This window comes from Streptomyces tatrensis, from assembly GCF_049310065.1.
In the GTDB taxonomy this organism is placed as follows: domain Bacteria; phylum Actinomycetota; class Actinomycetes; order Streptomycetales; family Streptomycetaceae; genus Streptomyces.
This window is the reverse complement of sequence record NZ_JBMDLB010000008.1, coordinates 57,672-114,335: the sequence shown is the minus strand read 5'-3', so window position 1 is coordinate 114,335 and position 56,664 is coordinate 57,672. Positions and strand designations below refer to the sequence as shown.

Sequence of the window (56,664 nt, the reverse complement as noted above, 5' to 3'; positions counted from 1 at the left end):
CTTGCTGAGACTTGGAAAGCAACGTAGCTTTTCCTTCATCGGAAACAACGAGTCGCAGGAGAGAATCATGCAGAAGTTCGCCACCACCGCCCCGATCTCCACCGTTCTGGACATCCCCGCCGGCACTGTCCGCTTCATCGCCGCGGACCGCACGGACACCGCGGTCGAGGTCCGGCCCGCAGACGCCTCGAAGAGCCGCGACGTCAAGGCGGCCGAGCAGACCCTGGTCGAGTACGCCGACGGAGTCCTGCACATCGCGGCCTCCGCGAAGAACCAGCTCCTGGGCGCCACCGGTTCCATCGAGGTGACCGTCCAGCTGCCCGCCGGCTCCCACGTCGAGGCGAAGGCGGCCAGCGCCGAACTCCGGGGCGTCGGACGCCTCGGTGACGTCGTCTTCGAGGCCGCGCAGGGCTCGGTCAAGCTCGACGAGGCCGCGAGCGCCCACCTGACCCTCGCCGCCGGCGACGTCTCGGTCGGCCGCCTGGCCGGCTCCGCCCGGATCAGCACCCAGAAGGGCGACCTGAGCATCGTCGAGGCCCTGCGCGGCACGGTCGAACTGCACACCGAGTACGGCGACATCTCGGTCGGCGCCGGCCGCGGGGTCAGCGCCACCCTCGACGCCGGCACCGCCCTCGGCCGGATCAACAACTCCCTCAGCAACACCGAAGGCGCCGCGGCCGGCCTCGCCATCCACGCGACCACCGCCTACGGCGACGTCACCGCCCGCAGCCTCTGACGCCTCTGACATCCAGTCACAAAGGAGCACCGCTCATGACCACCTGGGCCATCACGGCGAACGGTCTGCACAAGTCCTACGGCGACAAGACCGTCCTCGACGGCATCGACCTGGCAGTCCCCGAAGGAACGGTCTTCGCCCTGCTCGGCCCGAACGGCGCGGGCAAGACCACAGCCGTCAAGATCCTCTCCACCCTCGTCTCCCCGGATCCCGCCTCCGGCGAGATCCGGGTCGGCGGCCACGACCTGGCCGCCGACCCGCGGGGGGCGCGCGGCGCCATCGGTGTCACGGGTCAGTTCTCCGCGGACGACGGGCTGATCACCGGTGAGGAGAACATGCTCCTGATGGCGGACCTCCACCACCTGTCGAAGCAGGAAGGGCAGCGGGTCACCGCCGAACTGCTGGAGCGCTTCGACCTCACGGAGGCGGCGAAGAAGCCGGCTTCCACCTACTCCGGCGGTATGAAGCGCCGCCTCGACATCGCGATGACGCTGGTCGGAGACCCGCGGATCATCTTCCTCGACGAGCCGACCACCGGTCTCGACCCCCGCTCCCGCCACAACATGTGGCAGATCATCCGCGAGTTGGTCGCGGGGGGTGTGACGGTCTTCCTCACCACTCAGTACCTGGAGGAGGCCGACCAGCTCGCGGACCGCATCGCGGTGCTGAACGGCGGCAGGATCGCCGCCCAGGGCACCGCGGAAGAGCTGAAGCGGATGATCCCGGGCGGACATGTCCGGCTGCGGTTCTCCGACCCGGCCGCCTACCGCTCCGCAGCTGCCGTACTCGGCGAGGTCACCTTGGACGACGAGGCACTCGCGCTGCAGATCCCCAGCGACGGCAGCCAGCGCGCACTGCGCTCGATCCTCGACCGGCTCGACACCGCCGGCGTCGAGGCGGACGAACTGACCGTCCACACCCCCGACCTCGACGACGTGTTCTTCGCCCTGACCGGCACCGACCCCCGCCCCGGCCAGTCCACCGTCCCCGCACAGTCGAAGGAGAACGTCCGATGAGTTCCCTGTCCCTCGCCGTCCGTGACTCGTCCACGATGCTGCGCCGCAACCTGCTCCACGCCCGCCGCTACCCGTCCCTGACGCTGAATCTGCTGCTCACGCCGATCATGCTCCTACTGCTGTTCGTCTACATCTTCGGAGATGTGATGAGCGCGGGTATCGGTGGTGGCAGCCGCTCCGACTACATCGCCTACCTCGTGCCCGGTCTGCTGCTGATGACGATCGGCTCGACCACGATCGGTACGGCCGTATCGGTCTCCAACGACATGACCGAGGGCATCATCGCCCGCTTCCGCACCATGGCCATCCACCGCGGCGCGGTACTCATCGGACACGTCGTCAGCAGCGTCCTCCAGTCGATCGCCAGCGTGATCCTCGTCGGAGCCGTCGCCGTGGCCATCGGATTCCGCTCCACGGACGCGACAGCCCTGGAATGGCTCGCGGCACTCGGACTCCTCGTCCTGTTCGCCCTGGCGTTCACCTGGATCGCGGTCGGTATGGGGCTGATCAGCCCGAACGCGGAGGCCGCCAGCAACAACGCGCTCCCGATGATCCTGCTGCCGCTCCTCTCCAGTGCTTTCGTTCCGGTCGAGGGGATGCCGGGCTGGTTCCAGCCCATCGCCGAGTACCAGCCCTTCACCCCCGCCATCGAAACCCTCCGCGGACTCCTCCTCGGCACCGAGATCGGCAACAACGGATGGCTCGCCGTCGCCTGGTGCCTGGGACTCGCCGTCCTCGGCTACTTCTGGTCGGCCTCGAAGTTCAACAGTGACCCCAAGTAGCGGCCGAGGCACCGCAGGCCCCCTCCCGCACCCCGCTCCGCCCCGAGGCGGCGTACCCCGACAACACGTCGGAGTGCGCCGCCTCGTTCGTATTCAGGGTTCTTGTACGTCGCCGGCCGCGGACCGTGGATCCCAGGGGCCAGCCCCTGGACCCCGCCAGCGCCTGGCCGCGCTGGACCGGCCGCGGCATGGGGGGCTACTCGCCCCCCAGACCCCCTCGCCAGGCGCTCGGGCGCCCTGGACCCGCTCCCCCTCACGCCCTGCCCCAGCTCCCTGACGGTCGCCGGGGCACCCCTCGGGCGCTGGGCGCCCTCACTGGGCATGAGGGGCGTGGAGGAAAGACGACACAGCGCGAATCGGGCTGAGGAGGGGGGATGCGGGTCCGAACGGAGGGCACTGGCCGGAGGGGGTGACGGTGTGTCGGTTGATGTCCGGGGGAGGGAGACCGAATGGCAACCGCCCGTTGTCGGTGGGTCAGACGGAAGGTGTTCGGGGCCCGGGTCATTTGGGGGGAAAGACGGTGCCTGTTGATGCCGTCGGCCAGGTTGCTCTTAGTAAGAGGGCGCCCGCGAAATTAGGCCTCTGACCTGCTGGTTCGTTGGAGGGGATGTGTCCCCCAGGACACATTTGGAGCTTCGAAATGTAGCGCTGGCGAGCACATTTCGCGGGAAAATCAAGCCCCACTTGATTTTTGGCGACAGCGATCGATCTCCCATCGGTGCAGGTCAGAAGGTCGCCGACGAGCCGATGGGCCGGTGCAGGCATGCAAAAGTCAACCAGGCGTGGTCTTTTTGGGCGCTGGGTCGCCAGGAAACTCCACGCACCCTTGAGTTTTGCGCGGCCACCCCGGTCGAATCAGGCACCCTCGGGGGTGACTTCTGCTGCGCCTGTGCCCCAAAAGACAACTACACGTTGAGTTTCTGGCTAGCCTCGGACCGTCTGAGCAACGAGGAGGCTCTGTGACACCTGATCCGCCCGCCCGTCGTCGGCAGCGCGGGCCCCGGACCGTTCCTGCTCCCACGCTCGCGGGAGAGGGAGCGGAGTACGGAGACATCCTGGCCGTTCTGGGGCAACAGCTCGGGGAGCAGGCTGCGCAGGCCGCTGACTCCGGGGGGCGCCGTCGGCTCACGGGAGTCCACTTCGAGTACGCGCCGGACCCGAAAGCCGTCCACGACATGGCCGGAGACACTGGCTACAGCCTGGCGAGCAACTGGTTCACGCAGCTGCTGGCTCAGCTGGCCGTCGCGAACAGCATCACCAAGTCCCAGCTCTGCGTCTTCCTTTTCGTGGCCGGCGGGCAGGTGCCGGGGACCGGCATCGCCCAGTACACCCAGCAGGAGATCACGGACGGGCTGAACAGGATCGCCGTGCAGAAGAGCGGCAAGATGATCACGCGGTCCACGGTCAACCGCGCCGTGCAGGCGCTGTGCGGCTACAACTGGGTCGAGAAGGCCGGCAACGGCCGTATCCAGATCAACGTGCGCCTGTGGTTCCACGGCACCAGCACTGCTCAGCAGCAGGTGCTTGCCGAGATTGCCGAGCGCCACGACCACGACACCGGGAGGTTCCCCCACTCGGTGGGTCCGCAAGGCATCCATCAGGAGGAGCTCGACCTCGGCGTCGTCATCGAACAGACTGCTCGCGGAAGGCGGCGTACCGGGTGAGCATGCCACCGGTCCCCCGTGCGGGTATCTGCTCCAGAGGAAGGCTGTCCCATGGCTCACGTCATGTCCCCGATCATCGCGGAGCGCATCTGGGCCCTGCCTCTCTCAGGGGCTGCCGTCAAGTTCCTCCAGTACCTCGTCTCCCGCAGTGACTTCGGAGGAGTGCTCCCGGTGCGCCAGAAGGACATGGCGGCCGAGTACGGGGTCACACCCCAGGCAGTCAGCGCGCTCATGGCGCCCCTGTGCGAGCTGAACATCGTGCTCAGACCGCGCAGCGAGGAGCGCAAGGGCAACTCGTACCGGCTCCACCCGCTCGCGGCGAAGTACGAGAACCCCGAAACCATGGAGGTCGCCTTCCGCGAGGCCTTGGTCCGCATCCAGGCGGGGGACCTCCTCAACCTGAAGCTGCCGACGTACCACCAGGCCCCGCCCGCTGCGACCGGCCGCCCGAAACTGGAAGTCGCCTGAGGCAGACCAGGCCTTCGTTGCCGCCCGGCTGAGGGCATCAGCAGTCGTCACGAACCTAGTGGGGGCCCATGCATCCCCCACCGCTACTGACCGCGTCTGGTCCGAGTGAGGATGGAGTCCAGGGCTGTTGGCGAAGGGGGATGGCCGTGAGGCACACACTGAACTTGTGGCGTCGAGAGCTCGGAGAGGTACCCGAGTCGGTCTGGCATGAGACCGGGCTCCACGTGCTGATCCTCGCGGACAACGGGCTGACGTCCCTCTCGCCGGAGATCAGCCGGCTTCACCAGCTGAATACCCTGGACCTGGGCCACAACGCGCTGACCTCGGTGCCCGAAGAGCTCGGCAAGCTGACAGGGCTCAGCGACTGCCTCTACCTGCACGACAACCGGCTGACGCGGCTTCCGGACTCTGTGGGAGACCTGACCAGGTTGCGTTACCTCAACGTGGGCGAGAACTCCCTCACCAACCTGCCGGAGACCATCGGTGGGATGGGCGGCCTCATTGAGTTCAGGGCGCAGCACAACCGGCTCACCACCTTGCCCGATGCCATCGGTGAGCTCCGCAGCCTGCGCGAACTGTGGCTCCGAGGAAACTCGATCGAGCGGTTGCCCTCGTCGGCGGCCGAGCTGCACGAACTACGCCACCTGGACCTACGCGAGAACTCGCTGGCCGGGGTGCCGGAGTCGCTGGCCGGCCTCCCCCGGCTACGTCAGATCGACCTGCGGAGCAACCGCCTCGGCCGGCTGCCCGACTGGCTCGCCGAGATGCCATCGCTGGAGAAGCTGGATCTACGGTGGAACGAGGTCGATCGCTCCCTACCGCTGCTCAGCGAGCTGGAACGGCGGGGGTGCGTCGTCTTGGCATGACAGAGAGGACATCCCGTCGCGCCACGGCGCCGCCGATCAGTGATCGTTCTCAGCGCCAACGCTGCACCGTGTCCTCGCGGCCGGATGAGTGGACCGGCAAGGTCTGTCGCCGTACCCCAAGCCTTGCTGATGGGGTCGGCGCCTCGGCCTGATAGACGCGCCGTGGTTCAAGCAATGAGCAGGCGGAGACCGAGATCTGCCGCGTCGAGGTCGGCGAGGTGGCTGTTGCGCTCGGCCCACCGGCCGGAGTCGAGGTCGTCGCCGAGGCTTCGTACCGCCCGTTGCTCGGCCTCGGGCCCGATCCTCGTCCACACCGACATCGCACGGCGCACGCGATCCTCCAGATACGCCTCAGGCCGGCGCCAATACGCCTCGAACAGGCCGTCAGCGCAGTCCCACGGGACGGGGACCGGCTCGGCGCGGGCGCCGATCGCGTCGGCCATCCCTGCGAGCGAGGGGAATTCTTCGAGGACGGCGGCGAACTCGGGCAGGTAGTCGCGGGTGAGCCAGAACCGGTCCTGCCATCCGGGCTCGTCGGTGTCGAAGGTGAGCACGACCACGCGGCGGGCCACGCGCCGCATCTCGCGCAGCCCCGCTATCGGGTCCCCCCAGTGGTGGACGGTGGAGACGGCCATTGCGACGTCGAAGGAGTGGTCCTCGAACGGCAGACTCTCCGCTGAGGCGTCCAGGCACGGCGCCGAGTCGGCAGGTCGCTGCCCCCGCATGACCGCCGATGGCTCCACCGCGGTCACGTCACGATCAGCAGGCTCGTAAGAGCCGGTGCCGGCCCCGACGTTCAGCACTGTCTGCGCATCTCCGAGCGCGTCCCAGATCTGCGCGGCGATCCGCGGCTCGGTACTCCGTGTCGCGGTGTAGGCGCCGCCGATCGCGTCGTACAGCCGCGCACCGAGCATCTCCAGTTGCTCCTCCGGTGTCACCTTCAGGCCCTTCGCCCGTGCCCCAAGTTCCCTGTCGATGGCCGCCACCATGGCGTCAGCGCGATCACGCCGCTCCAGCACCAGGCCGCGCAGTCGGCGCAGGTGCGCGACCGCGTTGGTGGAAGGGTCGCCGACCAGTTCCGCAACCTCCCGCAGTCCGAAGCCCAACCGCCTATAGGCCAGCACCTCCCGCAGCCGCTCCACGTCGCCTGCCGAGTAGGCCCGGTACCTGGCCACGGTCCGCGCCGACGGACGCACGAGCCCGATCTCGTCATAGTGATGCAGCGTGCGGACACTCACACCGGCCAGCTCGGCCACGCGCCCCACGGTCCAGTGATCTTCCACGGCACCGACTATGCAGCCTGACGCCACGTGAGGGTCAAGAGCCTCCGTTGACTCCGAGCAGCGGTCGGACGGGTCGGTGTGGATCAAGGCCACCGAGCTCTTCGGCTGACGCCGACGATTGACGCGGAGCGTGAGCAGTCGGGCGCCCGGCTGAGGGTCGTCAGTAGCTGAGGCGCTGGGGTCACTGGGGCCAGTCGGCCGCCGTTTTCAGGAGGCGGTCGTTCGCGGTCGGGGTGCCGATCGTGATGCGGACGCCCTCTTCGGCGAAGGGGCGGACCATGAGGCCGGCCGCCTCGCAGGCGTCGGCGAAGTAGGCGGTGCGGGAGCCGAGGCGCAGCCAGACGAAGTTGGCGTGGCTGTCGGGGACTTCGTAGCCGTCCGCGCGGAGGGCGGCGCTGACGCGGTCGCGTTCCGCCACCAGGTCGGCCACGCGTTCGCGGAGTTCCTCCGTGGCGCGCAGGGAGGCCAGGGCGGCGGCCTGGGCGGGGCCGCTGACGCCGAGGGGGACCGAGCAGGCGCGCAGGGCGGCCGTGACCCGGGGGTGGGCCACCGCGTAGCCGACGCGGAGCGCGGCCAGTCCGTAGGCCTTGGAGAAGGTGCGCAGGACGGCGACGTTGGGGCGGTCCCGGTAGAGGTCGATGCCGTCCGGGATGTCCTCGGCGGGGCCGACGAACTCGCGGTAGGCCTCGTCGATGACGACGAGGATGTGCGGGGGTACGCGGTTCAGGAAGCGTTCCAGCTCGGCGCGGTGTACGGCGGTGCCGGTGGGGTTGTTCGGGTTGCAGACGAAGATCAGGCGGGTGCGGTCGGTGACCGCGTCCGCGAGGGCGTCCAGGTCGTGGGTCTCGTCGCGCAGGGGGACCTGTACGGAGGTCGCCCCCGCGGCCCAGGCCAGCAGCGGGTAGGCCTCGAACGAGCGCCAGGCGAAGACGACCTCGTCGCCGGGGCCCGCGGCGGCGGCGACCAGGTGCTGGGTGATGCCGACCGAGCCGGTGCCGAGCACCAGGTGGTCGGCGGGCACGCCGAGGCGCCCGGAGAGCTCCGCGATGAGCTCGGCCGCGGTGGGGTCGGGGTAGCGGTTGAGGCGGCCCAGCCAGGTCTCGACCGCGGCGATCACCGAGGGGAGCGGCGGGTACGGGTTCTCGTTCGAGGAGAGCTTGTCGACGAACTCGTCGCGGGCCGCGCGGCCCGGCACGTAGGCGGGGAGCGTCGAGACGTCGGCGCGGAGCCGGGGGAAGGCCGTGTACGGAAAGGTCGTGTACGGATCGTCGGTATCGGGCACGGCGCAATCCTTAAGTGTGGAGGCCTTGGACGGGAGGGTGCCCGGCAGGGCGTACAACACCGTCCGGCCGCGCCGGCGGGGGAGGCGGCACGGCCGGACGGTGACCGGGGAGACGGGGAAGGGGGACGGCGCGGGGCTGCGGGGGTTCAGCCGCGCGCCGGTGCCGGCGGGTTGTAGGGCGAGGGACCGCCGAACGCCCAGCGCAGCCGGGTCGCCCCGTCGATCTGCACCACACGCTCGATGTCGAACTCGCACATCCGCAGGGCTCCGGGCACGTCCGCCCGGTCCCCCTCGGCCCAGTTGATCCGAGCCTTGCCCGTGAGTTGCAGGGTGTGGCCGGACTCCCAGTCCAGGAAGAGCAGTCCGCAGTTCTCGTTGAGCTGCAGATTGCCCAGGGTCATGTAGAAGGAATTGCCGAAGTAGTCGGGCCATACGAGCCTGCGCGGTCCCGCCACCGTGACGAAACCGGGGTCGCCGCCCCGGTGCGAGGAGTCCGCGCCGTAGCCGTCGGCCTGACTGGCGATGAAGAAGGTGTCCGCCCCGGTGATCCACTTCTCCTGCTCGGGCGTGAGCGCGTCGCCGTCCCGGGTCTCCCGGGGCGCCGAGGCGGGCCCGTCCGCGACCGGGACCCGTACCTGGAGGTACTTGGGGCAGTTGCCCAGCACCTGCTCGGTGCGGATGTGCAGCGACTCCCCTTCGCGCCGGGCCACGCCGTTGATCCGGATCCGGGTCGTCGTGTGCGGTTCGAGGGCGAGCAGCCCGATGTCGGCCGTCTCCGCGAAGGCCTCGGAGAGCGGATCGCCGGGCACGGGCAGGGAGGACAGCGTGATCGTGCGCCGGCTCGTGGGCAGGGCGAAGCCGGGGTCGCCGGTGACCAGGGAGGACCACATGGCGCCCGTTGCGTCGGCGCCGCCCAGGAAGAGCATCCGCTGGCGCATCAGGTACTGGTCGAAGCCGGGCTGGATCACGTCGTCGAACATCGGCGAGCCCCAGCCGGGACCGCCTTCACCGGCCTGCTTCTGGACGGCCTGTTCACCCTCGTGATGGGGGGTCTTGATCACAGGAATCGGGAACCTCCGGTCGGGACGGGCGCCGGGGCCAACGGGCCGCCGTCGGCGGGCGCCCGTCTACGGGGCGCCCGCCAACGGGGCGTCGGTCAGCGGCCGTCGGTCAGCGAGCGCCGGTCAGCAGGCGCCGGTCAGCGGGCGCCGATCAGCAGGGCGGTGTCCACGACACGGTTGGAGAAGCCCCACTCGTTGTCGTACCAGCCGACGATCTTGACCTGGCGGCCGTCGCCGATCACCTTGGTCAGGCCCGAGTCGAAGATGCACGACGCGGGGTCGGTGACGATGTCGCTGGAGACGATCGGCTCGTCGGTGTAGGTGAGGATGCCCGAGAGGGCGCCCTCGGCGGCCTTCGCGAAGATCTCGTTGACCTCCTCGACCGTCGTCGCGCGGCCCACCCGCACGGTGAGGTCGGTGGCCGAGCCGGTCGGGATCGGCACGCGCAGCGCGTACCCGTCGAGCTTGCCCTTGAGCTGCGGCAGGACCAGGCCGATGGCCTTGGCGGCGCCGGTGGTGGTCGGCACGGTGTTCGTCGCCGCCGAGCGGGCACGGCGGAGGTCGTTGTGCGGCCCGTCCTGGAGGTTCTGGTCCGAGGTGTAGGCGTGGACCGTGGTCATCAGGCCGTGCTCGATGCCGAGCGCGTCGTCGAGGACCTTGGCCAGCGGGGCCAGGCAGTTGGTCGTGCACGAGGCGTTGGAGACGATGTCGTGCACGGCCGGGTCGTAGAGGTCGTCGTTGATGCCGAAGGCGATCGTCAGGTCCTCGTTCTTCGAGGGCGCGCTGATGATGACCTTGCGGGCACCGGCCTCCAGGTGGGCGCGGGCCTTGTGCGCGTCGGTGAAGACACCGGTGGACTCGATGACCACGTCCACCTCCAGCTCGCCCCACGGCAGCTTGGCCGGGTCGCGCTCGGCGGTCACGCGTATGGTGCGCCCGTCGATGACGAGGTTGCCCTCGACCGCGCGGACGTCGTGGCCGAGCTTGCCGAGCGTGCTGTCGTACTTGAGCAGATGGGCCAGCGTCGCGGCGTCGGTGAGGTCGTTGACGGCGACCACCTCCAGGCCGGTGCCCCGCTGAAGGGCGGCGCGGAAGAAGCTGCGGCCGATACGGCCGAATCCGTTGATGCCGACCTTGATCGTCACGTGATACCCCTCGTTCGGAAACTACATCCATGACCGCACGTGAAGCCGCGTTGTCCGGCCAGTCCTCGCCCTCAACTGTACCGGTCGACCTGTCGGTCGGCTTGCGTAAATGCGCCTGTTCATGGCCTGTTTACGCAGGAAAGCCAAGGTGAGGCCCGGTTGATTGGAACATCTGATGCCACTCGAGTACCTGCATGCAGGTATGTTTTTATGGGCTTGCTTGTCGCCATGACATGACGCTTCCAGGAGCGAGGAGAACGATGGACATGCTGCCCCTCCGCGTGCCGAGCGCATTCGTGCCGGATCGCAGTCCAGCGCTCGCCGCGCCCGCCCCCTGCACCGCGCGGGTCATCCGCACACACGGCGAGTCCGTGTACGGGACCACCGTCCGCCGCGACTACGGCGACGTCACCATCTCCCTCGTCACCGGGGAGGCCCACGAGGCCATACGCCCCGGCCGCTACATCCGACCCGACCCCTCCGAGTCCCTGCGGGTGTTCCGCGCGCTGGCCGGCGAGATCCACGTCCACCAGGACGGCCGCCGGGGCCAGGCGAGCGGCCCGCAGATCATCTGCTGCGACACCAGCCGCCCGTACCGCCTCGTGCTGCCCCGGCCCTTCCACCTGGTCGAAGTGCAGCTCCCGCACCGGCACCTCGGCATGTCGGCCGGCGACACCGCGAAGCTCACCGCCACCGGCTGGTGCGGACGCATGGGCGCGGGCGCCCTGCTCTCCCAGCTCCTCGCCGGACTCCACGACCACGGCACCGAGATCCACTCCGCCGTCGACCGGGTCGGCGCCACCGTGGCGGGCCTGACCGCGGCCGTCCTCGCCGACCGGCTGCGCAACGTGGCCGCCGAGGACGAGGTGGCCCGGCACGACCTCATGCTGGGCATCCAGGCGTACATCCGCGCACGGCTCTCCGACCCCGAGCTCACCCCGCAGGCGATCGCCGAGCACCACAACGTCTCGCTGCGCTACCTCCAGCGGATCTTCCAGGAGCAGGGGACCAGCCCCGCCCGGTGGATCCGCGACGAGCGCCTCGCCCGCTGCCGGTCGGAGCTGCGCGACCCGCGGCTCGAGCACCTGCCCGTCGGGGTGATCGGCGAACGGTCCGGCCTCTACCAGGCCTCGCACTTCAGCCGCCTCTTCCGCGACCGGTACGGCCTCACCCCGCGCGGCTACCGGACCATGCGCGAGGCGGTGCCCACGTAGGGGACGGATGGGCACCGACGGGCCCTCCGCGCGCGGCGAGCACCGCGCGGCGCGCACCGACGCGCACCGGCGACCGACGAGGCAGAGCACAGCGCACAGCGCAACGAGTACCGAGTACCGCCGAGCACCGACGACCGACGCGCACTGACATCCGAGGAGGATGACGGATTTGACCGGCACGAGCTTCGAATTCCCCGGTGAGTACTACGAGATCCTGCGGAAGGACTTCCGCAACCTCGACGCCGAGACGGAGTTCCTCGCGTCCCAGCTCCCCGACGCGGGCAACGTACTCGACCTGGGCTGCGGCACCGGCTCCAACCTCCGCGCCCTGCGCGAGCGCGGCCACCGCGGCACCGGCGTCGACCAGAGCACCGCGTTCCTGGAGTATGCCCGCGCCGCCGGCGGCGAGGGCATCTCCTACGTGGAGGCCCGTGCCGAGGAGTACCGCACCGACGAGCGCTACGACCTCGTGTACAGCCTCTTCATGACGCTGAACTACCTGGAGCGGGCCCAGCTCCCGGCCGTCCTGCGCTCCGTCCGCGAGCTGCTGGCCCCCGGCGGGCGCGTCGTCCTGGAGTTCGGCCACCTGCTGAACTTCGTCGAGTCCTTCCAGCCCAGCAGCTTCGACCACCACCGCGGGGACGGGGTGCTCATCACCCGCCTCGCCCGCCAGTTCATCAACCCGCACGCCGCGAACTGGCGCAACGAGGAGACCCTGCTGGTCCGCACCGGGGACGGCACGGTCACCATGTACGACAACTTCTTCGACCAGGCCGTCCTGACCGGGCCCGAGGTGCGCGGACTGCTGGCCGCGGCGGGACTGACCATCACCGCCGAGTACGGCGGCTTCCGCAAGGAGCCCGCGCCCTTCCACGGCCGGGGCCCGCTCATCATCGTGGCCACCGCGACCCCCGCCGACACCGCGGGCGACACCGCGTCCGACATCGAGTCGGACACCGCTCAGCAAGAGGAGAACCAGGCATGACCGGCACCGGCATATCGCTGCTCGACGGCGGGCCCGCCCCCGAAACCGGCGTCGCGCACCTCGGCGCCGCCCTCGTCCGCGCCGTGGGCCAGAGCGACGGCCAGAGCGACGGCCAGAGCGAAGGCCAGAGCGAAGGCCGCGGGGTGACGTACATCCGCGCCGACGGCACCGAGGTCCAGCAGAGCTACGCCGAGCTGCTCGAAGACGCCTCGCGGGTGCTGGCCGGCCTGCGCGCCTCCGGCGCCGCGATCGGCGAGAAGATCATCCTGCAGTCCGCCGACGACGCCGACCTCCTCGCCGGTTTCTGGGGCTGCGTCCTCGGCGGCTTCCTGCCCCTGCCCGTCAGCGCCGACGCGGTCAACGGCCCCGGCCTGCTGGAGCGCGTCTGGGCCGGCTACGGCCGCCCCCGCGTCCTGACCGGCACCGGCCAGGAGCTCGCGCCCGCCGTCACCGCCGACGCCGGCTGGACCGCCGCCCACCTGGGCGACGTGGCCGGCCTGCGCACCGCCCACGAGCCGGACCTCGACTGGCACGAGCCCGATGCCGTGGACCCGGCCGTCCTGCTCCTCACCTCCGGCAGCACCGGCGTGCCCAAGGCGGTCACCCTCACGCACCGCAACATCCTCACGCGCAGCGCGGCCACCTCCCGCGTGAACAAGCTCGACGCGAACACCCGCACCTTCAACTGGATGCCGCTGGACCACATCGGCGGGCTGATCATGTTCCACGCGCGCGACGTCTTCCTCGGCGCCGCCCAGGTCCACGCCAAGATCCAGTGGGTCCTGGAGGACCCGCTGCGCTGGCTCGACGCCGTCTCCACCCACCGGGCCGACACCACCTGGGCGCCCAACTTCGCCTTCGTGCTGGTCAACGACCAGGCCGACCGCTTCGAGGGCCGAGGCTGGGACCTCAGCCCGCTGCGCTACATCATGAACGGCGGCGAGGCCGTCCGCTCCGGCGTCGTACGCCGCTTCCTGGACCTGCTGTCCCCCTACGGCCTGCCCGCCACCGCCATGTTCCCCGGCTGGGGCATGTCCGAGACCACCGCCGGCGTGGCCGACTGCCAGTTCACCGAGGCCGCCGCAGGCGACGACCGCTACGTGCCCGTCGGCCGCCCGCAGCCCGGCACCCGCATCCGGGTCGTCGACGAGCACGGCGCGCTCGTGCCGTGGGGCGTCACCGGCCGGCTCCAGGTCACCGGCTCGACCATCACCTCCGGGTACTACGACAACCCCGTGCAGAACCGCCAGTCCTTCACGGACGACGGCTGGTTCAAGACCGGCGACCTGGCGTATGTGGAGAACGGCATCCTCACCGTCACCGGCCGCACTGACGACGTCATCCAGCTCGGGGAGATCGCGTACCACGGCCACGAGATCGAGGCCGCCGTAGAGGAACTCGACTTCATCGAGCCCTCGTACACCGTCGCCTCCCTCGTCACCGCCGAGCCCGGCGGCCCCGAGGAGCTCGCCGTCTTCTTCAGCCCGCGCACCGGCACCCTCACCGGGGAGCAGGGCGAGCGGATCCGCGAGCGGGTCCGCGAGCGGCTCGGCGTCGACGTACCGCACCTGCTGCCCGTCGACCGGTCCGAGATCCCCAAGACCGGCATCGGCAAGCTCCGCCGCGCCCAGCTCCGCAAGAGCTTCGAGGACAGCCTGGCCACCGTCCCGGCCGGCACCGCGGCCTGACCGTACGGGTGGTGGCGTCGGGGCGGGCCCGCCCCGACGCCACCACCCGTACGTCTCCATCCCCTACGCACGAGGAGCGCCCATGGCGCAGCAGGAGAGAGCCGAGCGGACGCGCCGGGCTCTGATCAACGGCGCCGCCAAGGCCATCGACCTCTACGGCTACGAAGGGGCCTCGCTCGCCGTCATCTGCGCCACCGCGGGAGTGACCAAGGGCGCCTTGATGTACCACTTCCCCGCCAAGGACGACCTGGTCAGAGCGGTGCGCACCGAAGCCGGGCAGGCGATCGCCGGCGCGCTGGGCGCGGTACCGCACCGCGGGGTCCTGCCCGTGCAGGCCGCCGTCGACATGACGCACGCCGTCGCCGGCCGGCTCGGGCACGACCCCGTCGTACGGGCGGGCGCGCGGCTGACCCGGGAGTTCGTGCACTACCCCGACGGCAGCGTCTCCTGGACCGATGCCGTCCGCGAGGAGCTGGCCGACGCCCTGGCCGGCGCGGCCGACCCCTGGGGGACGGCCGCGCAACTGGTGTACTCCCTGATCGGGATGGACGTGTGCCTGCGCGGGGAGGAGCACGACCCGGGCCGTTCCTGCGGGCCGCTGCGCGGGCACCTGACCCGGCTGTGGCAGCTGCTCCTCCCGGGGATCCTCGCGGCTCCGCACGCCGTGAAGCTGTACCGGGCCGAGGGCTCGTCGCCGTACTGCTCCTTCGTGGCCGTCCCCGAATCCGTGCGCCTCGGGCAGCGGGGATGAGCGTGGACCGTGCGGGGGCGGACATGGGGGCGAGCGTGCCCGATCCGCGGCCGCTGACCGGCGAGCCGCTCAGCCTGGACCTCCTCAACACCCACTGGCACGACCGGTACGGCCGCTACGACCTGCTGGATTCCACCGCCGGCCTCGCGTGCTGGCTGGCCGGGTCCCGGGTGGCCGCCGCGTACGCCGGCGGCGAGCTGCGTGCCGACCGGACCACTCTGACCGCCGCCCGGGCCGCCCGCTCCGCCCTGGCCGGTGTGGCAGGGCGCGCCGATGCGGGGCCGGGGGCGCTCGCCGCCTTCAACCGGCTGCTCGACGCGGGCCGCATCCGCCGGCTGCTCACGGCCGCCGGGCCCGTCGAGCGACTGGAGGCGCCCGACTCGGGCCGCCTGCTCGGCTACCTCGCGGCGGCGGACCACCTTCGGCTGCTCAGCACTGCGGGGGACCGGGTGCGGACTTGTGCGAACCCGACCTGTGGGCTGCGCTTCCACGACGTCAGCCGCAATGGCACCCGCCGGTGGTGCACGAGCACGGGCTGCGGCAACCGCGCGAAGGCGGCCCGCCACTATGCCCGCCGGACGGCGTCCACGGCCTGACGGGTGCGGCGCCGTTGCCGGGGACCAGTCCCCGGACCCCTGCGCCTCAAACGCCGGCGGGGCTGGGTTGTGGCCGGCGTCTGTGTGGATGTGGCGGGGGCTGCGGTGGGCCGGTGCCGGGGCCGGGGTGGGGTGTCGGCCTGGACTGCATGATTTAGGCGCCCCCTGCTCTACTCCGACAGGGCGCGGCCTGTTCCCGCGCCACAAATCACGCTTTACGTCCAGGCCGACACCCCACCCCGTCCCCGTCCCCGTCCCCGGCCGGGCCCACTCTGGCTGCCCCGCCCGTGGTGGGGTGTTTTTTAGCCCGGCCGGGGTGTGTTCTTTCAGCCGTCCGGCGTTTGAGGACCGGGGTCTGGGGCGGAGCCCCATGCTCCGGGCGCAGCCCGGTGCCCCCTCCTTCAGCCCGTCCGGCGTTTGAGGACCGGGTCCGGCAGAGCCCGGGGAACGGTGGAAGGGCGGGTAGGGGACATGTCCCGCGCAGCGGTGGTGCCGTCTGGCGTCATTGTGGCGCACGATGGTGTCATCGCTCTGACCAGCGTGTTCGTGTGTGCTGACATCGCCGCATCGCAGAGTGGTGCCACATTGGCTCGACATGGCGCCATGGCTGTGCCATGCTGTGGGACATGGACCTCACGCCCTACGTCACCACCCTCCGCCAAGAGCTCGCCGTCGCCGCCGAGGCCGGCGGCGACGAAGCCCGCAAGCTGGCCGAGAGGCTCACCGCTCCCCTGGAGTCGGCGACCCGACTGACCCTGCTCAACGTGCTCTCCGCCGCGATGGACGAGATCACCCGCGAACTCGCCCCCGGCTCGGTCGACGTACGACTGCGAGGTCTCGACCCCGAGTTCGTGGTGACGGTGCCGACCGTTGAGAGCCACGCCCCCGCGGAGCCGGCCGCCGCGCAGTTCGCCGAACCGCTCGCACCGCATGCGTCCGCCGACGGCGACGAGGGCGGCACCGCCCGCGTCAACTTGCGGCTGCCGGCCCACCTCAAGGCCCGTGCCGAGGAGGCCGCGAGCCGCGAGGGTCTGTCGGTCAACGCATGGCTGGTGCGCGCCGTATCGGCCGCGGTCGACGGCGGCACCAAACCGCGTACGGCAGAGAAGTCCCAGAGCGTGGGGCAGAGCTTCACCGGCTGGGTGCGCTAGCCACTCACTTCAAACCCCATCACCGCACCGCATCAGTTCTCCCACACCACGTCCCACCAGCGGGGACGCCCAGAAGACCCAAGAGGACGGGACAGCCATGCCTACTTTCGACACCTCCGAAGCGATCTCGGTCACCGCACACGTGGAGGCCGGCTCCATCCAGTTCACCGCCGGCGACCGCCTCGACACCGTGGTCGCGGTGCGGCCCCGGGACCCGAAGCGCGACAAGGACGTACGGACCGCCGAGCAGACCGAGGTCACGTTCGCGGGCGGCGTGCTGACCGTCAGGACGCCCAAGTCCAACCCGTTCGGCAAGCCCGGCATCGTCGACGTGACGGTCGATCTGCCCACGGGTTCGCACGTCGACACGACCGGCGCCTGGACCCAGGTGCTCGGCGAGGGCCGGCTCGGCGAGGTCCGGGTGAAGACCTCGTCCGGCGACGTCCGCCTCGACACCACCGGCCCGCTCAAGCTGACCGCGTCGCACGGCTCGATCACCGTGGACCGGGCCGAGGGCGCGACCGAGATCACCACCAGCTCCGGCAGCGTGCGCCTCGGCTTCGTCGACGGCCCCGCCGTCCTGAAGAACTCGCACGGCACCACGACCGTCGGCGCCGCCATCGGCGAGCTGCGGGTGAGCGGTGCCAACGGTGACATCGAGATCCGGCGCGCCGAGGACTCGGTCACCGCCAAGACCGCCCACGGCACCCTGCGGGTGGGTGAAGTCGCCCGCGGCACCGTGGAGTTGGAGACTTCCTACGGGGCCATCGAGGTCGGCGTCCGCGAGGGTACGGCCGCTTGGCTCGACGTCAGCTCGGGCTCCGGCCAGGTGCGCAACACGCTCACCGCGTCCGCGAGCCCGGAGGGGAGTGCGGACACCGTCAAGGTCCGCGCCCGGACGAAGTACGGCAACATCGACGTCCGCCGCGCCGCCGCCGGGGCCTGACCGCCCCCGCCTCCCGACTCCCGCCCCGTCACTTCAGCCTTCGAATGGAGGGCCTCATGCCTTCTTCTGTCATGTCCACATCACGTCGCGATGGCGGTCACCCGTCTCCGGCAGCCGTCTCCACCGTCGGTCTGCGCAAGTCCTACGGCGACACGACCGTCCTCGACGGCATCGACCTGAGCATCCCGGCCGGCTCCGTGTTCGCACTGCTCGGCCCCAACGGCGCCGGCAAGACCACCGTCGTGAAGATCCTGTCCACGCTCATCACCGCCGACGGTGGCCAGGCCCAGGTCGCGGGCCACGACATCGCGGCCTCCCCGAGTGGGGTGCGGGCGGCTATCGGGGTCACGGGTCAGTTCTCGGCGGTGGACGGGTTGATCACGGGGGAGGAGAACATGCTCCTCATGGCGGACCTGCACCACCTGTCGAAGCAGGAGGGGCGGCGGGTCGCTGCCGAACTCCTCGAGCGTTTCGACCTGACGGAGGCGGCGAAGAAGCCGGCTTCCACCTACTCCGGCGGTATGAAGCGCCGTCTCGACATCGCGATGACGTTGGTGGGTGGTCCGCGGATCATCTTCCTCGACGAGCCGACGACCGGTCTCGATCCGCGTTCCCGGCACAACATGTGGCAGATCATCCGCGAGTTGGTCGCGGGGGGTGTGACGGTCTTCCTCACCACTCAGTACCTGGAGGAGGCCGATCAGCTCGCGGACCGTATCGCGGTGCTGAACGGCGGGAGGATCGCGGCCGAAGGCACTGCGGAGGAGCTGAAGCGGATGATCCCGGGCGGGCATGTGCGCCTGCGGTTCTCCGACCCGGCCGTCTACTGGTCCGCCATCGCGGTACTCGGCGAGGTCGGCCGGGACGACGAGGCACTCGCGCTGCAGATCCCCAGCGACGGCAGTCAGCGTGCGCTGCGCTCGATCCTCGACCGGCTGGACTCGGCCGGTGTGGAGGCGGACGAGTTGACCGTCCACACGCCCGACCTTGATGACGTGTTCTTCGCCCTGACCGGCACCGACCCCCGCCCCAGGCAGTCCAAGGAGAACGTCCGATGAGCTCCCTCGCCCTTGCCGTCCGTGATTCGTCGACGATGCTGCGCCGCAACCTGCTCCACGCCCGCCGCTACCCGTCCCTGACGCTGAACCTGCTGCTCACGCCGATCATGCTCCTGCTGCTGTTCGTCTACATCTTCGGAGATGTGATGAGCGCGGGCATCGGTGGTGGCAGCCGCTCCGACTACATCGCCTACCTCGTGCCCGGCCTGCTCCTGATGACCATCGGATCTACCACGATCGGCACGGCGGTGTCGGTCTCCAACGACATGACCGAGGGCATCATCGCCCGCTTCCGCACGATGGCGATCCACCGCGGCGCGGTACTCATCGGACACGTCGTCAGCAGCGTCCTCCAGTCGATCGCGAGTGTCGTCCTGGTGGGGGCCGTCGGTGTGGCCATCGGCTTCCGTTCCACGGACGCGACGGCCCTGGAGTGGCTGGCGGCCTTCGGGCTCCTCGTCCTGTTCGCCCTGGCGTTCACCTGGATCGCGGTGGGCATGGGCCTGATCAGCCCGAACGCGGAGGCCGCCAGCAACAACGCGCTCCCCATGATCCTGCTGCCGCTGTTGTCGAGTGCTTTCGTGCCGGTCGAGGGGATGCCGGGCTGGTTCCAGCCCATCGCCGAGTACCAGCCCTTCACCCCCGCCATCGAAACCCTGCGCGGACTGCTCCTCGGCACCGAGATCGGCAACAACGGATGGCTCGCCGTCGCCTGGTGCCTGGGCCTCGCCGTCCTCGGCTACTTCTGGTCAGCCGCAAAGTTCAACAGTGACCCGAAGTAGCGGCGTGGGTTTCCCCCCCCCGGTGGCTCCCTCGACCGGCGAGGGCTACCGGGACTAATCGCAGTGCATCGGGCTCTTTAGCCCGGTGGTGAAGCGTTCTCAGAACTGCTCTAACCCGCAGGTCACAGCGGACGATTCTGCTGGCTCAATGTACTGACGGACGGTCGACAGCGGAGCCCCGCTGGCAGTGATGACCAGTACGGATGTTCTGATATTCAGCCATAAACTGGCCGTAGTACGGTCGTTCTCATGCAGCTCAGGTACTCCTTCCGGATGTACCCGAACGGTCCGCAGCGCTCGGCGCTGGCCAGGGCGTTCGGGTGCTCTCGGGTGGTCTACAACGATGCGCTTCGCGCTCGTGAGACCGCCCGAGCAGCCGGTGAGGCGTTCCCGAAGACCGGGGATCTGTCGAAGCTGCTGATCACCGAGGCGAAGAAGACCGAGGAACGCGCTTGGCTCGGGGAGGTGTCCGCTGTCGTTCTCCAGCAGTCTCTTCGGGACCTGGATACCGCCTACTGGAACTTCTTCGACGGTCTCAGGGGCAAGCGCCCCAAGATGGGTGCGCCCCGGTTCGAGTCGCGTAAGGACAACCGGCAGGCTGTCCGGTTCACCGCGAATGCCCGTTGGAAGATCACGACCGGCGGGGACCTGTCGTTGCCGAAGGTCGGTGATGTGCGGGTGAAGTGGTCCCGGACGCTGCCGTCCGCCCCGTCCACGGTGACCGTGATCAAGGATGCGGCCGGGCGGTACTTCTGCTCGTTCGTGATCGAGAGCGGCACAGACGAGACATTGTCCGAGACAACCGGCCAGGTCGGTATCGACCTGGGGCTGACGCACTTCGCGATCCTCTCGGACGGTACGAAGATCGAATCCCCGCGCTTTCTGCGCCGGGCGGAGAAGAAACTGAAGCGGGAACAGCAACGCCTGTCCCGCAAGGCCAAGGGCTCCAGCAACCAGGTCAAGGCCCGCGTCAAGGTCGCCCGCGCTCACGCGCAGGTCGCCGACGCGCGGCGCGAGTTCCACCACCAGCTCTCCACGAAGCTGATCCGCGAAAACCAAGCGGTCGCAGTGGAAGACCTGGCGGTCAAGGGACTCGCGCGTACGCGCATGGCCAAGTCCGTCCACGACGCCGGATGGTCGGCGTTCGTGGCGATGCTGGAGTACAAGGCTGCCCGGTACGGGCGCACTCTCTTACGCATCGGACGCTTCGAGCCGACCTCTCAGGTGTGCTCGCAGTGCGGAGTCAAAGACGGCCCCAAGCCCCTCAACGTCCGCGTCTGGCAGTGCCAGGCGTGCAACGCATGGCTTGACCGGGACATCAACGCGGCGGTCGAGCGCGGGTAAGGCCGGGATCTGTCCCGGCACGGCGCGAAGAAGCAGGAACCCCCCGAGATGGTCAGCCGACCGTGGTAGGAATCCCCTCCCTTTAGGGAGAGGAGCGGAAGTCAATCGGTGATGAAGTCGCCCATCATGGCCATGTCCTCGTGCTCGAGGTTGTGGCAGTGGATCATGTAGGTGCCGGGGTAGTCGGTGAAGCGGGTGACCACTTCGACGGCTTCGGCCGGGCGCACGTCGACGGTGTCCTTCCAGCCGTGGTCGTACGCTCCGATCTCGCGGTTGCTGCGCGAGAGCACCTGGAAGTGGTCGAGGTGCAGGTGGACCGGGTGGTGGAAGTTCGTGGTGAACCGCCAGATCTCGACCTGGCCGAGTTTGGGGCGGGCCAGTGCCTTCCCGGGTTCGTATTCCTTGCCGTTGATCGTCCAACCGTCGCTTGAGCCGCGGAAGTGGAAGTCGCGGGTGACGACGGCCCGGCCGGGGTCGAGGCGGGGCACGTCGCTGAGCTTCTGCGGGACCCTGGTGTCGTCGACGGGGGAGCCGGAGGCGATGCCGAAGCGCATGACCTGGGCGGTGGAGCCGTCCCCGAAGAGGTTGAGCAGGCGCACCTGGGTGCCCGGCCGGTAGCGGGAGAAGTCGACGACGACGTCGAAGCGCTCGCCCGGGGCGATCTCGAGGGTGTCGTGCCGGCGGGGTGCGTCGAGCAGTCCGCCGTCGCTGCCGATCTGGACGAAGCCGCCGCCGCCTTCGGGCTGCGGGTCCAACTGCAGTTTGTACGGGCGGGCGTTGGAGGCGTTGAGGAAGCGCAGCCGGTAGCGCAGCCGCTGTGTCTCGTGCACCGGCCAGGGGGCCCCGTTGACGAGGACGACATCGCCGAGGACGCCGTTCATGTAGGCGTCGGTGACACCGGGCGTGTGCAACTGGGGGTCGATCCAGGGGTACTGGAAGGACCCGTCCGCGGCGAACGAGCGGTCGGTGATCATGAGCGGAATGTCCCGGTCGCCGCGGGGCAGCGGCAGGCGCTCCTCCTCGTCGTCCTTGACGAGATGGAATCCGGCGAGTCCCATCCAGACGGCCGCGCCGGTGTAGCTCATGCGGTGGTCGTGGTACCAGAGCGTCGCGGCGCGCTGGTTGAAGGGGTAGGTGTAGCTGCGTGTTCCTTCGGTGAGGTCCATCGCGCCGTGGGCCATGGACGCCCCGTGCGGTCCGCTGCTCATGTCCTGGTGGACGCGGTGTGCGTCGTACGAACCGTCCGCCGGCAGGATCAGGGAGGTCGGGTAGCCGTCGCTGGACGCCGGGGTGTGGCCGCCGTGCAGGTGGACCACGGAGGGGCGGTCGAGCTCGTTGCGGTGGCGCACCACGGTGCGGCGTCCCGAGCGCGAGACGATCGTCGGCCCGGGGAAGGTTCCGCCGTAGGTCCAGGCAGGGGTGCGCAGTCCGGGCAGGATCTCCAGGTCGGCGTGCTGCTGGGTGATCTCGTAGGTGTCGGTGGTGCCGTTCGCCGACACCGGTTGCAGCACCCGGGGGATCGGCAGGGGCGTGCGGAAGGCGGCCGGCAGCTGGGCCTTGCTGGTCAGCACCTTGCCGGGGAGGCCCCCGCGCACGTAGTCGCTCAGCAGCGGCCAGCCGGCCGCGGCAACGACGCCGCCGCCGAGTACGGCGCCGCCGGCGCCCAGGAACGTACGCCGCCTCACCGGACCGCCTCGGGAGCCAGGGTCTCGTCCGGGGCACCGGGGGCCGGGATCTCAGCGGCCGGGGTCTCGGCGGCGGGGGTCTTGGCGACCGGGGTCTTCGCGGGCAGCGGGGTGGTGATCACGCGCTGGGTCAGCACCACGACGGCAGAGACGAGGACGACGCCGAGGAAGACGTGGACGGAGACGGCGCGGGCCAAGCCGAGGGCGATCTCGCCCACGAGCGCCACGACCAGGACGATCGCTGCGGGCAGCACCGATCTGGGCCCTCCGGCGCGGCGGACGAAGAAGGCGGCGACGGCCGTCAGGAGGGCGACCACGGTGAGGACACGGGCCAGCAGTCCGTGGAGCGCCAGCATGTCGTAATGGCCACCGAGAAAGCCTCCGGCCAGGGCGACCTGACCGAATATCAGAACCGAGAGAATTCCGGTGGTGATGCGCAGGGAGAGTAGAGATGGGCGCAAAGGCATACCGGCGATCCAACCCGAAGGCAAAGCGGCCTGCAACCCTGATGTGCCCTTGCGGCAAGACGCTTGAGTGATACTCAAGTTTCCTCGGGATGGGCAAAGGAAGAATAGAGCCAGTGGGTGGGTCGAAAACGAGCCGCATTGTGTGAAGTGCCCCGACAGCTCGGCTGTCGGGGCACTTCGGCGCTGTGCCGGAGGAGCTCAGCGGGCGATGGCGAGTGTGGCGGGGGAGTCGGTGGAGTGGAAGGAGATGTTCTCGAAGCCGGCTTCGGCCAGCCAGGCGGCGTAGTCGGCGCGGCGCCAGGTTCCACCGGTGTTGCTCTTGAGGAGCATTTCCGAGGCGAACAGGAGCGGGAAGGAGGGGCCGCTGCGGTCGTCCTCGACGATGTAGTCGCAGACGACGAGGGCGCCGCCGGGTTTGAGGGCGCGGCGGAGCTTGGTGAAGACCGCGGTGTTGTCCTCGGGGCCCTCCTGGTGGGCGATGTGCGAGTACAGGGCCACGTCGTAGGCGGCGTCCTCGAGCGGGACGGTGTGGAAGTCGCCGTCCAGGGAGGTGAACCGGTCGGCCAGGGAGTCCTGGGCGAGGAGCCTGCGGGCGATGGCGTTGATGGGCTCCCAGTCGAGCTGTGTGGTGTGGGCGGTGGGGTTGAGCCGCAGCCAGACCGAGGAGAAGACGCCCGACCCGCCGCCCACGTCGAGGATGGAGAGGTTGTCGCGTTCGGCCAGGCCCAGGACGTCGGCGGCGGTCTGCGCGGCGGTGACCGATATGCCCGCGATGGCGGTGACGACCTTCTCCCAGTGGGGGTTGTCGGCCACCTCCACCATCGGTTCGGCCAGCGGGCCCCCGGCGCTGAACACCTCGAGCCGGCCCGCCAGTCTGTCCATCTCGCCCAGCTTGAGCTGGGCGAAGCCGCTGATGTCGGTGGGCTTCCCCTCGACCAGGTACAGCTCGGTTTCGGGGGTGTTCCGGTAGGTGCCGTCGTGCGTGTGGAGCAGTCCCAGGCCGACGAGCCCGTCGAGGAGGGTCTGCACGCCGCGCTCGGCCATGCCGGTCTTCTCGGCGAGGCGGCCGGTGGTGTCCAGCCCGTCGTCGATGAGCGTGAACAGCGAGTGCTGTGTCGCCACGCCGAGGAGGCCGGTGGCCCAGTAGCCGCTGGCGATCTCCAGGATGCGGCCGGGGGAAGGCTGGTTGCCCGTCATGTTGTCCTTCTCCTCAGAGGGATGCCGGCACGGCCTGCCGGCGGCGGTCCGCGGTGATCACCGGCGCCTGGACGCGCCAGCGACCGACGGCCATTTCGGCGGTGATGCCGGGGCCGAAACCTGCGACCACGCCGGTGGCGTTCGTCGTCATGGTGTCTTCCTCGAACAGCCTGCGCAGGGCGTCGAACACGACGGCGCTGGCGATGTTCCCGTACTGCGAGAGCGTGGCGTAGCTGTGCCGGAACATGTAGGGATCGACGCCCAGGAACTTGCTCAGGTCGGAGAGGATGCGCGGGCCGCCGGCGTGGATGATGTAGAAGTCCAGGCCGGCGACGTCCCAGCCGTGGCTGCCGGCGAGCTGGCGCAGTACCGGTGCGAGGGGCTCCATCGTCCCGGGCACCCGGCGGTCCAGCTGGAAGTGGAAGCCGGTGGGCTTCACGGCGTACGAGATCCAGTCCTCGGTGTTCGGGATGATGTAGGAGGCGTTGCGCTCCAGCGAGATCCCGGTGCCGCCGCTGCCGCGCACCACGGCGGCGGCCACCGCGTCGCCGAAGAGCCCGTCGGACAGCAGCGCGCCGATGTTGTCGTCGGTGGGCTGGTAGCACAGCGAGCACAGTTCGCAGGAGACGATCAGGACGTTGCCCTGCGGGTAGGCCTTGCAGAAGTCGTGGGCCCGGTTGATCGCGGCGCCGCCGGCGGCGCAGCCCAGCTGGGCGATGGGTATCTGCCGGGTGTCGGTGCGGAAGCCCATGTTGTTGATCAGCCATGCCGTCATCGACGGCATCATGAACCCGGTGCAGGACACGAAGATGATCGCGTCGATGTCCCGGACGGTCAGAGCCGCGTTCGCCAGGGCCTCTTCGATGACCTTCGGGCATCGCTTCTTGGCCTCGACCTCGAAGGTCCGGTTGCGTTCCTCGAGTCCGGGATGGCGCAGCGTCTTTTCGATCGGCTGCACGATGTGACGTTTCTGTACACCCGTGTTCCTGATCAGCCGAAGCGCCAGTGGTAGCTGTGGCTTCCCGCGGTGGGTTTCTTCGGCGAACTTCAGGGTGTCTTCCATGGTGATGATGTACTCCGGTACATCCACCGACGGTTTGCATAGCGTAGGCATATCCGTGGAGTCCACCTTCTGAGGAGTCGGCCAGGAGTTCGCGCCTCCAAACCGTCGCCGACCCGACTTGCGATCCACTTGCCGTGGACTTGGGCTCCACCATGCCTGTAGTGGGCTGTGAACGGGCCGGCGCTCCAGCGCTACTCGTCCGGGCGTGTAGTGATCTCTTCTAGCATCCGACGCAGCGTGTCGATCGTGTCCTGGCCGAAGTGCCGGGCCCACAACCGTTCCATGTCCCCCAGGATCCGGGCGGCGGCGAGCTGGCCCGCCCGGCCCCGCTCGGTCAGCCGGATGAGCTTGGCCCGGCGGTCGCTCGGGTCCGCGGTCCGCTCGACGTAGCCGAACCGCTCGAGTTCGTCCACGACTTCGGCGATGGCCTGCTTGCTGAACCCGGAGCGTTCGGCGAGCGAGGTGAGCCGCGACCCCTCCGGGTCGACGAACCGGAAGACGGAGCCGTGCCTGAACCGGATGCCCTCGAACCCCTCCTCGTGCAGCTGCCGGTGCAGCTGTTCGACGGTGAGGTCCTTGGCCTGCGCGAGCAGCGTGGGCAACGGCACCCGATGATCGCCCGAGTTCTGCGGTTGTGTGGTGATTTGGGGCCACCTTTCGGACGCAGTCAAGTCGTCAGGGGGCTTGACTAAAAAGTAGTACGGTTGCTTGACTAACTCTAGCGGCATGGCGAACCCGGCCGCGAGATACGGCGCGACACCGGTTGTGAAGGGAAACAGTCATGAGCACTGCGGGCGAGGACAACCACGAGGCGACGGGCTTCGACAGCGAGGCCGTCGAAGCCTTACGCAAGCGGGTGACGGGGCCGGTTCTGACTCCCGAGGACGAGAGCTACGACGCGGAACGCGCCGGGAACCAGACCGCACGCTCGCACCGGCCCGCGATCCTGGTGGGTGCGGCCGACCCCGCCGACGTGCAGCAGGCGGTGGAGTTCGCCGGCCGCCACGGCCTCGCGGTGGCGGTGCAGGGCACCGGACACGCGCTGGCCGCCGTCGCCGCCGAGGGCGGAGTCCTCATCAACACCTCCCGGTTGACCGGCGTCCGCGTGAACGCGGAAGCGGGCACCGCGTGGGTGGCGGCCGGAGTCAGCTGGAACGAGGTCATCAAGGAGGCGGCGCCCGCCGGGCTGGCACCGCTGGCGGGCTCGGCCCCCGGGGTCGGCGTGGTGTCGTACACCCTCGGCGGCGGCCTCGGACTGCTCTCGCGGCGCTACGGATACGCCGCCGACCACGTACGCAGCATCGACGTCGTCACGGCCGACGGCCGGCTGCGGCAGGTCACCCCGACGGCGGACCCGGACCTGTTCTGGGCACTGCGCGGCGGCCGGGACAACTTCGGTGTGGTCACCGGGATCGAGATCGACCTCATGCCGGTCCCCACGCTCTACGGCGGTGGGCTGTTCTTCGACTTCGCGTCGGCCCCCGAGGTCCTCGAGACGTACGTCCGGTGGTCGGCCGGCCTGCCCGACGAGATGACCTCCTCGGTCGCGATCATCTCCTTCCCCGACGCGCCGGTGCTCCCGCCGCCGCTGCGCGGCCGCCACGTCGTCCACGTCCGCATCGCCTACTCGGCGGACGACCTCAGCGTCGGCAAGGACCTGGTGGCGCCGCTGCGGGCACTGGGCCCCTTCAACGACACCGTCCGCGAACTGCCCTACGCCGAGGTCGGCACGATCCACAACGACCCGCCCGTGCCCGGCAGCTTCGAGTCGGTCACCACGTTGCTGCGCGAGCTCGACGCCGACGCGGTCCGCGCCGTCCTGGACCTGGTCGGACCGCACGCGCCGGTGCCGCACGTCGTCGAACTGCGCCACCTCGGCGGCGCGCTCGCCCGGCAGGCCGAGGTCGCCAACTCGGTCGGCAACCGCGACGCGCACTACCTGGTGAACGTGGTCTCGCGGCTGGAACGCGCCGAGCTCGCCGACATCCAGCCCGCGCACGAGCGCCTTCTCGAGGCGCTCGCACCCTGGAGCACCGGGGGCCGTGCCCTGACCTTCCTCAACGGCCGCCGGGACACCGAGTACGTGCGCTCCGCCTACGAGCCCGCGGACTACCAGCGCCTCACGGAGATCAAGGCCGTCTACGACCCGCAGAACATCTTCCGGCTCAACCACAACATCCCGCCGGCCTGACCGGCGAGATCCGGAAGAGACGGCCTGGGCCGTCTCTTCCGGGGAAGGCCCGGCGGGCTCACGCTCTGGGGTCCGCCGTGGCGGGCGCCAGGGGGCCGGTCGCCCGCCCGGCCGCCCAGGCACGGCCGGCCGCCGCCTCGATCCGCAGGTGCAGACGTCCCCGGCGCATCCGTCCGGTGATCTCGTACAGTGCGTCGGCCACCAGGGCGTCGGTGAAGCAGAACCAGCCGAGTCGTTGCTTGTCCTCGTCGATCAGCCCCGCCGCGATCGCGCTGTCGAGCACCGCGAGCGCCGTGTCGATCTCGATCGACGCCACGTCGGCGACGACCTCGACGTCGAAGTGCCGGCCGGCGACGGCGGCCACGGCGAGCAGCTCGGCGGCGGGTTGCGGCAGCCGCGCGACGCGGTGCAGCACCACCTCGCGGACGGGGGCCGGCACCGGCGTCGTATCGGACCGGTCCGAGCGCTGCTCGCCCGCCAGCAGTTTGAGCATCTCGTGCAGGAGGACGGGGTTGCCGCCGGATCTGGCGCACAGACCTTCGGCCGTGCGGCTGCTGACCTCGCTGCCGACGAGGGCGCCCGCCAGGGCCTGGGTGTCCCGGGGGGTGAGCCCTCCCAGCTGGATCCGCGTCGGGTTCGCACCGGACAGTGCCGCCAGGGTCCCGGCCAGGGCCGGCGCCTGGTCCGAGCGGTAGGACGCGATCAGCAGCAGCCGGCTGTCGGGCACGGACTCGGCCAGACGGACCAGCATCCGCTGGGAGGCCGGGCAGGCGCGGTGCACGTGGTCGAGCATCACCACCAGCGCTCCGGTGGTGGACAGGCCGGTCAGGTGCCGGCCGATGGCGTCGAACAGCCCCGGGTCACCGCCCGCCGCGTCCATGCCGGCCGCAGGCTGGGCAGCCCTGTTCAGTCGCTCGGCCAGCGCCCGGGGTGCCGTGCGGCCGGGGAAGGCGGTGTCGGCCGCACGCAGTACCTGCTCCCACTGTGACAGCAGCGGTGCGGCGATGTGCTCGGCGCAGGTCCCCCACAGCACCGGGACGCCCGACCGCTCGGCGAAGCGCCGCAGGAGGCTGGTCTTTCCGGCTCCCGGTTCCCCTGACACCGTCACCACCTGTCCGCGGCCGGCCTCCGCCGCGGCCAGGGCCTCGGTCAGCTGCCGGACCGCTGCCTCGCGGCCGACGAAGACGTCCTCGGCGGTGTCGTCCGCCGGCGGTGATGTCACGGGGCCGTGCGGCGCGCGCGAGCCGCCGGCCCCGGCGGCCGCCCGCTGCGCGGGGAGGGCCGGGACGGCCGGAAGGTCAGGGAGGTCAGGGAGGGCCGCGAGGTCCGGGACGGCCGGGGCCGGCTGCCAGTCCAGAGCCGGGTCCTGGTTCAGGATCTGCTGCCTGATCTGCTGCAGCCGCAGGGTGGGATCGACGCCCAGCTCCTCGGAGAGGCGCGCCTGGATGGTCCTGAGCACTTCCAGGGCGTCAGCCTGCCGGCCCGCCCGGTACAGGGCCAGACTCAGCAGCTCGCAGCCGTACTCGCGCAGCGGGTTGGACTCGACGAAGGCCCTCAGCTCGGCCACGGCCACTTCGTGGGCACCCAGAGCCAGCAGCGCCTCGCACCGCATCTCGACGACGGACAGCCGCACCTCCTCGAGGCGCGCCACCTCCGGCACGACACACGGGACACCGCTCACCTCCGCGAAGGGCTGCCCGCGCCACAGGGCCAGCCCCGCGTCGAACTCGCGGAGTGCCGCTCGAGGATCCTCGCGGTCCCGGGCCTGTCTGCCCGCCTCGGCGTGCGCGCCGAACCGGTGCACGTCGACGTCGACGGCCCCGGCGTCCAGCACGTAGCCCCGGGCGTACGTGCACAGGACCGTCGCCTGTGTTCTCGGCGCACGGCCCGGTTCCAGGACCTTGCGCAATTTGGCCACGTACGCCTGCAGCGATGTCATTGCCGACGGGGGCGGATTTCCTTCCCAGAGGGCCTCGAGAATGACGTCCGTGCTCACCGGCCGGCCGGCCTGGCTCACCAGCAGAGCCAGGAGCGTGCGCTGTTTGGGCGCCCCCAGATCCACCATCCGGCCGGATACCCACGCCTGAACCGGGCCCAGCGCATGGAATTGTGCCGTGGCACGGCGAGGGGCCCGTCCGCCTTCGAGCGATATCGCGGTCACCGTGCAGTGCCCGAAAGCTGCGAGGTCCCGACGAGCTGGGTGTTCGTCATGATGAGCCCTTCCGGATAACCGACCGTATACGGGCTTCCGTACAGCAGCGCAGGCCGGAAAGCGCTTTGTCGCCCGCTGCCCACCCCAGATGTAAGGGATCGTTGGCCGACGTTACGGACATCGGTTAAAGGCTCGCTCGAGTATTCCTTGAAATGCGCTCGGGTGTCTCTGATTCGTCTGGTCGGCTTCGTGGTTCGGATGCTAATAACTAAAGGGTGCTTCAAGGCAATCGTGAAGAGAGGCTGATCATGAAGGCAGTACGTTTCCATTCCTATGGCGATTCCGATGTTCTGGTCTACGAAGAGGCGGACCGTCCCCGGGCCGGTGCGGGCCAGGTCGTGCTGCGGGTCGCCGGCGCGGTGGTGAACCCCGTCGACGCCTCGCTGCGCGCGGGTTGGGTCAGGCAGGTGTTCGACCTGGCTCTCCCGCACGTGCCGTGCTACGACGTCGCCGGTGTCATCGACGAGGTCGGTGAAGGGGTGAGCGGCTGGAGCGTGGGTGACGCGGTGGTGGCCTGGCTGCCGATCGACGGGCCCGGCGCCGCCGCCGAGTACGCCGTGGCGCCCGCGAGCGCGCTGACGGCCGCTCCGCGCACGGGGGAGCTGTCCGACGCCGCGGCCCTGCCGTCCGTCGCGCTGACGGCCTGGCAGGCGCTGTTCGAGCACGCCGGCCTGACGGCGGGCCAGAGCATCCTCGTCAACGGCGCCGGAGGCGCGGTGGGCGGGTACGCCGTCCAGCTCGCGGCGCAGGCCGGTGCGTCGGTGACCGCGACCGCCAGCGCCGGCAGCGCTGAGCGCGTGCGGGCCTACGGGGCCGAGCGGGTCGTCGACTACACCACGGCTCCGCTTCAGGAGACGTTGGCCGGCGAGCAGTTCGACGTCGTGCTGAACCTGGTGTTCCTCCCCGACCCGGCCGAGCTCGCGCGGCTGGTGGACCTGGTCGTCGACGGCGGCGCCTTCGCCAACACCGTTCCCCCGGGCCTGGCGCAGACCGAGCGCGGGGTGCGCAACGTGCAGGTCTTCGGACGCAGTGACGCGGCGCAGCTCGCCGAACTGGTGGCCCGGGTGGATGCCGGTGATCTGAAGATCCACGTGGCCCAGCGGCGGCCGCTTTCCGATCTGCGGGCCGTTCACGACGAGCTCGGCGCCCAGAAGCTGCCGGGCAAGACCGTTCTGATCCCCTGACCCGGTGGCTCGGCGAATGCCGCTGCCACGAGAACAAGGAGCTTTGTGCCCATGCCTTCGACATTGGAATCAGACGCTGTCGCATCAACCCTGAGCGCCCTGCTGGCAGCGGAGGACAAGCAGGATCTGGCGGCCGAATGGGCCGCGGCCGGTGTGCCCCTGGGCGGTGAATTTCCCGCCGACATGAGCGCCGCCGAGCTGGCGGAGCGCACGAAGGACATCATCATGTCCGTGTCCAGGGAGGGCGGGCGGCTGCTCTACCTGCTCACCAGGGCCGTCAAGGCGAAGAACGTCGTCGAGTTCGGGACCTCCTTCGGGATCTCGACGCTCTACCTGGCGTCCGCGGTGCGCGACAACGGCGGCGGCCAGGTGATCACGACCGAGCTGCAGGCGGACAAGGCGAAGGCGGCGAACGAGAACTTCGCCGCCGCCGGGCTCGCCGATCTCGTGGACCTGCGGCTCGGTGACGCCCGCGAGACGCTGCGGGAACTGCCCGGGCCGGTGGACCTGGTGCTGCTCGACGGATGGCTCGACCTGCGGCTGCCCATCCTGAAGGTCGTGGAGCCCCGGCTGCGGCCGGGCGCCCTGGTGGTGATCGACGACGTCTCCCTCGACATCGGCCGCGGGGTCTACGAGGAGTTCCGCGCCTACATCGACGACCCGGCCAACGGGTTCCTGTCGATCACGCTCCCGGTCCATCAGGGAGTCCAGCTGGCGCTCAAGCTGGGCTGACGCACGCGAAACGAGCCGGCCGCGGCCACCGGGTTCCTCCCCGGTGGCCGCGGCCGGCTTCATGCGCGCTACCAGCGCTACCAGCGCTACCAGCGCTACCGCGCTACTCGCCTGCCGCGAGCACCATCCGGAGGCTGTCGTCGACGATGCGCTCGGCACGCTCCCTGGAGACGGCCCCGTCGATGTGGGTGAAGTTCCACGAGAGCCGGCCCTGGCTGGTGGACACCGAGGAGCCGAAGTAGCCGACCACCGATATCCCGCCCACGAACTGTGCCCCGGACAGCCGCCAGTCGCCGAGCTCGGTGGGGAAGTCGAACCGGCCTATGTTGGACACGAAGAAGTTGAAGGGCCCGTGCTCCTCGAAGTGCCGGATGAAGCCCTCGCTGTCGGCGACGCCGGCCGGTCCCTGGGCGGCGAGCAGGCTGAAGACCTCGTACTGTTCGCCGAGCTTCTTGCGCCCGGTGAGGTCGTCCCGGATGAACCGGGCCATCGACCACAGGTCGTCGGGCCGGTAGCTCACCACCGAGTGCAGCGCCGACACGAAGCAGCCGACCTCGTCCTCGGACACCACGCGCCGGAGCTCGCCCCGCAGGGAGACCGGGGAGCCGACCGCGAAGCGCGCGGCCGGCGCGGCTCCCGCGTCGCGGGCCACGGCGCAGGCCATCGCCGCGGCCAGCACGCCGTGCAGGGTGGCGCCTTCCCGCTTGCACGCGAGGGTGAGCCGGTCGAGCGTTTCGGCTGACAGGGACCGGTGCAGCATCCGCGTCCGCCGCTGGTCGAAGGGCACGAACCGCTCCGGGTCCAGCCGGCCCACCTTGCCGCCGGCCGCCTCGGCCCCGGCTCCGTCGGCCTCGTCTCCGCCGGCCTCGGCCCCGTCGGCCGGCTGCTCGCCGGACGGCGCCGCCCCCACGCGGAAGCGCTCGGGGAAGAGGGCTTCGAACGGCTCCGGGAAGAGCTCGTCCGAGGCGGCGGCGGGGCCGCTCGCCGGCGGGGCGGCGGCAAGCCGTACCCACTGGCGCAGCAGGGACAGCGCGGTCGTCCCGTCCGCGATGACGTGCGGGACGGTGAGGATGAGGTCGTGGATCTGCTGCGGCCCGCTGATGACGACGGCGCGGGCCAGCGGGCCGGTCCGCCAGTCGAGGGGATCGGTCAGCTCGTGGCCGTCGACCTCGCCGGTCCATCGCGCGTCCTCGGAGCCGGGCAGGTACACCTCGCGCAGCGGGATCGGCCGGTTCGTGGGCACGAACCGGGGCCCGGCACCCGGCTGTTCGGACGATGCGTCGGCTATGGCGGTCCGCAGCTGGGGGTGACGGTCCTGCAGCGCGCCGAGCGCGGTGCGCAGCCGCTCGACCGAGAGTTCCCCCTCGATGCGGACGCGGGCGCAGACGTTGAGCGTGGAGAGCTGGTCGATGATCCAGTACCAGCGTTCACCCGGGCTCAACTCGCGCGGGGCGGTCGCGCGCCCGCCGGTGTGCTCTTCCGCCTGGGCCTTCGATGCGTTCATGGCCGCCACTCCCCATCAGTCTTCTCTTCGCACGTCCGATGCCACATCGGGTGGCCGCAGGAAGCTAGCAACGTGTCATCGCATATCGATCGAGCGCCGGTCAGGTCCCTCACGCAGGCGGTTGACCTGCGGTTTGTGGTCAGCGGTTAGTCGTTCCCAAGTGAACTCTGGTGGCATTTTCCTCCCGGCCTCAAGTCAGCCGGGATCCGGCCTCAAGTCAGCCGGGATCCGGCTTCGAGTCAGCCGGGATCCGGCCTCAAGCCAGCCAGGAGGAACACCGCCATGACCGACACCACGATCGCTGGGAACCCGGGCCTGCTCTTTCCCATCGACCCGTCGGGCGCCGACCGTCATGGTGAGGCGGCCCTGATGCGCGACCTCGGCCCGGTCGTGCGGGCGGTGCTGCCCGGTGGCGTCCGCATGTGGGTGGTCACCGAATACGCGCTGCTGGCCGAGCTCAGCGCCGACCCGCGGGTGGGGCGGGACTGGCGCACCTGGGAGGCCCTGCGCAAGGGCGAGATCCCCGCCGACTGGCCGCTGCTCGGCATGATCCGGCTGAACAACATGATGGCCCGTGACGGTGACGAGCACCGGCGGCTGCGCCGGCCGCTGACCAGAGCGTTCACCCGCAACCGGGTCGAGCGCATGGGGCCGCGCATCGACCAGATCGTGGCCACGATGCTGGACGACCTGCCCCGCCATGCCGCGGCGGACGGCACGGTCGATCTGCGGCGGCACTACGCCTACCCGTTCCCCATGCAGGTCATATGCGAGCTGATCGGCATACCCGAAGCGTGGTGGTCCCGCTTCCGCGAGCTCATCGACTACGTCATACGCGCCGACACGACCCCAGAGCAGTTCATCGCCGGTCATCACGAGCGGCACGAGCTGTTCCAGAGACTGTTCGCCATGCGGCGCGCCGAGCCGGCGGACGACCTGACCAGCGCACTGCTCGCCGCCGGTGCCGAGGAGGGCGAGGAGGCGTTCACGGACGAGGAACTCGAAGACACGCTGTGGACGCTGATCGGCGCCGGTCACGAGACCTCGATCAGCCTGATCGTCAACGCCACGCGCGCCCTGCTGACCCACCCGGAGCAGTTGGCGATGGTCCGCGACGGCGGCACCGCCGTGTGGGGCGAGGTCGTCGAGGAGACCTTGCGCTGGGACTCCCCGGTGGGCAACTTCCCGGCCCGGTTCACGACCGAGGACATCACGGTGGCAGGCGTCACCATTCCCAAGGGGGACGCCATCCTCGCTCCCTGGAGCGGCGTCAACCGCGACCCGAAGCAGTACGGCGAGAGCGCCGACCAGTTCGACATCACGCGGCCGGTCAAGCGGCACCTGGCCTTCGGCACCGGGCCGCACGTGTGCATCGGACCCGCCCTGGCCCGGTTCGAGGCGATGGCCGCGCTGCCGCCGCTGTTCGCCCGCTACCCCGAACTCCGGCTCGCCGTCGATCCCTCCGAACTGTCCCCGGTCCCGTCGATCTTCTCCAACTCCGTCACGGGCCTGCCCGTGCACCTCGGCCCGGAGAAGCGCTGAAGCCGGCCCACGGCCCCGCCACGACCGCCCAGACTCGAAGGGAACGTTCCATGACCGCACAAGCCACGCTCGCCCGATTCCGCGAGTACATGGTGGGACCCGCACGGTTCATGAACCTGCTGTCCTGCTTCGAACTCGGCCTCATCGACGCGCTCCGGGACAAGCCCGGCATGACCGCGGCCGAGCTCGGCGCCGTCGCCGGAGCCAAGCCCGCCGCGATCGAGCAGCTCCTGAACCTGCCGGTCAAGGAGGGCTTCGTCGCACACGACGAGAAGGCCGGGACGTACTCCCTCGACGCGCTCGCCGACGTGGAGGGCCCCGACCTCCAGCGGGTCCTCGACTTCATGGGCAAGATCAAGGCCACCACGCTGCGGCAGCTCTACTACCTCACCGAAAGCGTGCGCAGCGGCACCATCGTCGGGCTGAAGGAGCTCTACGGATTCGACGGAGACCTGTACGGCGCGATGGCCGTGCACGCGGACCTGCGCGAGCCGTGGTCGAAGCTGATGGACTCGGTCACCGACCGCATCGACCCCTGGTTCTTCGACAACGTCGACATCCCGGCCGGCTCGCAGGTCCTCGACCTGGCGGGACACACCGGACTCGGCGCGATCCACACCCACAAGTTCAAGAGCTCGCCCGGACTGCGGGTGACCACCTTCGACCTGCCGGACAAGCGCGAGGACTGTCTGCGCAACTTCCGGGAGAACGGCGTGGACGACAGGTCGTCGTTCATCGGCGGCGACGTGTTCGAGGGCGTCCCCAAGGGCTTCGACGTCGTACTGATCAAGCACTTCCTCAACATGTTCGACAAGGACGACGTACTCAAGATCCTGGGCAACCTCCACGCGTCCCTCGAGCCCGGCGCGCAGGTCCACATCCTGGTGCCGATCTACGCCGAGAACATCAAGGAATCCTGGAGCGTCGACTACTACCCCTCCTTCTTCCTCGGCTGCGCCACGGGACAGGGCGGACCCCAGAAAATGTCGACGTTCGTGAGCTGGCTGGAAGAGGCGGGATTCACCGTCACCAGGGAGATCTCCCAGAACCCGGCCGACCTGCCGCCGGACGCACTGCCGCTGCAGGGAATTCTGAGCGCAACGAAGAACGGCTGACCACACGCTTCGGGCTCCGCGTCCACACCCATGGGAGGACCATGTCCAGCCGCCTGTTCACCTCGGAATCCGTGACCGAGGGGCATCCCGACAAGATCGCCGACCAGATCAGCGACACCATCCTCGACGCCTTGCTGAGCCAGGACCCCACCGCGCGCGTGGCCGTCGAAACCCTGATCACCACCGGCCAGGTGCACATCGCCGGAGAGGTGGCGACCTCCGCCTACGCGGACATCGCCGGCCTGGTCCGCGCGAAGATCCTCGACATCGGCTACGACTCCTCGAAGAAGGGCTTCGACGGCGCCTCGTGCGGCGTGTCGGTGTCCATCGGCGCGCAGTCCCCGGACATCGCGCAGGGCGTCGACAGCGCCTACGAGGACCGCGTCGAGGGCGCCGCCGGTGACGACGAACTCGCCCGCCAGGGCGCCGGCGACCAGGGCCTGATGTTCGGGTACGCGACCGACGAGACACCCAGCCTGATGCCCCTGCCGATCGAGCTCGCCCACCGCCTCTCACAGCGCCTGACACAGGTCCGCAAGGACGGCACCGTCCCCTACCTGCGTCCCGACGGCAAGACCCAGGTCACCATCGAGTACGACGGCGAGACCCCGGTCCGCCTGGACACGGTGGTGGTCTCCTCGCAGCACGCGGCGGACATCGACCTGGAGACGCTGCTCGGCCCCGACATCCGCACGTACGTCGTCGAGCACGTCCTCGCCCAGCTCGCGAGGGACGGCATCAAGCTCGACACCGACGGCTACCGCCTGCTCGTCAATCCGACCGGCCGTTTCGAGGTCGGCGGCCCGATGGGCGACGCCGGCCTGACCGGCCGCAAGATCATCATCGACACCTACGGCGGCATGGCCCGCCACGGCGGCGGCGCCTTCTCCGGCAAGGACCCCTCCAAGGTCGACCGTTCGGCCGCCTACGCCATGCGCTGGGTCGCCAAGAACGTGGTCGCCGCCGGTCTCGCCTCGCGCTGCGAGGTCCAGGTCGCGTACGCCATCGGCAAGGCCGAGCCCGTCGGCCTGTTCGTGGAGACCTTCGGCACGCACAAGGTCGACGTCCGGAAGATCGAGAACGCCATCGGCCAGGTCTTCGACCTGCGCCCGGCCGCGATCATCCGCGACCTCGACCTGCTGCGCCCGATCTACGCCCAGACCGCCGCCTACGGCCACTTCGGCCGCGAGCTGCCGGACTTCACCTGGGAGCGCACCGACCGCGTGGACGCCCTGCGCAAGGCCGTGGAAGCCGGCTGACAGCAATCCGCCGCCAGGACCTGGCGCGACAAGAGCCAGTGGTGCGCTGCCTCCCCCGCAGCGCACCACTTTGACGACCGGAGGTACACGATGACGTCGCAGCAGGCAGACCGCGTGCTGATAGTGGGTGCCGGGATCGCGGGCATGTCGGCGGCCATCGCCTTGCGGCGCATCGGGGCGGAGGTCGACCTGGTCGACATCCAGCCCGACTGGGCGGTGGTCGGTGCGGGACTCACGATCACCGGGCCGACGCTGCGCGCGCTGCGGCAGCTCGGCGTGTACGACGAGGTCGCCGCGCAGGGATACGTGGGCGAGGGCATCCGGGTGTGCGGGGTCGACGGCACGTACGTGCGGGACATCCCGACGCCGATGCCGCCGGAGGCCGGTGTGCACGGCTCCGGCGGCATCGGCCGGCAGGTCCTCTACCGGATCCTCTCCTCGCAGGTCCTCGGCCGCGGAGTGAGCCCGCGCTTCGGCACGTCCGTCGCGAGGATCGAGCAGGATGCGGCCGGTGTCGACGTCACCTTCAGCGACGGCACGGAGGGCCGCTACGACATGGTGATCGGGGCGGACGGGATCTACTCGCGCACCCGCCGGCAGATCTTCCCCGGCGCTCCGGAACCGCAGTACACGGGCCAGAGCGTATGGCGCATGTTCGTCCCCCGACCGCCGGAGGTCGACCGCCGGCACTACTTTCTCGGCGGCCAGGTCAAGGTCGGCTGGACACCGGTCTCGGCGACGCAGATGTACATGTTCGTGGTGGAGCGGACGCCGCGGAGGTTCCGTGAACCCCACGAGCTGCCGGGCGCCCTGGCCGACCTGCTGGGGCCCTACGGCGGGCACGTCAGGACGTTCCGGGAGTCGATCGGCGAGGACACCGAGATCGCCTACCGCCCGCTGGAGTCGTTCGACCTTCCCGGTCCGTGGCACCGCGGGCGGGTGATCCTCATCGGTGACGCCGCCCATCCCACCACGCCGCAGCTGGCCTCGGGCGCCGGCATCGCGGTCGAGGACGGGTTGGTGCTCGCCGAGGAGCTCGCCCGCCACGACGGGGTCGCCGCGACGTTCGAGGCGTACTCCGCCCGGCACGAGCAGCGGTGCCGGTTCGTCGTCGAGAGCTCCATCGAAATAGGCAGGCTCGAACAGGAACAGGCACCGCCGCAGGCCCAGACGACCATCGTGGAACGCGCGCTGACCAGGCTCATGCAACCGATCTGAGGCTGCCCGGGCCCGGCCGGAGGCGGTTCACCCGCCGCGCACCGCGCGCCCGGCCGGGGCCGGCCTGCTCGGATCGGCACGGGGGTAGCTGCCCAGGACGAAGGCGGCGTGGTGTCGGGCGAGGGCGGCGACGACGACGCCGACAGGCGGGTCGTCCACGTGTCCCTCGCATTCCAGAAGGAAGGAGTAGGTGCCCAGGCCGAGGCCGCCGGGCCTCGACAGCACGGCTGTCAGGGGTACGGAGGAGCGGGTGAACTCCTCCAGCACGGAGTGCAGTTCGTGCATCTTGTCGGCCAGCGGAACGACCAGGCTGGTGCGGTCGACGCCGGTGGGCAGGCCGCCCGCCACGGGCCGGGAGACCTTCACGAAGCGGGTCACGGCGTCCTGCCGGTCTCCGATGTCGAACGCGAGGACCTCCAGCCCGTAGCGCCGCAGTGTGTTCGGCGCGGCGATGGCGGCACGATGGGGCGCGGCCGCGGTACCGACCTCCTGCGCGGCCTGTGCGGTGGAGGTCGAGGTGACGACCTCGGCCCGCGGCAAGTTGATGTTGAGCCAGGTGCGGCACTGCGCGTGCGCGACGGGATGCGTCAGTACCTGGCGGATGGAAGCGAGTGAGCCGGTAGGGGGAACGGCGAGCGCGAACTCCACCCGCAGGAGCGTCTCGGCGACGATCCACAGGTCCCTTCCGGCGGTGAGCGAGTCGACGGATTCGGTGACGGAGCCTTCGACCGAGTTCTCCCACGGGACGACGCCGGCCGACACCTCGCCGCTGCGAACGGCGTCGAGTGCCTGTCGGACCGTCGGGTACGGCACCGCCGCCTCGTGCGGTACGTCCAGCCCGCTCAGTGCTGCTTCGGTGAACGAGCCGGACGGGCCCAGGTAGGCGATGGACATCAGGGGATACCTCCGGTCTCGACCGGTCAGAGCTCGCTCCAGGCCCCGGCGACGGCGACGGCCTGTCGGGGGTTGAGGCGCGGGTCGCACAGCGTGGTGTAGCGCGTGTGGACCTCGGCCCACTGGCCCTCGCTCCAGACGCACTCGGTCACGTCGTCCGGCGTGGTCTCCAGGTGGAGCCCGGCCGCGATCCCGCCGGCCGCACCGACCGCCTGCTGGAAGGCCACCACCTCTTCGATGATGGTCTGCACCGACCGGGTCTTCATCCCGGAGAGCGTCTTGATCGTGTTGCCGTGCATCGGGTCGCACAGCCAGGACACCGGATGCCCGGCCTCGCGCACGGCCGTGACCAGCGCCGGCAGCCGTGCCGCGACCTGGTCGACACCCATGCGTGCGATCAGCGTCAAGCGGCCGGGCTCCTTGCCCGGATCGAGCCTGGTGCACAGGTCCACCAGTTCCGCGGGGGACATGGTGGGGCCGACCTTGCAGGCGACGGGGTTGGAGACCTGGGCGAGCAGCCTGACGTGCGAGCCCTGCGGATCCCGGGTGCGCTCGCCGATCCAGGGCAGGTGGGTGGAGGCCAGGTACCTCTGACCGCCGGCCGTGCGGCGCACCAGCGGCCGCTCGTAGTCCAGTACCAGCGCCTCGTGGCTGGTCCACACGGGTGCTCCGGTCGGAGGCATCCACGCACCGGTGCGCTGGCGCAGGAGCGTGGTGGCCTGGTCCGCAGCCGCGTAGCAGGAGAGCATGCGCTCGGGGTCGGCGCGGCGCTCCTCGGCCGTGGCGCCGGGGCCGTTGACCAGATGGCCGCGGTAGACCGGCAGTTCGCGCCCGTCGACGATCTCGGTGGGGGAGCTGCGCGGCTTGGCGAACTGCCCGGCGATGCGGCCGATCCGGATGACCGGCTTGCCGGTGTTGATCTTCATGACGCCTGCCAGCGCGTCGATCAGACCGATCTTGCGGTTCACCGCCTGCGGTCCGCACTCGGCAGGGTCCTCCGCGCAGTCCCCTGCCTGGATGACCTGGTAGGTGCCGACGGCCGCCTCGGCCATCAGCATGCGCAGCATCTGCACCTCCTCCCAGCCCACCAGGCCGGGCCGTGCGGCGAGCTCCGCGCGCACGTCGGCAGCGCGTCCCGGGTCCGCCCACACGGGCTGCTGTTCCGGAGCGGCGATCCGCCCCGGGGCGACGGCGGTGGCCGCCGCCGGCCGGAAGTCGCGGTCGCGAACGGGAGATGCGACAGGCATCGCGGACATGATCATGCTCCTTGGGGCAGAGGGGAGTCAGTTCCCCGGGGGTGGGGCACTCAGGTCGGGGCGCAGCGCCGCCGTGGCACCGAGGTACACGTGGTCCATGGCGTAGCGGGGTCGGGGGCTGTGCACGTGCGCCAGAATCCGGATGACGCGATGCAGGGAGCCGGGGACCGCGATCTCGGCGGTGCACAGCAGCGGTACATCGGTCAGGCCCAGCTTCCTGGCCGCGGCCGCCGGGAAGGCGGAGCGCAGGTCGTGGGTGGTGGTGAAGACGATGCTGATCAGGTCCGCATCGCCCAGCTCGTTGCGCCGCAGGATCTCGCCGAGGAGTTCGGTGGTGGCCTGTTCGATGAGTGCGGGGTCGTCGGAGGTGACCTGAGTGGCACCGCGCACGGCACGCACGGCGAGGGCGCCGGGCGCGATCGCCTGGCTGGTCGGGGTCGTCACTGGCTGGCTCCTGTGTCTGCCGAGAAAAGGCCGGTGCGGCCGGGTGATCAGGCCGCCTGCCGGGTCAGCAGCTCGTGCAGGGAGGCGATGGTGCGCGCCTGCGGCAGTTCGTCCGGGGGCAGCGCCACCCGGAACTGCTTCTCGACCTGCGCGACGATCTCGATGACGTTGAGCGAGTCGGCCTGGTAGTGGTCGAAGAGGTCCGCGGTGTCGTCGATCTCCTCCGGATCCAGCATCAGGATCTCTGCCACGATCGCGCGGACCCTGGCGATCGAGTTGTCGGTGTCGTTCATCTGCCGTCCTTGTCTTGATGCGCTTACGGAGCGGTGGGGAGCAGGCTTGCGGAGGGGCGCGAGACGACGAGCATCGAGCCGACGGTCAGGACCGTTCGGCCGGCCGCCCGTGTCTCACCGGTGAACTCGCCGACCCCGCCGGAATGGTGGCCGAGCCGTACGTGGTGTTCCAGGACGTCGCCGGGCACTGCCGGCGCGGCGTAGACCAGGTCGCGGATGTTGACCATCAGCGGGACCTCGTCCGGCGGGCCGAGCTCGGCGAGCGACCACAGGAGGGAGACGGCCTGCCCGAAGGATTCGAGCAGGAGCACCGACGGATAGGCGAAGCCGTCGATGCCGGCACCCTCCTCCATGTCCCGGTAGCAGTCCTCCCCACCGGTGATCACCTTGGTGGCCACGAGCGAGTCGGGCGGCGTGAACTCCCGCACCGTGTCGAGCAGAAGCATGGGAGGGCGCTGGCGCAGCCGCGCGCGCACCTGGCTGTGGTCAAGCATCGGCCACCACCGGTTCGAGCGTGACGGACAGCTCCGCCGCCATCTGGCCGTCCGCGCGCGTGCCTCGGGCCCGCACCGCGACCCGGCTGTCCGTCCCGGCACTCACCAGCAGGGACAGTTCCAGTTCGTCGCCCGGAAACAGCGGCCGGGCGAAGCGGGCGCGGTCGATGCTGCGCACCCGCAGCTCCGCGCCCAGAGCGGAACCGGCCGCCTGGCGCACACAGTCGATCAGGAGGACCCCCGGCATGATGGGGAACCCCGGATAGTGGCCGACCATCTGCGCGGTGGCCCGCTCCACGGGCACCCGCACCGTGACCCGGGTGCCCCGGGGACTCTGCTCGATCAGCGGCGGGCTGTGCAGCGCGTCGAACACCTTCGCTGTTCGCGACGAGGCAGGCACGGCGCTCCTCAGCCCAGGCCCGGCTCGGAGAGGAGTCGCTTGGCGAGCTCTTCCACGTACTCGGTGATCGTCACGTCGTGGTCGAGGTACGGGACCACCTCGCGCGTGGCCTCGTACAGCTTCCGGGTCGCGGGCGACAGGCCCTCCGTGCCCCGGATGTCGACGGCCTGGGCGGCGCAGAGCAGCTCGAAGGCGACCACGTAGGCGACGTTCTCCAGGACCTCCGCGGCGCGCCGGGCCGCGACGAAGCCGAAGGACACGATGTCCTGGAAGTCCCCGGTCGAGGTCAGCGACTGGATGGACATGGGCATGCACTTCGCCCGGGTCTCCGCGGTCAGCGAGGCGGTCATGAACTGGCCGCCCATCAGCCCCAGGCGCAGGCCCGGGTCCTCGTTGCACAGGAAGGCCGGGAGCCCCTCGCTGTTGCTCTTGTCGAGGAACCGGTCGATGCGGCGGTTGGACAGGTTCATCAGCGTGGTCAGCGCGATCGCCAGGTGGTCCATCGCCATGGCGACGTACTGCCCGTGGAAGTGCCCGTTGTGGAACACCTCGGCCTCGTCGGGGTCGATCAGGGGGTTGTCGTTGGACGAGTTGAGCTCGTCCTCGACGACCTTCGAGAGCGAGGCGAGGCTGTCCACGACCGGTCCGAGGATCTGCGGTGTGCAGCGGACCGAGTAGGCGTCCTCGATGGACTGCGATCCCGCCTTCGCAGTGTCTCCCATCTCGCCCGACAGAAGGTGCTCGGTGTTGAGCTCGTCGACCGCCAGAGTGGACTCGGCCAGCGTCTCCCACAGGAAGGTGGCGACCTCCTGCTGTCCCTTGTGCGGCTTGAGCGCGTGGACCCGCGGGTCGAACGGCTTGGTCTTGCCGGCGAGGCCTTCCACGGACAGTGCCGAGATCAGCAGGTACGTCTGCAGCAGGCGCCGGGCCTTCGCGATGTTGATGCTGCCCAGACCCACCATGCCGGAGGTGCCGTTGATCAGCGCCAGGCCCTCCTTGAAGCTGAGTTCCATCGGCTCGATGCCGACCCGTCGCAGTGCCTCGGCACCCGGGAGGACCTCACCGTTCAGCCGGGCCTTCCACTGGCCGATGCAGACGAGGGCGATCGCGGCCAGCGGCCCGAGGTCGCCGCTGGTGCCCAGCGACCCCTTCTCCGGCACGCACGGTATGACGCCCGAGTTGCGTACCGCGATCAGCTTGTCCAGGTTCGTCAGGGAGATGGCCGAGTTGCCGCGGGACAGCGACACGATCCGGGACGTCATGATCGCGCGGACCGTGGTGTCGTCCAGGTGGTTGCCCACGTTGGTCGCCACGGCGTTGAGCAGGTTCTCCTGGAGCTGGCGGGCCATCGTGACCGGCACCAGATAGTTGACGAAACCGCCCATGCTGGTGTTGACGCCGTAGATGACCCGCTTCTCCTCGACGAACTTCTCCAGCGTGCCGCGCGAAGCCTGAACGCGCGCGCGAACCGTGTCGTCGATGGCCACGGGCTCGGCCGAGACCGCGGTCGACTCGACGTCGGTGAGCCGCACTCGCTGGCCGATGGACAAGGTGAAAGTCACTTCTGGCTCCTAAGCGTTCGTAACGTGTCGTACAGGCGACGTCCCCTGGGGGGAGGCCAGCTTCTGTGTGAGCAAAGTGCGGTCGACCTTGCCGTTCTCGGTCAGGGGAAGCTCCGGCAAGGTGCGGATCGAGCGGGGCACCATGTAGGCGGGCAGCTCCCGGGCGCAGAACGCGAGTGCCGCACGGACGTCGAGGTCCTCCGCGCCGTCCAGGACGACGGCGGCCATCAGCACGTCGTCCCCCGGCCGCGGGACCAGGGTGGCCGCGGCCGCCGTCACGCCGGGAAGGCGGGTCAAAGTGCCCTCGATCTCGCCGAGCTCCACCCGGTTCCCGCGGATCTGCACCTGGTAGTCGGACCGGCCCACGAAGGAGAGGTCGCCCTCCGGGCCCAGGCGGGCCAGGTCGCCGGTGCGGAGCACCTTCTGCCCGTGCCGCGGCTCGACCGGGTCGGGCACCAGCACCGAGGCCGTGGCCTCGGGGTCGTTCCAGTAGCCGGTGAACAGGGCCGGGCTGCGCAGGTAGATCTCCCCGATCCCGCCCGGCTCGGTGACCACCTCGCCCCGCTGGTCCACGAGGGTCATCTCGGCGCCGGCGTGCGCGTGGCCGATCGACAGCCGCTCCAGCTCGGCGGGCAGCGGATGGGGAACGTCGGTGAACGAGGCCGCCATCGACTCCGTGGCCCCGTAGCCGTTGACGACACGGATGGCGGGAAGCGTCTCCTGCAGCCGACGCAGTTCGGGGAGCGGGAACTCCTCTCCCGCGAAGACCACCGAGCGCAGCAGCTCCAGCTCCTTGAGCAGGTCCGGGTCGTGGCGCAGGACCGGCCGCCACAGCGACGGAACCCCGTGCACCTGGGTGGCCCCGGCATCGCGCAGGAAGCCGATCATGCGCCGCGGCGAGCCGAGGTCCTCCCGGCGGACCGGAACCAGCGTGGCGCCGCTGCTGAGGGCCACACCGATCCCGAACAGCGCGAAGTCGAACTGCAGCGGCGAGGTGGTGGCCACCCGGTCGTCGTCCGCGGCCAGCCCGTCCTCCAGCATCGCGCGCAGGAACGTCACGATCGACCGGTGGCTCATCACCACGCCCTTGGGGCGGCCGGTCGAGCCGGAGGTGAAGACGATGTACGCGGTGTCGGTGGCCAGCACGCTGCGCCGGCGGCGCACGCGCCGGGCCGGCGCGCGCTCCACCACCAGGCCGCCCGCACCGAAGTGCGCGCTGCCCTCCGCTTCCACCAGCTCCCTGCGCGCGAGGCCGTCGGCCCGGGCGTGGAGCGCGGGCTCGACCGACCGCACGATCGACAGCAGGCGGGTGTCCGGAGTCTGCGGGCTCACCGTCACGAACGGCAGGCCCAGCAAGGAGCAGGCGAGCAGCATGGCCACCGCCGGCGCCGAGGTGTCCGCCTCGATCACCACGCGGTCACCGACGTCGAGGCCGAGGCCGTCCAGAACGGCCGCGTACTGCTGGGTCAGAAGGTCGAGGCTGCGGTAGGAGGTCTCGTGGAGACCTCCGCTCCCGTCCGCCTCCACCACCGCGGGCTTGTCCGGCGTGATCGCCGCGGGCCCCATGAGCAGCCCATAGAGGTTGTCCGCCGAAGGACGCGGGCGTTCCATTACGTCTCCCTGGTCAGTTGAGTAACGGCGGCGAGCTGAGCCGCCGGTGCCGCCGTGTCGCTTCGGGGCCTTGGGAGCAAGGGTGGGACACCGCGATGGGCGTGGGACTGGAGCGCGTCTTGAGCGGCGGTGTAAAGGCAGGTCGGCGCCCCGGTACGAACGGCCGCGCGAACAGATCGAGCCGCCGCGCCGGCCGCCGCCCGCGCACCGGTGGTGCGCGCTCCAGCCGGGTGCGAGGGGCAGACGAGGGCGGCGACCTAGCGTCCACCACATCGAACCGGCCAAAGTCTGAAGGAGCCCGCATGTCCTCCGAGCACGAGTTCAAGCTGCCCGGCGCGGATCTTCCCGCCCCCGACGCCGAACTGCGCAAGAAGCGCGAGGCCGTCGTCGCGGAACACACCATCGCCGAGGGCGCCTGGGACATCGACGGCGTGCTCGCCACGTTCCCGCGCGGCGGCGTCTACCGGGTCATGGCGTACCCGGAGAGCCCGTTCATCGGTGAAGAGGCCATCAAGACGGGCTACTTCGCCGAGCTGCAGCGGGCCTTCCCGAACCCCGAGCACGACCTGTTCCACGTGCACCACACGCCGACCGCGGTGATCCTCGAGGCGCAGATGCGCGCCAAGCAGGAGGCGGACTGGCGCGGCATACCCAACCTCGGCAAGACCGTCGAGGCCCCCGTCGCCGTCTTCTTCCACTTCGACGGCGACGTCCTGATCGACGAGACCCTCTACTTCGACATGGCCACCTTCGCCCGCCAGCTCGGGGCCTGAGTCCGAAGAGCCGGGGCGCACGGATCCGGGCACCCCGGCAGCCGGCTCACTCCACCGCCGAACCGACAAGGACCCCCACCCATGAGCGTGTCCAGGACGGACCGGAAGGCACCGTCGCAGACCCACTCGGCCGGCGTGCGCCCGATCCTCCTCGATGTCGCAGGCCTCACCCTGTCGGGTCTGCTGGCCGAGCCGGCCGACCGCCCGCCCCGGGCGACCGTCGTCGCCGTCCACGGCGGCGGCATGCGCGCGGGCTACTTCGACGGACAGGCCCACGCCGACCTGTCCCTGCTCGCACTGGGCGCCCGGCTCGGCTTCACGGTGCTGGCCCTCGACCGGCCCGGCTACGGCCGGTCCGCGGAGCAGGTGCCCGACGGCCTGACCCTCGAGGAACAGTCCGACGTACTGGCCGGGGCGCTCGACGCCTTCGCCGAGGGGCACACCGTCGGCAGGGGCTTCCTCCTGCTGGCCCACTCCTACGGCGGCAAACTCGCCCTCACCACCATCGCGCGCACCCCCGGCCTGCTCGCCCTGGACGCCTCGGGCATCGGTCACCGCTACGGCATCGAGCCGGCCGAACGCCGGCGCCTGCGCCGCCACCTTGAGACGGAGCGCAACTGGGGCCCGCTCGGGCTCTACCCATCGGGTACGTTCCGTGCGGCCGAGGCCCTGGTCGCCCCCATTCCCGACCGCGAGGCCGCCGAGGTGCCCCTGTGGCCGGACATGTTCGACGAGCTGGCGCCGCGGATCGACATCCCGCTGCGGCTGACGTTCGCCGAGCACGAGGCCTGGTGGCTGCACGAGGAGCAGGATCTCGCCGATATGGCCTCCCGGCTGGCCAAGGCACCCGTCGTCCGGGTCGAGCGCCAGCCCGGCGCGGGCCACAACATCAGCCTCGGCACGGCCGCCCGCAGCTACCACCTGCGCGCGCTGGCCTTCTTCGAGGAGTGCCTGCAATCCGCCGAGGACGACCTGGCCGGCGTACGTCCCCCCAGGGCGCGCGACAAGGACGACCTAGGGCGGCCACCGGCGTCGATCCGGCTCCCCTTCATGGCTCCGTCCGTACCGGGGCGCTGACCTGCCGGTACAGCGCCGCTCCAGACGCGCTCAAGTCCCACGCCCATCGCGGTGTCGCACGGTTGGCCCCGAGGCCCCGAAGCGGCACCGGCGACTTCGCTCGTCGCCGTCACTCAACGGACAAGGGAGACGTCATGGCGAGGCTCTTGAGGCGCGCCCGATTCGCGATCGTCAGATTCACCGCTCGGCTTTGAGGACGTGGTGGGCACGGCCAACGCCCATGATTTCCTCACGTATTCGGTGTGAGTCCATCGCTGCTGGATACCCGGCACGCACATTCATACTGGAGGGCGAACGAATCCGCGGGGGATGAGCCGGCCGTTCGGTCGGCTCCTGTCAGCCCGAGGAGGTGCGCTGTTCGTGATTCCACCCCTGGAAGACCCACCCCTACGCTTGCATCACTTGTGGTCCCTGCGCGAGGACACGGCGGTCGGGTGGGACGAGGAGGGCCAGGCGCTGGTGCTCAGCGGCCCGCAGGGCACCGAGCGGATCGAGGCCCCCACGACCGTCGTCGCCGAGGCGCTGCACCGCATGGAGCTGGGCCCCATCCGGCTCGCGAACCTGCTGCAGCCCAAGGACGAAGCGCCCGCCGGGCAGGACAGCTACACGGTGGTGCTGTCGGTGCTCCGCGAGATCTCCCACCTGGTGATCAGAACGCTGTCCCTGGAAGACCTCAAGGGCCCGGTGCTGTCGGTGGTGCCGGCGGGCCGGACCGCCCGTTTCGCCATGGCCCGGGTGCCCGCGCAGCGCCGGGTGGGGCTACGGCCCAACGTGACGATCACGGTGCAGGACAACGCGTTCCTGCTGGAGTGCGGCGGCCTGGAACACCGGGTGGAGATCCACCGTCCCGAGGCGATGTGGGTGGTGTCCCTGCTGGCCTGGCCCATGACACCGGAAGCGCTGGTCGAAGTGGCCCCGCTGCCCGCCGAACTGACGCTGTCGATCCTCGGTCACCTGGCGGGGGCCGGCATGACGGTGCCCGTAGGCTGACCGGTCACACCAGGCCGGTCACACCAGCCAGCCCGAATCACGGGCGATGCGGATGGCGTCGACCCGGTTGCGCGCGTTCAGCTTGGCCACGACCGTGGTGAGGTAGTTGCGTACCGTGCCCACCGAAAGGTGCAGCTGCGCGGCCATCTCCTGAGGCTCCGAGCCCTGCGCGGCCATCTGCAGCACCTCGGTCTCGCGTATCGTCAGCGGGCTCTCGCTGCCGCCCCAGGCGGCCAGGGCCAGTTGCGGGTCGATCACCCGCTGACCGGCGACGACCCGCCGGACGGCCTGGGCGAGATCGCTGGGCGGCGCGTCCTTGAGGAGGAAACCCGAGACGTGCGCGGACATCGCCCGGCGCAGCGTGCCGGGGCGGCCGAGGCTGGTGAGGATCAGGGTCCGGCACTCGGGCAGGCGCTCGTGCAGGAGCTCGGCCGCACTGATCCCGTCGAGACCGGGCAGGTCGATGTCGATGATGGCCACGTCCGGCCGGTGCTCGCGCGCCTGGCTCAGGATCAGGTCGCCACGCTCGAGCTCGGCGACCACCTCCAGGTCGTCCTCCAGGTTGAGCAGAGCCACCAGTGCGCCGCGGACCATGTGCATGTCTTCGGCCAGGAGGATCCGGATCATCGTCGCCGTCCACCGTTCTTTCCCATACGAGAATCTTGCTGGATCCTGCCCACCCGCGCCTCCGCCGTAGGAGATTCGCCAACGGGAGGGCCGGCGCCAAGACTGCTTACGCTACGTCGTCTATCCGGCCGTAGGGCTGCTCTTTCCCCATGATCACGGTTTGGTGCGGATCGTCCGACCGTGCTTCCCGGACCGGTGCCTCGGCCGTGAGCCGGAACAGGTCCGTGTCGGAAGCGTCGGGGAGGCGTTGTGCGATCAGCAGGCCACCGATGTCCTCCAGCCGTCGTTCGAGGTTGCCCAGGCCGTTGCCGCTGTGCGGCGCGCGGAGGTGGGAGCCGAGGACCAGGCCGTCGTTGACGATGGCGAGGCGGACGACGTCGCCCTCGATGCGGGCGGAGATCCAGCAGCGCGAGGCCTTGGAGTGCCGCAGCAGATTGGTGACGCCCTCGCGCAGCACCGTGGCCAGCACGGTGGACGTCATCGGCCCCAGGCCCTCGATGGCGTCCTCGGTGTCGACGGTGACCTCGACGTCGGCGGCGGCCAGTACCGATTCCGCGGAGGTGAGCTCGGAACCGAGCGACATCTCCCGGTACCCGCTCGCGACCCGGCGCACATCGGCCAGGGCCTGTCGGGAGATGCCGAGCACCTCGTCGACCTCGTCGCAGGCCCGGTGCGGATTGGTCGGGATGAGACGGCGTATCAGCTCGCTCTTCAGGGTCACGGCGGACAGGCTGTACCCGAGCAGGTCGTGCAGATCCCTGGAGAACCGTAACTGCTCGTTGCTGACGGCCAGCCGGGCCAGATCGGCGCGGGCCTTGTGCAACTGGTCGACCAGGCTGGTCAGGCGGCTCAGGCCGTAGACGACCAGACCCGTGAGCGAGGTCGTCTGGGCCAGGTACACGATGTCGACGACGCTCCGGTCGTACAGGACCCCGGTGATGACCATGCTGAACGCCGTCAGCCCGTACAGCGTCCAGCCCGCCGCGGGACGCAGGAGGAGCAGGAGCGAGCCGGCGAAGAAGCCGGCCATGGCACCCCAGTACACCCCGAACCAGAGCAGCGGCAGATAGGACAGGACGCCCTGGGCGCCCAGGGTGAGGACCTTGGTGCGCATCCGGGCAGTGGAGGCACCGGGTGCCGAATGCGAGAGCTGCAGCAGGAAGACCAGCACCAGGCAGATCACGGCGCGGGTCAGGTCGTAGGCGCCGAGGGACAGGGAAAGGATGTTGAGGAAGGTGATGCCCAGATAGCAGCCCAGCGCGGCCAGCAGAACGCCCCGGGCGGTCCTGGTGGCCACGCTGCCGTAGTCCTGCGACTGGTTGACTTGCGAGGGGGATCTGTCCGGACCGGTGCCGTCCATCTCTCGTCTCCCGGTTTTCTTCGTTGATGACGATTCGAACAACCGGCAGTCATTCTAGGCAGGTTGGCCGATGTCCGGTGGTCATCCCCGGGACCGGATGTGTAGCCGCGCCATCGCCGTCGCCGATGGCGTCGATGCAGGCCGGGAGGGGGCGGTCGATCCACCGGACGCCCCCTGCGGGGGCCGTCGTCACGTTGCAGGCGGGGAGGCCGGGGAAGCTGTGGGGGAAGGCCTCCTGGCTGGAACTGTCCTCCCCGGCGCCTGCCGGGAAGCGGTCGACCGCCGCACGCGGTCGCGTCACACGAACAGCGGGATCGGGTTGAGCTCCTCGTACGGGGTGGGCGCGGCCAGGCGTCCGAGGGTGACGGGCACGTCGAACAGCCTGCCCGGCCCGTACCGGGTCCAGAAGTGCCGGAGCCCGGGCACGATCACCTTGACCACCGGCAGACCGATGTCCGGCCGGGTCTGGTCGAGGGCGAGCAGTTCCAGGCCCTTGGCGGCGAGGAGGTCGGTGATGGCCGTGACGTCGTCGAGCAGGTCGTTGCGCACCACGTAGTTCCAGTGGCCGGGCGTCCGGGGCCGGACGTCCGGGTCCGGTGTCAGGTAGGGCTGGTTGGCCACCGTCGCCTGCCGCCACCAGCGCACCGGGAGAGGGTCCGTGATGCCGTATCCGCCGCCGGGGCGGTCCCTGTTCACGGCCGGCAGCAGCTGACCCGTCTCGGTGAGCGCGCGTCGCAGCGCGACGGCCGGGTCGAAGTGAGCGCCGAAGCCGAAGACGATGTCCTCGCTCGGGCCGTTCGTACGCCGGGACAGTGCCACGATCGCGGGGATGCCGAGGTCCGAGGTGAGGTCGAGGGCCCACAGCTCCCGGCCCAGCTTCTGGTGTCCCTCGCGGATCCGCCCTATGTAGGGCTCGTGGAAGGAGTCCAGGTCTATCGCGGGCTGCCGGGTGCGGTTGTACCACCACAGCGCGACGGCGTCCCGTTCCACCAGTTCCATGAAGCCCTGCAGCAGGGCGTCCTCCAGGCTGCTGCCGGCCGCGTTGCCGTTGGAGTCGGCGTACGGACCCGACTCAGCGGGGGTGGAGGAGAAGTAGAGCATCGAGGTCGGCAGCAGCCGCTGGCGCTGCTCGGTCAGGGACCACACGGGCGTCCACTCCACCGGCCGGTTCTCGTCGAAGGGCTTGGGCACGTGGTGGAAGGGCGAGCCCGAGCGGTTCCAGCGGTCCCGGTCGCGGAACTGCTGGTCCGCGTACAGCTGGCAGGCGTTGGGGTGCAGGCCCTGGTCGCCGAGGGCGCGCAGGGTGTCCACCACGGTCGGCTCGTCGCCGTGCCGGGTGCCGCAGTAGCGCTCCACCGCCTCGCACAACGCGCTGGTACGGGCCTCCGTGTCGGTCAGGCCCTTGCCGCCGCTCTGCGCACGCAGTCCGGCCGGACCGCGGTCCCGCATCGCCAGGTTGTACCCCGACACGTACGTGGTCGCGAAGTCCGGGGCGCCGGGGGAGGGCTCGAGGTGCGGAATGATTCCGGTGATCGGGCTCACCAGGTGCGCGTGCCGCTTGAGCAACTGGTCCGGGCTGAGCGCCCGGTGGTCGCCGCCGCCGTGCCCCGCCTTGGTGCGCGAGACCGGGACGATCGGCGCGAGCACGCGCCGGCCCATCAGGCCGGGTTCGCCGCAGGAGGGGCACTGGGGGATCCGGGACACGGCGTGGACGCGGGTGCGCAGGTTGAGGGTGTCGACCGTGCGCACGGAGCCCTGGTCGGCGTAGCGCAGCCCGGCCAGCCACTTGGCGGCCTCCAGGACCGCGCTCTGAGCGGCCATGACGCGCCCCGCGGAGAGCGAGGCGATCGGTCTTAAGAGGGGGCGGTCCAGGCCTAAGGCCTCCTGGAGCGGTCCGTCGTACCCGCGGTGCTGCTCCAGCCGGTAGGCCAGGCAGGACCAGCAGGGTCCCTCGTCCGGCCGGAAGAACGGGCCGATCCACGGTTCGTAGCCGCACAGCCGGGTGAGCAGCCACGGTCTGCCCGCCGCCCGGTGTTCCGCGTCGACCCGCTCGAGCTCGGGGGAGAGGTAGTCGTCGCACAGGACCAGCGTGAGGTCCGTGTCCGAGTCGGTCACGCTGAGGCCGGACTCCACGCTCGCCGCGAGCACCGGTCCGGGGTCGACGCCGCCGAGCGGCAGGACCCGGAGCCGGGAGCAGGTCAGCCCCGCCGCGGCCCGGGCGCCGTCCAGGCCGGCCAGGTCCCAGTACGCCTCGGCGACCGGGTCGGTGTCCCTCGCCGACCGGGCGGGGTTGTCGAAGCGCAGGAGCCCGGCTTCGCTGAGCAGGCGCAGACCGTCCTCGGCCTCCTCGGCGGTGAGGGCCGGCGCGGCGGCGTGCAGGATCTGGGCGAGCGACCGGGTGCCGTCGAGCAGCGGGACCAGCACGTCGGCGAGGAGACCGTGCAGGGTGGTCACGCCCTGGCGGGAGACCAGGTACGTCGCCTCGTTGGGGACGGTCGCCGGGCGCAGGTGGTGCCTGAAGCCCACAAGAGTCGAGCTGTCCCGCAGGGCGGCCGGTGCGGACTTCCGGGGGACGGAGGACTCAGAGGTCATATCCAGGCCCCCGCGACTGCATCGCCGTCGACGGCCACGGGGGCCGCGGTGGGGACGAAGCTCGCGGGGGGCGGTCCTGCACACAGGCTGAAGAACGCGACGGTCGGTGCCGCGGGCACCGGAGTCGCACAGAGGCTGAACAGAGCGGGTGATCCGAAGGAGTGGTCAGGGAGCTGGACAATGAGGAGCGGACGTGCAGGAGCTGCCTCGGAGATGCGCGCCGAGAGAGAGACGGTGGCACTGGCGTGGCTCATCGGAGAAGGTCCTCACTGATGTGGTCGGCGTTGTGCTCCAATGGCCGGAATTCTTCGCGAATGAGGATTGCCACGGACAGTGTCGCCTTCACCGGTGCCGGGTGAAGTTCTCACTCAATCGGAAGCACCACCTCCGTCGGCCGCCGCCTTGAGAGGCTCCCACCAACTGCGGTTGTCGCGGTACCACTGGACAGTTTCGGCCAGCCCCTCCTCGAAGCTCTTACGAGGCTTGTACCCCAATTCCTCGCGGATCTTCGTGCAGTCGACCGAATAGCGCCGGTCGTGCCCCTTGCGGTCCTGGACGTATTCGACGCTGTCGTCCCAGGTCGCGCCGCACGCCGCGAGCAGCAGGCCGGTGAGCTCCTTGTTGGAGAGCTCGGTGCCGCCCCCGATGTTGTAGATCTCACCCGCGCGGCCCTGGGTGCGGACCAGTTCGATGCCCTGCACATGGTCATCGATATGCAGCCAGTCGCGGACGTTGTCTCCGTCGCCGTACAGCGGGACCTTCTCGCCGCCCAGGAGGTTGGTCACGAAGAGCGGGATGAGCTTTTCAGGGAAGTGGTGGTGCCCGTAGTTGTTCGAGCAGCGGGTGACCCGGACGTCCAGGCCGTGGGTGCGGTGGTACGACAGCGCGATGAGGTCGCTGGACGCCTTCGCCGAGGAGTACGGCGAGTTGGGGCTCAGCGGGTGGGTCTCGGGCCAGGATCCCTCGTCGATCGAGCCGTACACCTCGTCGGTGGAGACGTGCACGAAGACCTCGACGCCGGCCCGGTGGGCGGCGTCGACGAGCGTGTGCGTGCCGACCACGTTCGTGCGCACGAACTCGGCGCCCCCGTCGATCGACCGGTCGACGTGCGACTCCGCGGCGAAGTGGACCACCTGGGCGTGCTCGGCCATCAGCTTGTCGACCAGCTCGGGGTCGCAGATGTCGCCCTGCACGAAGGAGAACTGCGGGTGCGCCCTCACCTCGTCGAGGTTGGCGGGATTGCCCGCGTACGTCAGCTTGTCCAGGACGGTGATCGAGACGTCACCGGGACCGTCGGGGCCGAGCACCGTACGGACGTAGTGAGAGCCGATGAATCCGGCCCCGCCGGTCACCAGCACACGGGTGGTCATGACGCGCTCACCTGGGCGTCGGCGGGGGTGGCAGGTCGGATCGGAAGCATGGGACGTTCTCCTTCTCAGGCTACGCGGACGATCGGCATCGGGCGGTGGCGTGCGGCGACATCGATGACGTAGTCGCCGTAGGCCGTACCCACCATTTCCTCGCCGAGGCGCCGGCACTGGTCGGCGGTGATGAAGCCGCGGTTGAGCGCCACCTCCTCGACGCAGGCGATGTACACGCCCTGCCGCTGCTCGACCAGCTGGACGTACTGCGCCGCCTGCAGCAACGAGTCGTGGGTGCCCATGTCCAGCCAGGCGAAGCCGCGGCCGAGCTCGGTGAGGCGGGCCCGGCCCTGCGCCAGGTAGGCGAGGTTGACGTCGGTGATCTCCAGCTCGCCCCGCGCCGACGGGGAGAGGTTCTTGGCGATCCCGACCACGTCGCTGTCGTAGAGGTACAGCCCGGTCACCGCGATGTCGGAGCGCGGGTTGGCCGGCTTCTCCTCCAGCGACAGCAGCCGGCCGGCGGCGTCGACCTCCCCGATCCCGTAGCGGTGCGGATCGCTCACCCGGTAGCCGAACAGCGCGGCGCCGTCGAGCCGGCGCAGCGCGTCGTCGAGCAGCACCGAGAACCGCGGCCCGTGGAAGATGTTGTCGCCGAGCACCAGGGCGACCTGGTCGTCCCCGATGAAGTCGGCGCCGATGACCAGGGCTTCGGCGATGCCGCGCGGCTGGTCCTGCTCGGCGTACTCGATGTTCAGGCCGAGCCGGGAACCGTCCCCGAGGAGGGCGCGGAAGCTGTCCGAGTGGTCCCTGGACGAGATCACCAGGATGTCCTGGATGCCGGCCAGCATCAGCACGGAGAGCGGGTAGTAGATCATCGGCTTGTCGTAGACCGGCAGGATCTGTTTGGACAGCGCGGCCGTCAGCGGGCGAAGCCGGGTGCCGCTGCCGCCGGCGAGGATGATGCCCTTCATCTGAGCTTTCCTTTTCGTCGTGGGTGGGGTGCGGGCCTTCGACCACAGCGCCGCCAAGGCGTCTTCGGCGCCGGGACGCGGAGGACGTCTGCGGTGGTGCGGGGGCCCACGGCCTGCCCGAGTCCCGCCGCCCGATGGTGTTGCGGTCCGATCGAGTGCGGGCGGAGAAGAACTGGAGACCGGCGCGGCCCCGGGCCGCTGCCGGGACTCGACCGGCGCTCGAGCGCGGCTCCCTAGCCTCCCTGTGACGCCCTGGGCGTCGTCAGCAACGGGTCGGCGCCTCGTTACCCGACCGCGCGACGGAAGCCGTCGTCCCCCCATGGTGGAATCGGAAGGAAAGCCCTGAATGAGTACTGACAAGGTCGCCGCCGGCGGCGGTGCGGCCGGTGCGGGGAGGTCCCCGGGCCTGGCCACGCTGATCACAGCCCTCGCCACCTTCATGGCGGGGCTCGACAACCTGGTAGTCCTCGTTGCGCTGCCCACCATCAGGGACGAGCTCGGTGGCAGCCTGGAGGACCTGGAATGGACGGTGAACGCCTACACGCTGTCGTTCGCCGTCCTGATGATGTTCGGTGCCGCCCTCGGTGACCGGTTCGGTCGCCGCAAGGTGTTCATGGCCGGTCTGCTGGTGTTCACGGCCGCCTCGGCCGCGGCCGCGCTGGCCCCCGGCATCGAGGAGCTGATCGCCGCCCGCGTGGTCCAGGGCGCCGGCGCCGCGGTCATCATGCCGCTCTCCCTCACCCTGCTCACCACCGCCGTGCCCGCCGCGAAGCGCGGTGCCGCCCTCGGCATCTACAGCGCGGTCGGCGGACTGGCCATCGCGGGTGGCCCGCTGGTCGGCGGACTCATCACGGAGAACCTGTCCTGGCAGTGGATCTTCTGGATCAACGTGCCGGTGGGCCTGCTGCTCATCCCGGCCGCCTGGCGCGGTCTGGACGAGAGCCGTGGTGTGAACAAGAGCCTGGACATGGTGGGCACGGCCCTGGTCAGCCTCGGCATGCTCGGCATCGTCTACGGCCTGATCCGCGCCAACGGCCACGAAGGCTGGGGCGCCCCGATGGTCCTGGGCCCCATGGCGGCCGGCGTCCTGCTGGTCTTCGCGTTCGTCCAGTGGGAGCGGCGCAGCAGCGCGCCGATGCTGCCCATGGGCATGTTCCGCAACCGCGCCTTCAGCGCCGTCAACGCGGGCGGCCTGCTGCAGGCCTTCGCCATGTACGGCGTGGTCTTCCTCATCACGCAGTTCATGCAGAACATCCAGCACATGTCGCCGACCGAGGCCGGCGTGCGGATGCTGCCGTGGACGGCGATGCCGCTCCTCATCGCGCCCGTCGCGGGCATCCTGTCGGACAAGATCGGCGGACGTCCCGTCGCGGTCTTCGGACTCGCGATGCTCGCCGCCGGGTTCGCCTACTGGGCCCTGGTGATGAGCCCCGACTCGACCTACGTCGAGCAGCTGCCCGGCTACCTTCTGGGCGGCGTGGGTGTGGCCTGCTTCTTCGCCCCGCTCATCAACCTGACGATGAGCTCCGTCAACGTCTCCGAGCAGGGCATCGCCTCCGGCTCGACCTCGGCCATGCGCGAGCTGGGCGCGGCGCTCGGCGTCACCGTCCTCACCAGCGTCTTCACCCACAACGGCGGCTACGCGTCGGGCCAGAACTTCATCGACGGCTTCGTCCCCGCCCTGTGGGTCGGAGCGGTGGCCATGGCGGTCGCCGCGGTCGTGATGCTCTTCGCCGTCCGGCCCGCCGGCGCGGCTGAGCAGCACAGCGTCG

The 56,664-nt window shown here is 70.2% G+C and carries 50 protein-coding genes and 1 pseudogene (1 of these 51 cut by a window edge); 27 read left to right on the top strand and 24 right to left on the bottom strand.

Features of this window, described 5'->3' with window-relative positions; translation table 11 throughout:
• Nucleotides 1-67: 67 nt before the first annotated feature.
• From ACODT5_RS14905 to ACODT5_RS14880, 6 genes are all read left to right on the top strand, one after another.
• Nucleotides 68-736, top strand: coding sequence for a DUF4097 family beta strand repeat-containing protein (locus ACODT5_RS14905; protein ID WP_422519758.1), 669 nt, complete (start codon nt 68-70; stop codon nt 734-736).
• A 35-nt stretch (nt 737-771) separates the two neighbouring features.
• On the top strand, nt 772-1,752 hold the full coding sequence (locus tag ACODT5_RS14900; protein WP_422519757.1) for an ATP-binding cassette domain-containing protein: 981 nt from the start codon (nt 772-774) through the stop codon (nt 1,750-1,752).
• Nucleotides 1,749-2,534: an ABC transporter permease gene (locus ACODT5_RS14895; protein WP_422519756.1), complete on the top strand. Its 786-nt coding sequence runs from the start codon at nt 1,749-1,751 to the stop codon at nt 2,532-2,534. The genes ACODT5_RS14900 and ACODT5_RS14895 overlap by 4 nt, the downstream gene beginning before the upstream one ends.
• A gap of 959 nt (nt 2,535-3,493) precedes the next feature.
• On the top strand, nt 3,494-4,198 hold the full coding sequence (locus ACODT5_RS14890) for a hypothetical protein (RefSeq protein ID WP_422519755.1): 705 nt from the start codon (nt 3,494-3,496) through the stop codon (nt 4,196-4,198).
• A gap of 51 nt (nt 4,199-4,249) precedes the next feature.
• Nucleotides 4,250-4,666 carry a hypothetical protein gene (locus ACODT5_RS14885; protein ID WP_422519754.1) on the top strand — a complete coding sequence of 139 codons (417 nt, stop codon included), beginning with the start codon at nt 4,250-4,252 and terminating at the stop codon, nt 4,664-4,666.
• A 140-nt stretch (nt 4,667-4,806) separates the two neighbouring features.
• A complete protein-coding gene (locus ACODT5_RS14880) occupies nt 4,807-5,532 on the top strand; it encodes a leucine-rich repeat domain-containing protein (protein WP_422519753.1) in 726 nt (241 codons plus the stop codon).
• Nucleotides 5,533-5,699: 167 nt separating this feature from the next.
• Here ACODT5_RS14880 and ACODT5_RS14875 read toward each other — a convergent pair whose 3' ends face one another.
• The 4 genes from ACODT5_RS14875 to gap all read right to left on the bottom strand — a co-directional run bounded on the left by ACODT5_RS14875 (nt 5,700) and on the right by gap (nt 10,303).
• Nucleotides 5,700-6,797: a MerR family transcriptional regulator gene (locus ACODT5_RS14875; protein WP_422519806.1), complete on the bottom strand. Its 1,098-nt coding sequence runs from the start codon at nt 6,795-6,797 to the stop codon at nt 5,700-5,702.
• Nucleotides 6,798-6,996: 199 nt separating this feature from the next.
• Complete coding sequence (hisC, locus tag ACODT5_RS14870; RefSeq protein WP_422519752.1) at nt 6,997-8,097, bottom strand: histidinol-phosphate transaminase; 1,101 nt, start codon at nt 8,095-8,097, stop codon at nt 6,997-6,999.
• 146 nt (nt 8,098-8,243) lie between these two features.
• Complete coding sequence (locus ACODT5_RS14865) at nt 8,244-9,158, bottom strand: pyridoxamine 5'-phosphate oxidase family protein (RefSeq protein ID WP_422519751.1); 915 nt, start codon at nt 9,156-9,158, stop codon at nt 8,244-8,246.
• 137 nt (nt 9,159-9,295) lie between these two features.
• Nucleotides 9,296-10,303: a type I glyceraldehyde-3-phosphate dehydrogenase gene (gene gap / locus ACODT5_RS14860; RefSeq protein ID WP_422519750.1), complete on the bottom strand. Its 1,008-nt coding sequence runs from the start codon at nt 10,301-10,303 to the stop codon at nt 9,296-9,298.
• Between the two features lie 260 nt (nt 10,304-10,563).
• Here gap and ACODT5_RS14855 point away from each other — a divergent pair, with 260 nt between their 5' ends.
• From ACODT5_RS14855 to ACODT5_RS14810, 10 genes and pseudogenes are all read left to right on the top strand, one after another.
• Entirely contained in the window at nt 10,564-11,517 is a 954-nt protein-coding gene (locus ACODT5_RS14855; protein ID WP_422519749.1) for a helix-turn-helix domain-containing protein, read from the top strand.
• Nucleotides 11,518-11,677: 160 nt separating this feature from the next.
• A complete protein-coding gene (locus tag ACODT5_RS14850; protein ID WP_422519748.1) occupies nt 11,678-12,502 on the top strand; it encodes a class I SAM-dependent methyltransferase in 825 nt (274 codons plus the stop codon).
• Nucleotides 12,499-14,190 carry an AMP-binding protein gene (locus tag ACODT5_RS14845; RefSeq protein ID WP_422519747.1) on the top strand — a complete coding sequence of 564 codons (1,692 nt, stop codon included), beginning with the start codon at nt 12,499-12,501 and terminating at the stop codon, nt 14,188-14,190. Before ACODT5_RS14850 ends, ACODT5_RS14845 begins: the two co-directional genes overlap by 4 nt.
• Before the next feature lie 82 nt (nt 14,191-14,272).
• Nucleotides 14,273-14,941, top strand: coding sequence for a TetR family transcriptional regulator (locus tag ACODT5_RS14840; protein ID WP_422519746.1), 669 nt, complete (start codon nt 14,273-14,275; stop codon nt 14,939-14,941).
• The gene (locus ACODT5_RS14835; protein WP_422519745.1) at nt 14,938-15,537 is read left to right on the top strand and encodes a CGNR zinc finger domain-containing protein; all 600 of its coding nucleotides are present in this window, start codon (nt 14,938-14,940) and stop codon (nt 15,535-15,537) included. The genes ACODT5_RS14840 and ACODT5_RS14835 overlap by 4 nt, the downstream gene beginning before the upstream one ends.
• A gap of 626 nt (nt 15,538-16,163) precedes the next feature.
• Complete coding sequence (locus ACODT5_RS14830; protein WP_422519744.1) at nt 16,164-16,688, top strand: hypothetical protein; 525 nt, start codon at nt 16,164-16,166, stop codon at nt 16,686-16,688.
• 97 nt (nt 16,689-16,785) lie between these two features.
• Nucleotides 16,786-17,634 (top strand): DUF4097 family beta strand repeat-containing protein, encoded by an 849-nt coding sequence (locus ACODT5_RS14825; RefSeq protein ID WP_422519743.1) that lies wholly within the window; start codon nt 16,786-16,788, stop codon nt 17,632-17,634.
• Nucleotides 17,635-17,690: 56 nt separating this feature from the next.
• Nucleotides 17,691-18,692: an ATP-binding cassette domain-containing protein gene (locus ACODT5_RS14820; RefSeq protein WP_422519742.1), complete on the top strand. Its 1,002-nt coding sequence runs from the start codon at nt 17,691-17,693 to the stop codon at nt 18,690-18,692.
• On the top strand, nt 18,689-19,474 hold the full coding sequence (locus ACODT5_RS14815) for an ABC transporter permease (protein ID WP_422519741.1): 786 nt from the start codon (nt 18,689-18,691) through the stop codon (nt 19,472-19,474). Before ACODT5_RS14820 ends, ACODT5_RS14815 begins: the two co-directional genes overlap by 4 nt.
• 249 nt (nt 19,475-19,723) lie before the next feature.
• Nucleotides 19,724-20,904 (top strand): annotated as a pseudogene (locus tag ACODT5_RS14810) (RNA-guided endonuclease InsQ/TnpB family protein).
• 15 nt (nt 20,905-20,919) lie between these two features.
• On the opposite strand, the gene ACODT5_RS14805 reads toward ACODT5_RS14810, so the two are convergent.
• The 5 genes from ACODT5_RS14805 to ACODT5_RS14785 form a co-directional block, all read right to left on the bottom strand.
• The gene (locus ACODT5_RS14805) at nt 20,920-22,503 is read right to left on the bottom strand and encodes a multicopper oxidase family protein (protein ID WP_422519740.1); all 1,584 of its coding nucleotides are present in this window, start codon (nt 22,501-22,503) and stop codon (nt 20,920-20,922) included.
• The gene (locus ACODT5_RS14800; protein ID WP_422519739.1) at nt 22,500-22,970 is read right to left on the bottom strand and encodes a hypothetical protein; all 471 of its coding nucleotides are present in this window, start codon (nt 22,968-22,970) and stop codon (nt 22,500-22,502) included. The genes ACODT5_RS14805 and ACODT5_RS14800 overlap by 4 nt, the downstream gene beginning before the upstream one ends.
• Nucleotides 22,971-23,168: 198 nt before the next feature.
• The gene (locus ACODT5_RS14795; protein WP_422519738.1) at nt 23,169-24,167 is read right to left on the bottom strand and encodes a class I SAM-dependent methyltransferase; all 999 of its coding nucleotides are present in this window, start codon (nt 24,165-24,167) and stop codon (nt 23,169-23,171) included.
• A 13-nt stretch (nt 24,168-24,180) separates the two neighbouring features.
• On the bottom strand, nt 24,181-25,281 hold the full coding sequence (locus tag ACODT5_RS14790) for a type III polyketide synthase (protein WP_422519737.1): 1,101 nt from the start codon (nt 25,279-25,281) through the stop codon (nt 24,181-24,183).
• 140 nt (nt 25,282-25,421) lie between these two features.
• Nucleotides 25,422-25,838: a MarR family winged helix-turn-helix transcriptional regulator gene (locus tag ACODT5_RS14785; RefSeq protein ID WP_422519736.1), complete on the bottom strand. Its 417-nt coding sequence runs from the start codon at nt 25,836-25,838 to the stop codon at nt 25,422-25,424.
• Nucleotides 25,839-26,011: 173 nt separating this feature from the next.
• Between ACODT5_RS14785 and ACODT5_RS14780 the strand changes: the two genes are divergently transcribed.
• Nucleotides 26,012-27,421: an FAD-binding oxidoreductase gene (locus tag ACODT5_RS14780; RefSeq protein WP_422519735.1), complete on the top strand. Its 1,410-nt coding sequence runs from the start codon at nt 26,012-26,014 to the stop codon at nt 27,419-27,421.
• Between the two features lie 58 nt (nt 27,422-27,479).
• Here ACODT5_RS14780 and ACODT5_RS14775 read toward each other — a convergent pair whose 3' ends face one another.
• A complete protein-coding gene (locus tag ACODT5_RS14775; protein WP_422519734.1) occupies nt 27,480-29,486 on the bottom strand; it encodes an ATP-binding protein in 2,007 nt (668 codons plus the stop codon).
• A 395-nt stretch (nt 29,487-29,881) separates the two neighbouring features.
• Between ACODT5_RS14775 and ACODT5_RS14770 the strand changes: the two genes are divergently transcribed.
• Together ACODT5_RS14770 and ACODT5_RS14765 are read left to right on the top strand one after the other, a co-directional pair.
• The gene (locus ACODT5_RS14770; protein ID WP_422519733.1) at nt 29,882-30,817 is read left to right on the top strand and encodes an NADP-dependent oxidoreductase; all 936 of its coding nucleotides are present in this window, start codon (nt 29,882-29,884) and stop codon (nt 30,815-30,817) included.
• 51 nt (nt 30,818-30,868) lie between these two features.
• Nucleotides 30,869-31,549 carry an O-methyltransferase gene (locus ACODT5_RS14765; RefSeq protein ID WP_422519732.1) on the top strand — a complete coding sequence of 227 codons (681 nt, stop codon included), beginning with the start codon at nt 30,869-30,871 and terminating at the stop codon, nt 31,547-31,549.
• A 103-nt stretch (nt 31,550-31,652) separates the two neighbouring features.
• Here ACODT5_RS14765 and ACODT5_RS14760 read toward each other — a convergent pair whose 3' ends face one another.
• Nucleotides 31,653-33,053, bottom strand: coding sequence for a condensation domain-containing protein (locus ACODT5_RS14760; RefSeq protein WP_422519731.1), 1,401 nt, complete (start codon nt 33,051-33,053; stop codon nt 31,653-31,655).
• Nucleotides 33,054-33,335: 282 nt separating this feature from the next.
• Here ACODT5_RS14760 and ACODT5_RS14755 point away from each other — a divergent pair, with 282 nt between their 5' ends.
• From ACODT5_RS14755 to ACODT5_RS14740, 4 genes are all read left to right on the top strand, one after another.
• Nucleotides 33,336-34,595: a cytochrome P450 family protein gene (locus ACODT5_RS14755; protein WP_422519730.1), complete on the top strand. Its 1,260-nt coding sequence runs from the start codon at nt 33,336-33,338 to the stop codon at nt 34,593-34,595.
• A gap of 50 nt (nt 34,596-34,645) precedes the next feature.
• Nucleotides 34,646-35,710 carry a methyltransferase gene (locus ACODT5_RS14750; protein WP_422519729.1) on the top strand — a complete coding sequence of 355 codons (1,065 nt, stop codon included), beginning with the start codon at nt 34,646-34,648 and terminating at the stop codon, nt 35,708-35,710.
• Nucleotides 35,711-35,751: 41 nt separating this feature from the next.
• A complete protein-coding gene (gene metK / locus ACODT5_RS14745) occupies nt 35,752-36,969 on the top strand; it encodes a methionine adenosyltransferase (RefSeq protein WP_422519728.1) in 1,218 nt (405 codons plus the stop codon).
• 90 nt (nt 36,970-37,059) lie between these two features.
• Entirely contained in the window at nt 37,060-38,187 is a 1,128-nt protein-coding gene (locus ACODT5_RS14740; RefSeq protein ID WP_422519727.1) for an FAD-dependent oxidoreductase, read from the top strand.
• A 27-nt stretch (nt 38,188-38,214) separates the two neighbouring features.
• On the opposite strand, the gene pheA is transcribed toward ACODT5_RS14740, so the two are convergent.
• The 8 genes from pheA to ACODT5_RS14700 are packed head-to-tail and all read right to left on the bottom strand — an operon-like array spanning nt 38,215 to nt 45,141.
• Entirely contained in the window at nt 38,215-39,081 is an 867-nt protein-coding gene (pheA, locus tag ACODT5_RS14735; protein ID WP_422519726.1) for a prephenate dehydratase, read from the bottom strand.
• Between the two features lie 26 nt (nt 39,082-39,107).
• A complete protein-coding gene (locus ACODT5_RS14730) occupies nt 39,108-40,328 on the bottom strand; it encodes a 3-deoxy-7-phosphoheptulonate synthase (protein ID WP_422519805.1) in 1,221 nt (406 codons plus the stop codon).
• Nucleotides 40,329-40,364: 36 nt separating this feature from the next.
• Nucleotides 40,365-40,781 carry a chorismate mutase gene (aroH, locus tag ACODT5_RS14725; protein ID WP_385374137.1) on the bottom strand — a complete coding sequence of 139 codons (417 nt, stop codon included), beginning with the start codon at nt 40,779-40,781 and terminating at the stop codon, nt 40,365-40,367.
• Between the two features lie 47 nt (nt 40,782-40,828).
• On the bottom strand, nt 40,829-41,074 hold the full coding sequence (locus ACODT5_RS14720; protein ID WP_422519725.1) for an acyl carrier protein: 246 nt from the start codon (nt 41,072-41,074) through the stop codon (nt 40,829-40,831).
• A 23-nt stretch (nt 41,075-41,097) separates the two neighbouring features.
• Nucleotides 41,098-41,568: a 3-hydroxyacyl-ACP dehydratase FabZ family protein gene (locus ACODT5_RS14715; RefSeq protein ID WP_422519724.1), complete on the bottom strand. Its 471-nt coding sequence runs from the start codon at nt 41,566-41,568 to the stop codon at nt 41,098-41,100.
• Complete coding sequence (locus ACODT5_RS14710) at nt 41,561-41,968, bottom strand: 3-hydroxyacyl-ACP dehydratase FabZ family protein (RefSeq protein ID WP_422519723.1); 408 nt, start codon at nt 41,966-41,968, stop codon at nt 41,561-41,563. The genes ACODT5_RS14715 and ACODT5_RS14710 overlap by 8 nt, the downstream gene beginning before the upstream one ends.
• A gap of 8 nt (nt 41,969-41,976) precedes the next feature.
• On the bottom strand, nt 41,977-43,530 hold the full coding sequence (locus tag ACODT5_RS14705) for a phenylalanine aminomutase (D-beta-phenylalanine forming) (RefSeq protein WP_422519722.1): 1,554 nt from the start codon (nt 43,528-43,530) through the stop codon (nt 41,977-41,979).
• Between the two features lie 9 nt (nt 43,531-43,539).
• The gene (locus ACODT5_RS14700; protein WP_422519721.1) at nt 43,540-45,141 is read right to left on the bottom strand and encodes an AMP-binding protein; all 1,602 of its coding nucleotides are present in this window, start codon (nt 45,139-45,141) and stop codon (nt 43,540-43,542) included.
• A 302-nt stretch (nt 45,142-45,443) separates the two neighbouring features.
• On the opposite strand from ACODT5_RS14700, the gene ACODT5_RS14695 reads away from it, so the two are divergent.
• From ACODT5_RS14695 to ACODT5_RS14685, 3 genes are all read left to right on the top strand, one after another.
• Nucleotides 45,444-45,914: a nuclear transport factor 2 family protein gene (locus ACODT5_RS14695; protein ID WP_422519720.1), complete on the top strand. Its 471-nt coding sequence runs from the start codon at nt 45,444-45,446 to the stop codon at nt 45,912-45,914.
• 81 nt (nt 45,915-45,995) lie between these two features.
• Nucleotides 45,996-46,991, top strand: a complete 996-nt coding sequence (locus ACODT5_RS14690; RefSeq protein WP_422519719.1) for an alpha/beta hydrolase family protein — start codon at nt 45,996-45,998, stop codon at nt 46,989-46,991.
• Between the two features lie 402 nt (nt 46,992-47,393).
• Nucleotides 47,394-47,981, top strand: a complete 588-nt coding sequence (locus ACODT5_RS14685; RefSeq protein ID WP_422519718.1) for a hypothetical protein — start codon at nt 47,394-47,396, stop codon at nt 47,979-47,981.
• A gap of 18 nt (nt 47,982-47,999) precedes the next feature.
• Here the strand turns inward: ACODT5_RS14685 and ACODT5_RS14680 are convergent, their stop codons facing one another.
• From ACODT5_RS14680 to rfbA, 5 genes are all read right to left on the bottom strand, one after another.
• Entirely contained in the window at nt 48,000-48,608 is a 609-nt protein-coding gene (locus tag ACODT5_RS14680; RefSeq protein WP_422519717.1) for a response regulator transcription factor, read from the bottom strand.
• A 106-nt stretch (nt 48,609-48,714) separates the two neighbouring features.
• Entirely contained in the window at nt 48,715-49,968 is a 1,254-nt protein-coding gene (locus tag ACODT5_RS14675) for a sensor histidine kinase (RefSeq protein WP_422519716.1), read from the bottom strand.
• A 297-nt stretch (nt 49,969-50,265) separates the two neighbouring features.
• A complete protein-coding gene (locus tag ACODT5_RS14670) occupies nt 50,266-52,560 on the bottom strand; it encodes a TOMM precursor leader peptide-binding protein (RefSeq protein ID WP_422519715.1) in 2,295 nt (764 codons plus the stop codon).
• A gap of 368 nt (nt 52,561-52,928) precedes the next feature.
• Entirely contained in the window at nt 52,929-53,930 is a 1,002-nt protein-coding gene (gene rfbB / locus ACODT5_RS14665; protein WP_422519714.1) for a dTDP-glucose 4,6-dehydratase, read from the bottom strand.
• A 65-nt stretch (nt 53,931-53,995) separates the two neighbouring features.
• A complete protein-coding gene (rfbA, locus tag ACODT5_RS14660; RefSeq protein ID WP_422519713.1) occupies nt 53,996-54,892 on the bottom strand; it encodes a glucose-1-phosphate thymidylyltransferase RfbA in 897 nt (298 codons plus the stop codon).
• A gap of 346 nt (nt 54,893-55,238) precedes the next feature.
• On the opposite strand from rfbA, the gene ACODT5_RS14655 reads away from it, so the two are divergent.
• Nucleotides 55,239-56,664 carry the 5' portion of a DHA2 family efflux MFS transporter permease subunit gene (locus tag ACODT5_RS14655; protein ID WP_422519712.1) on the top strand. Its footprint extends 71 nt past the window's final position, so only the first 1,426 of its 1,497 coding nucleotides appear in the window; its start codon is at nt 55,239-55,241; the stop codon falls past the right edge of the window.

Excerpts from the sequence above, each read along its gene's own strand:
- ACODT5_RS14895 (WP_422519756.1), top strand. The coding sequence starts at position 1,749 with ATGAGTTCCCTGTCCCTCGCCGTCCGTGACTCGTCCACGATGCTGCGC.
- ACODT5_RS14730 (WP_422519805.1), bottom strand. The coding sequence starts at position 40,328 with ATGCCTGTCGCATCTCCCGTTCGCGACCGCGACTTCCGGCCGGCGGCG.
- ACODT5_RS14740 (WP_422519727.1), top strand. The coding sequence starts at position 37,060 with ATGACGTCGCAGCAGGCAGACCGCGTGCTGATAGTGGGTGCCGGGATC.
- ACODT5_RS14815 (WP_422519741.1), top strand. The coding sequence starts at position 18,689 with ATGAGCTCCCTCGCCCTTGCCGTCCGTGATTCGTCGACGATGCTGCGC.
- ACODT5_RS14680 (WP_422519717.1), bottom strand. The coding sequence starts at position 48,608 with ATGATCCGGATCCTCCTGGCCGAAGACATGCACATGGTCCGCGGCGCA.
- ACODT5_RS14790 (WP_422519737.1), bottom strand. The coding sequence starts at position 25,281 with ATGCCTACGCTATGCAAACCGTCGGTGGATGTACCGGAGTACATCATC.
- ACODT5_RS14835 (WP_422519745.1), top strand. The coding sequence starts at position 14,938 with ATGAGCGTGGACCGTGCGGGGGCGGACATGGGGGCGAGCGTGCCCGAT.
- ACODT5_RS14830 (WP_422519744.1), top strand. The coding sequence starts at position 16,164 with ATGGACCTCACGCCCTACGTCACCACCCTCCGCCAAGAGCTCGCCGTC.
- ACODT5_RS14750 (WP_422519729.1), top strand. The coding sequence starts at position 34,646 with ATGACCGCACAAGCCACGCTCGCCCGATTCCGCGAGTACATGGTGGGA.
- ACODT5_RS14905 (WP_422519758.1), top strand. The coding sequence starts at position 68 with ATGCAGAAGTTCGCCACCACCGCCCCGATCTCCACCGTTCTGGACATC.
- ACODT5_RS14850 (WP_422519748.1), top strand. The coding sequence starts at position 11,678 with ATGACGGATTTGACCGGCACGAGCTTCGAATTCCCCGGTGAGTACTAC.
- ACODT5_RS14765 (WP_422519732.1), top strand. The coding sequence starts at position 30,869 with ATGCCTTCGACATTGGAATCAGACGCTGTCGCATCAACCCTGAGCGCC.
- ACODT5_RS14755 (WP_422519730.1), top strand. The coding sequence starts at position 33,336 with ATGACCGACACCACGATCGCTGGGAACCCGGGCCTGCTCTTTCCCATC.
- ACODT5_RS14720 (WP_422519725.1), bottom strand. The coding sequence starts at position 41,074 with ATGAACGACACCGACAACTCGATCGCCAGGGTCCGCGCGATCGTGGCA.
- ACODT5_RS14695 (WP_422519720.1), top strand. The coding sequence starts at position 45,444 with ATGTCCTCCGAGCACGAGTTCAAGCTGCCCGGCGCGGATCTTCCCGCC.
- rfbA (WP_422519713.1), bottom strand. The coding sequence starts at position 54,892 with ATGAAGGGCATCATCCTCGCCGGCGGCAGCGGCACCCGGCTTCGCCCG.
- ACODT5_RS14770 (WP_422519733.1), top strand. The coding sequence starts at position 29,882 with ATGAAGGCAGTACGTTTCCATTCCTATGGCGATTCCGATGTTCTGGTC.
- ACODT5_RS14780 (WP_422519735.1), top strand. The coding sequence starts at position 26,012 with ATGAGCACTGCGGGCGAGGACAACCACGAGGCGACGGGCTTCGACAGC.
- ACODT5_RS14715 (WP_422519724.1), bottom strand. The coding sequence starts at position 41,568 with ATGCTTGACCACAGCCAGGTGCGCGCGCGGCTGCGCCAGCGCCCTCCC.
- pheA (WP_422519726.1), bottom strand. The coding sequence starts at position 39,081 with ATGTCCATCGCCTACCTGGGCCCGTCCGGCTCGTTCACCGAAGCAGCA.
- ACODT5_RS14675 (WP_422519716.1), bottom strand. The coding sequence starts at position 49,968 with ATGGACGGCACCGGTCCGGACAGATCCCCCTCGCAAGTCAACCAGTCG.
- ACODT5_RS14800 (WP_422519739.1), bottom strand. The coding sequence starts at position 22,970 with ATGCCTTTGCGCCCATCTCTACTCTCCCTGCGCATCACCACCGGAATT.
- ACODT5_RS14670 (WP_422519715.1), bottom strand. The coding sequence starts at position 52,560 with ATGACCTCTGAGTCCTCCGTCCCCCGGAAGTCCGCACCGGCCGCCCTG.
- ACODT5_RS14820 (WP_422519742.1), top strand. The coding sequence starts at position 17,691 with ATGCCTTCTTCTGTCATGTCCACATCACGTCGCGATGGCGGTCACCCG.
- ACODT5_RS14845 (WP_422519747.1), top strand. The coding sequence starts at position 12,499 with ATGACCGGCACCGGCATATCGCTGCTCGACGGCGGGCCCGCCCCCGAA.
- ACODT5_RS14900 (WP_422519757.1), top strand. The coding sequence starts at position 772 with ATGACCACCTGGGCCATCACGGCGAACGGTCTGCACAAGTCCTACGGC.
- ACODT5_RS14880 (WP_422519753.1), top strand. The coding sequence starts at position 4,807 with ATGGCCGTGAGGCACACACTGAACTTGTGGCGTCGAGAGCTCGGAGAG.
- ACODT5_RS14825 (WP_422519743.1), top strand. The coding sequence starts at position 16,786 with ATGCCTACTTTCGACACCTCCGAAGCGATCTCGGTCACCGCACACGTG.
- ACODT5_RS14700 (WP_422519721.1), bottom strand. The coding sequence starts at position 45,141 with ATGGAACGCCCGCGTCCTTCGGCGGACAACCTCTATGGGCTGCTCATG.
- ACODT5_RS14775 (WP_422519734.1), bottom strand. The coding sequence starts at position 29,486 with ATGGTGGATCTGGGGGCGCCCAAACAGCGCACGCTCCTGGCTCTGCTG.
- ACODT5_RS14885 (WP_422519754.1), top strand. The coding sequence starts at position 4,250 with ATGGCTCACGTCATGTCCCCGATCATCGCGGAGCGCATCTGGGCCCTG.
- ACODT5_RS14690 (WP_422519719.1), top strand. The coding sequence starts at position 45,996 with ATGAGCGTGTCCAGGACGGACCGGAAGGCACCGTCGCAGACCCACTCG.
- rfbB (WP_422519714.1), bottom strand. The coding sequence starts at position 53,930 with ATGACCACCCGTGTGCTGGTGACCGGCGGGGCCGGATTCATCGGCTCT.
- ACODT5_RS14840 (WP_422519746.1), top strand. The coding sequence starts at position 14,273 with ATGGCGCAGCAGGAGAGAGCCGAGCGGACGCGCCGGGCTCTGATCAAC.
- ACODT5_RS14855 (WP_422519749.1), top strand. The coding sequence starts at position 10,564 with ATGGACATGCTGCCCCTCCGCGTGCCGAGCGCATTCGTGCCGGATCGC.
- ACODT5_RS14760 (WP_422519731.1), bottom strand. The coding sequence starts at position 33,053 with ATGAACGCATCGAAGGCCCAGGCGGAAGAGCACACCGGCGGGCGCGCG.
- metK (WP_422519728.1), top strand. The coding sequence starts at position 35,752 with ATGTCCAGCCGCCTGTTCACCTCGGAATCCGTGACCGAGGGGCATCCC.
- ACODT5_RS14795 (WP_422519738.1), bottom strand. The coding sequence starts at position 24,167 with ATGACGGGCAACCAGCCTTCCCCCGGCCGCATCCTGGAGATCGCCAGC.